The organism is Mammaliicoccus sp. Dog046, assembly GCF_034039665.1.
Taxonomy (GTDB): Bacteria; Bacillota; Bacilli; order Staphylococcales; family Staphylococcaceae; genus Mammaliicoccus.
Genome location: NZ_CP120131.1, coordinates 1,730,147 through 1,787,817, shown reverse-complemented (window position 1 = coordinate 1,787,817; position 57,671 = coordinate 1,730,147). Strand labels below are relative to the sequence as shown.

The following is a 57,671-nucleotide window of genomic DNA, read 5'->3' as shown; positions in this document are numbered from 1 at the left end:
GAATAGCTAACGCCACTAAAATAATAACAGGAATAATAAACCAAACTGCTTCTAATACGAAGTTGTGATGCATTGTACCTGATGTTTCGTTTTTGTTTTTTCTATATTTAGCAATAAATATTAAAAACAAAATTAAGACCACTACGACGATGAAAACCATCATTATAATTGAGAAAATAATTAAGAAATGTTGATCTTCTGCCATCGGTCCCTTAGGATTTAATACTTCTAAATTTGAACAACCACTAAGCAATAAACCTAGAGTTGACATGAGAAGTATTGACTTTAACTTTGCCACGTTTTTTACCTCCCACTATTTCTATATACCTATATATATGGCTAGACCTTAATTTTAAAGGATTTAAACATATTTACAAGACTATTTATTGAACTGTAAGCGTTATTAATTAAAAAAGTATTTAAATTGCTTTGATATGACGCCTTTTTGTCTAAATGTTAAATTTTTGTGTACATTTTTAAATACATATAAATGCGATTAAAACAATCAATTAATTGAAAAAATCCAATATTTATCAGTATTTTTCGAATAGTAGAAATATAAGTATAAACAAAAATAAAAAACAACATACATCATTTTCTAAATGAATGTATGTTGCTTTTAAAAAGAGGGGAGTTATTTAACTGTTATCGTTCTACCTTGAGCTGCAATATGTCCATCAGCATCTGATACTGCATAACCGACTTTATATTTACCAGCTTTTTTAGTATTAACGTCACCGCTTGTAACGATGTCTTTTGTTAAATCTTTTCCTGAATTATCTTTAGCTTTAATATCTTTTAATAAATCGAATGATTCACCTTTAGAAATTGTTACATCTTTAACACCTGATAATTCTGGTTTAGGAGCTAAATCAGCGTCATTTACATATACACCACGTTTGTAAGTGTAGTAGTAACCATCTGAATCTTTAACGTGATAAGTAATATATTGTAAACCTGTCTTAGATGTATCAATATCACCTTTAACAGTTACTTTATCAGTAATGTCGCCATCTTTCTTGTCTAATGCTTTAACACCTTTCATAGGGTCGAAGCTATCGCCTTGGTATACTAAATCTTTAGTAGGTACCGTAATAAGTGGCATATTTGAATCTAAATTTTTAGTAGACGTTTTTTTATTGTCTGCTACTTCTGCTTTTTCTTTTTTATCTGAGTCTTTAGCGTCTTTTTTGTCTTTAGTACCATCTAAAGCACCATCTTTCACTACATATACATAGTGCCATTTAGTACGATAAGCGCCATCTGAATCAGTAACTTTATATTGCACTTTATATTTACCTAATTTAGATGTATCAACATCGCCAGTTACTTTAATTTTATTTGTTAAATCGCCATCTTCTTTATCGTATGCTTTAATTCCCTTTAATAAATCATAGTCTGCGCCTTTTTCAACGACGTCACCCTCAACGCCTTTAATTTGTGGAAGACTATTCCCGGTTGCATGTGCTGTTAATGAAGGTGTAACTAATGATGCAGAAACACCTAGTACAGTAAGAGACTGCATTATTTTATTCATCATAATTATGTACTCCTTTGTTGTTTGTATAAGGAAAGAATAACATGACTTTGACGTCAATTCCTTATTAATTAAAATATTATCAATATCTTGTCACATTTACATCGACCTTAAGACTGATTATGCTCATCCAAGATTGTAATTAGTGTCATTTAGTGGGGATTTAGGGATAATATCGATTAAATAATATTGATCTAAAGTAAGAAGGTATTCATTCAACGCATGATTCAGTGCACCTTTAAGACCACAATTAAACGCAATGGGGCAAGTATTGGTTTCCATGTTGAAACATTCAACAAGTTCAAAATGATCTTCAGTTTGCCGTACAAGCTTTCCTATATTGATATCAGCAGGGGATTGGTCCAATCGTATACCGCCGTTTCGACCTCGAATTGATTTTAAGTAACCAAGTTTTACAAGTTGATGAACAACTTTAGTGAGATGATTTTTAGAAATACCATAAAACTTTGCTATTTCTTCTATTTGGGTTTGATTATTTTGCTGTGCTAAATAGATGAGGACACGTAATGAATAATCGGTGTATTGTGTGAGCTTCATAAGTTTAGCCTCCTTTAATATATTAAGTATACTGAATTAACGTAGTAAAAAACAATCATTCAATTTATCAAATTAAATATTGACGACTTTGTAAACATTTGGATAATCTATTGAAAAACATTGTGAATATACTTACAATTAAAGATGTATTTAAAATATATCTTTTATGGGGGATTAATATGTTAACCGAAGAAACAAAAGAGATTGTTAAACAAACTGTGCCAGTTCTTGAGCAGCATGGTACTGAAATTACAAGTGTATTTTACAAAAGATTGTTTGAAGCACATCCAGAACTTTTAGATATTTTTAATAAAACGAATCAAAAGCAAGGAAAACAACAAACTGCACTAGCACAAACAGTATTAGCAGCGGCAAAACATATCGATCATTTAGAAGCAATTGTTCCAAATGTGAATCAAATTGCGCATAAACACCGTGCGTTACAAGTTAAAGAAGAACATTATCCAATCGTTGGAGAATTCTTATTGAAAGCAATTAAAGAAGTATTAGGTGATGCTGCAACGGATGACATTATGAATGCTTGGGAACAAACGTATGGGGAAATTGCGAGCGTATTTATACAAATGGAAAAAGCAATGTACGAACAAGCAGCATGGGATGATTTCAAATCGTTTAAAATTACAAATATCGAACAACAAGGTACAACGATGAAATCATTTGAAGTTGAACCAGAAGGCAACATTGATATACCTAAACTTGTAGCAGGTCAATATATTACTGTACGTATTAAACCTACAAATGATGATAACTTAGCATTACGTCACTATTCTTTATATTCTGTACAAGAAGACGGTAAACTTAGATTTGCCGTTAAACGTGAAGGTAGTGAAGATAAAAAAGGATTAGTATCACATGATTTACATGATCAATATTCAGTAGGCGATTCAATTGAAATCTCTGCACCAGCTGGAGACTTTAAAGTAGAATCAGAAGATCATAAAAAATTATTACTACTATCTTCAGGTGCAGGTGTAACACCAATGTTAGCTATGTTGGAAGATGAAGCAGCTAAAGGAACTGAAATTCATTTCGTACATGTTAATGAAACTGAATCGGACGTGCCATTTAAAAAAGAAATAAATGCTTTAAATGAAAAATACAATAATGTAGAAGTGACATATCACTTAAAAGAAACCCAAGGTTATATCACAAACGAAGAAGTGAAATCTTGGACAGATGAAAATGTTGATATTTATTTATGTGGTGGATTAACATTTATGGATTCAATTTTTGATTTATTAGCAACAGTTAATATAGATCAGTCAGATGTTCATTTCGAACCATTTGGTCCAAAAATGAGTATTACACAAGTATAAAAATAAAAATTGCCGGCAAAGTTTAAACTTTGTCGGCAATTTTTTGTTTTTTCTTAGTAATCTATTTTTTATTCAATTCCGTTTTTCCATTTTTCAGCAAGCAATGTATTATTTAATACCATTGTAATTGTTAATGGGCCAACGCCTCCTGGAACGGGAGTAATTGCACCAGCAACTTCTTTAACGGCTTCGAAATCAACGTCACCTTTAAGTTTTCCATCTTCGCCTGGTGTGTTACCTACGTCTACAATGACTGCACCTGGTTTAACTAAATCTTTAGTAACTAAATGTACGCGTCCAACTGCACTTACAATCACATCGGCTTGTTTTAATACTTCTTCAGTATTTGTAGATTTAGAGTGAAGTAAAGTTACAGTAGCATCTTGATCAGTTAACAATTTACTTACAGGTTGACCAACGATATGACTTCTACCGATGACTGCTACATTTTTACCTTTCAAATCGATATCTGCATGTTTAAGGATTTCCATGATGCCTAGTGGTGTACATGGAATAAATGTACGTTCGCCTGTATAAAGTCTTCCAATGTTAATTGGATTAAATCCATCTACATCTTTCTCAGGATTAATCGATTCTAAAACTTTAGCTTCAGAAACTTGCTTAGGTAGTGGCACTTGTACAAGAATACCACTTACTGAATCATCATTATTTAATCTATCTAATTCATTAAGGACTTCTTCTTCACTTGAAGTTTCATCCATATGTATGACTTCAGAAATCATTCCAATTTTTTCTGCTGCTTTCTTCTTAGAATTTACATAACTTTGGCTTGCACCGTCATTACCTACAAGAATAACTGAAAGCTTTGGAACGATATTATGAGATTTTAATGTTTCTACCTCACGTTGTAAGCCGGCTCTGTAGTCCTTTGCGATTTCTTTTCCATCTAGAATTTTTGCTACCATTTTTAAATGCCTCCTAATAATAAATCGAACTTTAGTCATGAATACCTTATAGATTATCTACTTAATACGAACATAAATCAAATATTTTTGTAAAAAAGATATAAAATGTTCGTTTTTCCATTGAAAATAGCATTATCAATTGTTATGCTATATCTGTAATATACACAAAAAATATTAAATATTTCAACTATTTGAAAGGGTGACCTTAATGAAAGTAGCAGTAATAATGGGTAGTTCTTCAGATTGGCCGATAATGAAAGAAGCATGCGACATGCTTGATTACTTTAGTATTCAATATGAAAAGAAGGTTGTATCTGCTCATAGAACACCATTAGAAATGGTTGAATTTGCAAAAAATGCTACAAGCCAAAATATTGATATCATCATCGCTGGTGCAGGTGGTGCAGCACATTTACCTGGTATGGTAGCTTCGTTAACTACAGCTCCAGTTATTGGCGTGCCGATTGAAACGAAAAGTTTAAAAGGTATGGATTCATTATTATCCATTGTACAAATGCCTGGTGGTATTCCAGTTGCAACGACAGCAATCGGTAAAGCAGGAGCGAAAAATGCTGGTATCCTAGCTGCAAGAATGATAGGTATGACAGATGAAACAGTGAAACAACAATTAGTCGATTACGAACAAAGCTTAGTCGTAAAAGTGGAGGAAATGCAAAATGACTTATTATAACCTTAAACCCGGTGATATGATCGGTATTGTTGGTGGTGGTCAATTAGGCAAAATGATGGCACAATCAGCGCAAAAAATGGGATTCAAGGTTGCAATACTAGATCCAGATAAACAATGCCCCGCACAATTTGTTGCACATGAATTTATCAATGCAGCTTTTTCAGATGAATCAGCGCTAAATCAATTAGGTGAAATTTCAAAAGTAGTCACATACGAATTTGAAAATATTGATTCTAAACAGCTCGAAACACTCACAAATAAATATAATATCCCTCAAGGTAGTCAAACAGTTGCATTATTGCAAGATAGATTGACTGAAAAACAAACACTCCAAAGTGCAAATGTAAATATAGTACCTTTCTTAGAATTGAAACATCGTCAAGATTTGGAAGAGGTAATCGAAACGATTGGTTTCCCATTTATTATTAAGACTCGATTCGGTGGATACGACGGCAAAGGTCAAAGTGTTATCAAATCACATGATGATTTGAATGAAGCAATTGATATGGTTGAAAACACAACATGCGTCGTTGAAAAATATTTGAATTTAAATAAAGAAGTATCAATAACTGCAACACGTGATATATATGGAAAGACAGTTTATTTCCCGTTACAAGAAAATGAACATAGAAACCAAATTTTATATAAAACTGTTGTACCAGCACGATTAAACTTGGAAGAACAAGCAATCAATGAAGTTGAAAAGATTATTTCAAAAATTCATTTCGTAGGTACGTTTACAGTTGAATTTTTCGTGACTGAAGATGAAGGTTTATACGTGAATGAAATTGCACCTAGACCGCACAATTCAGGTCATTATTCAATTGAAGCTTGCGAGTACTCTCAGTTTGATACACATATCATGGCTGTTGCTGGTTGGCATCTACCTGAACAAATCAACTTGTTGAAACCTGCAATTATGATGAATCTACTTGGACAAGATATGGAACATTTACAGAATGACTTTTCAGATCATCCAGATTGGCATGTGCATATATATGGTAAAACAGAGAACAAAGTAAATCGTAAAATGGGTCACATTACGAAATTATCAAGTGATATTGATAAAGATGAAGCGATATTCAATCAAATTTTTGAAGGGCGGAAATAAGAATTATGTCATTACTTTATGAAGGAAAAGCTAAGAGAGTATTCAATACCGAACAAGAAGGTGTTTTAAGAATTGAATATAAAGATGAAGTAACTGCTGGTAACGGTGCTAAGAAAGATAGCATGTCTGGAAAAGGTAGATTGAACAACTTAATTACATCTAAAATATTTTCAATATTGAAACAAAAAGGTGTTGAAAGCCATTTTGTAGAGCAAATTTCAGAAACGGAACAACTTGTACGTTCTGTAGAGATATTCCCACTTGAAGTTGTTGTACGAAATGTTGCAGCTGGTTCTATTTGTAAGAGATTAGGATTTGAAAAAGGTCACCAATTCGAACAACCTTTATTAGAACTCTTCTATAAGAAAGACGAATTAAATGATCCGTTAATTACTGATGATCATGTCGCGTTATTAAATATTGCTACAGAGGAACAACTTTCAACTATAAAAGAACAAGCATTAAATGTGAATCGTGTGCTTAGTGAACTAATGGATGACATGAATTTGATTTTAGTAGATTACAAAATTGAATTTGGTATCACTGAAGATGGCAACATTTTGTTAGCAGATGAAATTTCACCTGACACATGCAGAATATGGGACAAAGAAACGAAAGAGAATTTTGATAAAGATGTATATAGAGAAGACACAGGTTCATTAATTGACACATATGAAACATTTTACAAAAAACTGGAGGAACTATAAATGAAGAATATTGAATTGCACATCACATTACAAGGTCAAGTTTTAGATACACAAGGACAAGCATTAAACAGAGCGGTTCACGATTTAGGATATGAGCAAGTCAATGATATAAGAGTTGGTAAAGTGATTTATATGACAGTAGATGAAACAGACGAACAAACAATAGAAAACGTAGTTAATACGTTAAGTGAAAAATTATTTGCGAATACAGTTATTGAAGAGTATAGCTTTAAAATACTTGAAGATAAGGAGAACGCGTAATGAAATTAGCCGTATTAGTATTTCCAGGATCTAATTGTGATCGTGACATGTTAAATGCAGCTAAGCGATCAGGTGTTGAAGCGGAATATGTAGATTATAGAGAAACATCACTTAAGGGATTTGATGGCGTATTGATTCCAGGTGGATTTTCATTCGGAGACTATTTAAGATCAGGTGCAATGGCTCGTGTGGCACCTATTATTACTGAAGTAAAAAGATTAGCCGAAGAAGGTAAGCCCGTTCTTGGTGTTTGTAATGGATTTCAAATATTAACTGAGGTTGGTTTATTACCAGGTGCGTTATTACACAACGACAGTCATTTATTTGTAAGTAGAAATGAAGCTTTAACGATCGTTAATAACGACACTAAATTCACGCATCAATATGAGAAGGATGAAACAGTTATTTATCCAGTCGCTCATGGTGAAGGTCATTATTATTGTACGGATGAAATGTATAACGAATTAGTTGAAAATAACCAAATTATATTAACGTATCAAGATAACCCAAATGGTTCATATAAAGATATAGCCGGCATAACGAATAAAGCAGGAAACGTATGTGGAATGATGCCACATCCAGAACGTGCTATGGAAACATTACTTGGATCTGATAGTGGCGTTAAATTATTTCAATCTATGATCGAAAGTTGGAGGGAACAACATGTCTAAGTTTTTAGAGCCAAGTATTGAAGAAATCGAAAAAGAACAACTATATAAAGATATGGGTCTTACAGATGAAGAATTCCAAAAAGTCGTAAGTATCTTAGGTAGAAAACCAAATTTCACAGAAATCGGTATCTTCTCAGTAATGTGGAGTGAACATTGTTCTTATAAGCACTCTAAACCATTCTTAAAACAATTCCCAACTTCAGGCGATCATGTATTAATGGGTCCTGGTGAAGGCGCTGGTGTAGTAGACATCGGTGATAATCAAGCAGTGGTATTTAAAGTTGAATCTCATAATCACCCTTCAGCAATCGAACCTTATCAAGGTGCTGCAACAGGTGTTGGTGGTATTATTCGTGACATCGTTTCTATAGGTGCAAGACCAATTTCATTGTTAAATAGTTTAAGATTTGGAGAATTAACGAATAAAACGAATCGTCGTTTATTCGGTGGTGTTGTTAAAGGTATTGGTGGATACGGTAACTGTATCGGTATCCCAACTGTTGCCGGAGAAATTGAATTCGATGGTAGATATGACGGCAATCCTTTAGTTAATGCAATGTGTGTAGGTATCATTGATCACGATATGATTCAAAAAGGAACTGCAAAAGGTATCGGTAACCCAGTTATATATGTAGGGTTAAAAACAGGTAGAGATGGTATTCATGGTGCAACATTTGCATCTGAAGAACTAAGTGAAGCTTCAGAAAGTAAACGTCCATCTGTACAAATTGGTGACCCATTTGTTGGGAAGAAACTAATGGAAGCGACATTAGAAGCAATCACTTACCCAGAATTAGTAGGTATTCAAGATATGGGTGCAGCTGGTTTAACTTCTTCATCTTCAGAAATGGCAGCTAAAGGTGAAAGTGGTATCCACTTACATTTAGAAAAAGTACCAACGCGTGAAGCAGGTATTTCACCATATGAAATGATGTTATCTGAAACACAAGAGCGTATGTTATTAGTAGTAGAAAAAGGTACAGAACAAAAATTCTTAGATTTATTTGAACATCACGAACTTGATTCTGCAGTAATCGGTGAGGTTACAGATACAAATCGTTTTGTTTTATCTTATGAAGACGAGGTTTATGCAGATATTCCAGTAGAACCATTAGCTGATGAAGCACCTGTATATATTTTAGAAGGTGAACCAAAAGAATATAAAGACATTCAAAATCGTTATGACAATATAGATGTAAATGATGTATTCAAAAACTTAATCAATCATCCTACAATTGCTTCAAAAGAATACGCATATGATCAGTATGATCAACAAGTTGGTGCGAATACAATTGTTAAACCTGGTCTTAGTGCAGGTGTTGTGCGTGTTGAAGGTACAAACAAAGCAATTGCTTCAACAATTGATGGCGAAGCGAGATATGTATATAACCAACCTTATGAAGGCGGAAAAATGGTTGTAGCTGAAGCTTATAGAAATCTTATTGCTGTTGGTGCGAAACCATTAGCTATGACAGATTGTTTAAACTACGGATCTCCTGAAAAGAAAGAAATATACCAACAATTAGCAGATTCTACACAAGGTATGGCTGAAGCTTGTAAAGCATTAAACACACCTGTCGTATCTGGTAACGTATCTTTATATAATGAAACAAAAGGTACTTCTATATTCCCAACACCAGTCGTTGGAATGGTTGGTTTAATTGAAGATGTAGATTATTTAAATCATTTTGAACCAAAAGCAAATGACAAAGTTTATTTAGTTGGTGATACTGATAATGACTTTGGTGGTAGCCAAATTGAAAAATTATTATTCAAAGAAGTAAATCACGAACCAAGCAAAATTGATTTAGATTTAGAAGTTCAACGTGGAGAACAAATTAAAGATGCGATTCAATCAGGACGCGTGTCTTATGCGAAAGCTGTAGGAAAAGGCGGCGTAGCTATTGGACTTGCAAGAATTGCTTCACAATTTAATTTAGGTTTAGACGTCAAATTATCATTAACAGATGCACAACTATTCAGTGAAACACAAAGTAGATATATTTTAGTTGTTAAATCAGGTGAAGCGGTAAATGTTGACGGTGCTATTGAAATCGGTGAAATGACGAATGATGGCCGTTTTAATTTAACAAACGAAACATCTCAAATAAATGACGATGTATCTAATATCAATGAACAGTTGAAAGGGGCAATTGCTCAATGTATGAAATCAAGAGTTTAAATGAAGAGTGTGGTGTTTTCGGTATATGGAATCATCCTGAGTCAGCTCAATTAACATACATGGGACTACACAGTTTGCAACATAGAGGGCAAGAAGGTGCTGGTATTGTATCTTCTAATGGATTTGAACTTAAGGGTGAACGTGGTCTAGGTTTATTAACAGAAGCAATCTCTGATACGCAACTGGAATCATTTAAAGGTAACCAACACGCAATAGGGCATGTTCGTTATGCCACTTCAGGCAATAAAGGTATCGAGAACATTCAACCATTCTTATATCATTTCTATGATATGAGTGTGGGGGTTTGTCACAATGGTAATCTTGTTAATGCGCAAAGTTTACGTCAATCATTAGAGAAAGATGGCGCAATATTCCATTCTTCATCTGATACAGAAGTAATTATGCATTTAATAAGAAGAAGTAAAGCACCTACATTTGAAGAAGCTTTTAAAGAAAGCTTAAATACAATTAAAGGTGGATTTACTTTTGCTTTATTAACTAAAGATGCATTGTATGGTGCGGTTGATCCAAATGCAATTAGACCACTTGCTGTTGGTAGAATGAAGACAGGCGCATACATTATTGCAAGTGAAACATGTGCAATTGATGTATTAGGTGCTGAATTCGTAAGAGACATCCATGCTGGTGAATTCGTCGTTATCAATGATGATGGTATTAGAGTAGAGTCATATACGAAAGACACAACGACAGCTATTTCAGCAATGGAATATATATACTTCGCTAGACCGGATTCAACTATAGCAGGAAAAAACGTACATGCTGTTCGTAAAGAATCAGGAAAAAGATTAGCTAAAGAAAGCCCAGCTGTTAAGGCAGATATGGTTATTGGTGTTCCTAATTCATCACTTTCTGCTGCGTCAGGTTTTGCTGAGGAAAGTCATTTGCCGTACGAAATGGGTCTTGTAAAGAATCAATATGTTGCACGTACATTTATACAACCAACACAAGAATTGCGAGAACAAGGTGTACGAGTGAAATTATCAGCAGTAAAAGATATCGTACATGGAAAAAATATTGTACTCGTTGATGATTCAATTGTGAGAGGTACAACAAGTAAAAGAATAGTTAAAATGTTGAAAGATGCTGGTGCAAATGAAATTCATGTTCGTATTGCATCACCTGAATTTATGTTCCCAAGTTTCTATGGTATAGATGTGTCTACTTCATCAGAGTTAATTTCTGCAAGTAAGTCACCAGAAGAAATAAGAGACTACATTGGAGCAGATTCATTAGCATATTTATCAGTTGACGGTTTAATTCAATCTATTGGTTTAGATGAAAATGTACCTTACCATGGATTATGTGTAGAAAGTTTCACTGGAGATTATCCAGCTGGTTTATATGATTATGAAGAAAGATACTTTGAAAACTTAAGTCCGCGTCAAAAAGCATATCTTGCTAATAACAAACAATACTTTGATAAAGAGGGTAATCTGAATGTCGAAAGCATATAAAGCGTCCGGTGTAGATATTGAAGCTGGTTATGAAGCAGTAAATAGAATGAAAAACCATGTTAAAAGTACAATGAGAAAAGAAGTACTTGGTGGATTAGGTGGATTTGGAGCAGCATTCGACTTATCCCAATTAAATATGAAAAAACCTGTTTTAGTTTCAGGCACAGACGGTGTCGGAACGAAATTGAAACTTGCAATCGATAATAATAAACATGACACAATCGGTATTGATGCAGTTGCGATGTGTGTGAATGATATCTTAACGACAGGTGCAGAGCCATTATATTTTCTAGATTATATCGCAACAAATAAAGTTGAGCCTGAAACGATCGAAGCAATAGTTTCTGGTGTAGCAAAAGGCTGTAAAGAAACAAACTGTGCATTGATCGGTGGAGAAACTGCTGAAATGGGCGAGATGTACCATGAAGGTGAATATGATATTGCTGGATTTTGTGTAGGCGCAGTTGAAAAAGACGATTACATCGATGGTAGTAATATTGAAGAAGGCGATGTTGTTATTGGTCTTGAATCAAGTGGTATTCATTCAAATGGTTATAGTCTAGTAAGAAATTTAATTAATAAAAGTGGTGTTAATTTAGAAGATTCATTTAATGAAAATCAAACTTATCTAGATGCATTTTTAGAACCTACTAAATTATATGTAAAACCTGTTCTTTCAGTATTAGAAAATGTAAAAGTCAAAGGTATGTCTCATATCACAGGTGGCGGATTCATTGAGAATATTCCAAGAGCTATACCTGAAGATAAAGATGCCAATATAGATGTAACATCATACAATGTGCCAGAGATTTTCAATTGGTTAAAAGAACAAGCTGGAATTGAATCAACAGAGATGTATAACGTCTTCAATATGGGTATTGGCTTTATACTCTTTGTTAATAAAGAAGATCAAGAAGAAACATTAAACATACTTAAATCACAAGGTGAAACTGCACATGTGATTGGAAGTATTTCAAATGGTTCAGGTCAAGTTAATCTTTCGGGGGTTCAATCATGATAAAAACAGCAGTATTTGCTTCAGGTAATGGATCGAACTTTGAAAAAATAATGGAAAATATTGAAGTCGGATATTTAAATCATATTGAAGTGACTGCATTATATACGGATAATCCAAATGCATTTTGTATCGAAAGAGCAAGAAGATTTAATTTGCCGGTATATATCATTGATCCAAAAACATATGACAGTAAAGTAGAGTATGAAGAAGCATTACTAACGAGATTATCTCAAGATAGAGTAAGCTGGATTATATTAGCTGGCTATATGAAAATTGTTGGTCCAACTTTATTGAAACAATACGAAGGTAAGATGTTAAATATTCATCCTTCAATTTTACCGAGTTTTCCAGGTAAAGATGCAGTTGGTCAAGCGTTAGAATATGGTGTGCGAGTAACAGGCGCAACTGTTCATTATGTAGATAGTGGTATGGATACTGGAGAAATTATAGATCAACTCAGTTGTTCAGTTTCTCCAGAAGATACAAGAGAAACACTACAATTAAGAATCCAAAACTTAGAATATGAATTATATCCACGTGTCATAAAAGAAATTATTCAATAAAGGAGCCTTTTCACAATGAAAAATGCATTATTAAGTGTTTCAGATAAAACAAATATCGTAGAATTTGCAAGTAAATTACTAGAAAATGATTATAAAATATATTCAACTGGTGGTACAAAAAAAGCGTTAGAAGAAGCGAATATAGAAGTATATTCAGTGTCGGACTTAACAAATTTCCCTGAAATTATGGATGGAAGAGTGAAAACACTTCACCCTGGTGTTCATGGAGGTATACTTGCAAATCGTTCTATCCCGGAACATTTATCAGCATTGAAAGAACAAAATATTGACTTGATCGATTTAGTTGTTGTTAATTTATATCCATTTAAAGAAACGATTAAAAAAGAAAATGTAACAGAAGATGAAGCAATTGAAAACATTGATATTGGTGGACCAACAATGTTGAGAGCGGCTGCTAAAAACTTTAAATTTGTTACTACTATTGTAAATCCAGATGACTATGAAGAAGTCATAAATCGTATTGAAGAAGATAAATTGGATGAAGCATTTAGAAAATCATTAATGGTTAAAGTATTTAAACATACTAATGATTACGATAAAACAATCGTAGAATTCTTTGCGAATCAATCAGAAGAATTAAGATACGGGGAAAATCCTCAACAAAGTGCGACATTTGTTAAAACATCAAATGAACCACATACTTTAGCAGGTGCTAAGCAATTACATGGTAAAGCATTAAGTTATAACAATATTAAAGATGCGGATGCAACTTTAACGTTAATTAAGAAATTTAAACAACCAGCTGCAGTTGCTGTAAAACATATGAATCCATGTGGTGTTGGTATTGCAGATAATATTGAAGATGCGTATGCATATGCATATGAAGCTGACTCACAATCTATTTTTGGTGGTATTGTTGCATTGAATAGACCTGTCACTAAAAAATTAGCTGAAGAATTACATTCAATTTTCTTAGAAGTAGTTATTGCACCAAGCTTTGATGAGGAAGCTTTAGAAGTCTTAACGACTAAGAAAAATATTCGATTATTACAAATTGAAATGGATGAAACGAAAGACGAACAAGAAGTTGTCTCTGTTTCTGGTGGATATTTAGTTCAAGATAAAGATCTTGCTACAATTTCAAGAGATGAAATGAAAGTTGTTACAGATGTAGAACCTACTGAAGCGCAGTGGAAAGCATTAGAATTATCATGGGAAGTCGTACGTTCAGTAAAAAGTAATGCTATTGTTTTAGCAAATGATCATCAAACAGTTGGAGTAGGTGCAGGACAAATGAATCGTGTAGGTTCAGCACAAATTGCAATTGATAGAGCGATTGAAATGAATGACAATGTTGCATTAGCTTCTGATGGATTCTTCCCAATGGGTGATACTGTTGAAACAGCTGCAAAAGCAGGTATTAAAACAATTATCCAACCAGGTGGATCTATTAAAGACCAAGATTCAATCGATATGGCAAATAAATATGGCATCAGTATGGTATTTACTGGTATGAGGCACTTTAAACACTAGGAGGTCAAATATGAAAGTACTTGTAATTGGATCAGGTGGAAGAGAACATGTTTTAGCTCAAAAGTGTAGCACTTCAAAATCAGTTGACGAAGTATTTGTAATCCCTGGTAACGATGCTATGACTAAAGTTGCAACTGTAATTTCAAATATTAAAGAAACAGACCATGCATTAATTAAAGATTTTGTTATAGAACACGAAATTGAATGGGTAGTCATAGGACCTGAACAACCACTTATTGATGGATTAACAGATACACTTGCAGATACAAATGCAAAAGTGTTTGGTCCAAATAAAGAAGCGGCACAATTAGAAGGTTCTAAAGAATTTGCTAAAAAAATAATGGAAAAGTATAACATTCCAACTGCTGAATATCAGACAATTACGGATAAAGATGAAGCATTACGATATGTAGAAACTTGTAAAATTCCGATTGTGCTTAAAAAAGATGGATTAGCAGCAGGTAAAGGTGTTATTGTTGCGTTAACGAGAGATGAAGCTAGAGCAGGTGTAGCGGAATTATACGTGACGCAAAAAGAAAAAGTAGTATTTGAAGAATTCTTAGATGGTGAAGAATATTCAGTAATGACATTCGTAAATCAAGAATATGCTATTCCTTTTGATTGTATTGCTCAAGACCATAAGAGAGCATTTGATGGCGATCAAGGACCAAATACAGGTGGTATGGGTGCATATTGTCCAGTACCGCACATTCCTCAAGCTATTTTAGAAGAAACAAACAGTAAAATAGCACAACCTATTGCTGATGCACTTGTAAGTGAAGGCATTAATTACTTCGGTTTAATTTATATTGGTGCAATCTTAACAGAAGAGGGACCTAAAGTAATCGAGTTTAATGCAAGATTTGGAGATCCAGAAGCTCAAGTATTACTTACGAGATTGGATTCAGATTTTGTTGAACTTCTAGAGAAAACTTATAATAAAGAACCAATACAACTTGAATGGAAAGAAGAGAGTGTTGTTGGAGTTGTGTTAGCTTCTAAAGGCTATCCAGGTTCTTATGAAAAAGGTGCATTAGTAGAAGGACTAGAAGATTTAGATCAATATTTTGTTAGTGCTTTGAAATTGAATGAAAATAATCAATTTGTAAATAATGGTGGAAGAGTCATGATTACAATTGGTACAGGTAATGATATTGAAGAAGCGCAACAAAATGCATATGCGCAAGTGGATAAAATCAAAAGTGAACAATTGTTTTATAGAACAGATATTGGACATAAAGCAATTAAAGCTAAAAATAAATAAATCTTTCAGACTGCCGACAAAGTTATATACTTTGTCGGCTTTTTTTGCGCATGCTTTCCGCGGGCATGTTCCCGCAGGAGTCAGCGAAAAAATGCTGAACATTGCAAGTGAGGATCGACATGCAATATTGGGTATGGCTAACGAGATAGTTCTAAGAAACAATCTCGTTAAAAAATCTAACGAGATAGAAAGTAAAAACAATCTCGTTAGCATACTTTTTATTGAGAAAGGCTTTTTCATAAACAAACAAGAGAACACATATCAATGTGTCCTCTTGTTTGTTTTATCTTATATCTGAAATGCTTGTGATTGGTAAGTAAATACTAAATACAAAAGCTATAATGACTAATGCGAATGAAAATAATAAGAAGTATATATCATTAATTGTAAATGGAACTTTATAATAGAATGTTCTCTTTTGGTTAGTAAATCCTTTTGCTTCCATTGCTACAGCTAATCGATGTGATTTTCTAATGCTTTGACTTAAAGTAGGTATCAGTAAATGATTGATCCACTTAATGCCTTTGCGATTTTTCTTATCTATAACGGAATAGCGCATTTTTAATGCTTGTCTTAATTGCATAAATGAACTAAACATAATTGGAATCATGCGTATGGCTGCCATAAATGCGTATGCGATTTTTGGCTTTAAACGTAAATGCTGCATAAAGCTATAAAACACAAATATGATTTGTGAAGTGAAGGGAATCACCATGCCATAAAATGATATGACAAGTGTACGCATCGTAACGTGAAGACCGCGCATGAGACTTTCATGGGTGATGTTTATGAATCCTAATTTAAAAATCGTTTCTGAGCCTTCACCATAAAAAATCATAAATAATGCAGAAGTAAAACCGAAAAATAATGTCATTAATATAACTAAAAACAGTGGTAAAAATCGAACACCACTCATGGTAATTAAATAAATGAACATGATGATAGTTAAATAAAGCATAAAATCAAAATTATGAATAAAGATTACAAAGAAGAATAATGAAATACCCAAAGTTAATTTCGTTATAACATTTACGTTATCGATAAAGGTAGTATATTGTTTCCAGTTACTTAGCATCAATATCACCACCAGTAACTAATAATTGTTGATGAGATATTGTGAATTGCTTTGTAGCATATCTATTAATAATTTCATTTTCGTGTGTAATCATTAAGATAGTTTGACCAGATTGAACGCGGTTATGAAATAACTTTATAAGTTCAAATGTATTATGACTATCCAGTCCAAAGGTTGGTTCATCTAACAATATGATATCTGATTGCGTACTTAATGCTGTCGCAACACTCAGACGTTTCTTCTGTCCGATAGATAATTCAAATGGGTGTTGATGTTTAACGTGTTCTAATTTAAGTAACTGTAACATTTCTATTGTTCTCTCTTGCGCTGTTGCTTTATCCTGGAATGCAAAGTTAATATAAATTTCGTTGTATACAGACATTTCTATAAATTGTAGTTCTGGATTCTGATAAACAAAATAAATATGCTGAGACGCATCTTTTACTTTGTTTAAAGGTTGGCCTTCGAATGACATCTCGCCTTTATATTTAACAAGCTGCATAATTGATTCTAAGAAAGTTGTCTTACCAGTACCATTCTTACCTGTTAACGTGATCCATTCACCGCTATTGATTGTTATATGGTCACTATTAAACAATGTACGTTTTCCACGTAATATGTTTAATTGGTCTAAGGATAGTAAAGGTTGGCTGTTTGTTGCCTTATATTCTAGTTGTGGCGCAAATTGCCATGAATTAGGGTGCCATACACCATATTGATTTAAAATTTGCGTATGGTTGTTTAAAATGTCTTCTGGCGTACTATCATGCGTAATTTCTCCTGTTTCATTCATTACAATAACTCTATCAACGTAATTCCAAATATAATCTACTTTATGTTCAACAATAACGACAGTTTGGTGTTCCCAATGTTGCATCATAAGATTCCACAATTGTGTTGTCGCTTCTCGATCTAACATGGCAGTAGGTTCATCTAAAAATAACGTATCTGATTCTTGTAACAACATAGATGCAATTGCTAGCTTTTGTTTCATACCGCCACTTAATCGATCAAGCTTTGTTGAAGCATCAGCTTCAAGGTTTACTTTTTGCATTGCTTCTATTATTAATGGATCCATTTCGTGTGCAGGTACGTTTTTATTTTCTAAAATAAATGCAAGCTCTTCTTTAATACGAGGCATACAAAATTGTGTATCTGGATCTTGGAAGATAACTCCAGGAGAAGGATCTATATGCTTATGATCGTATTTCATTGGAATATCCATAGATCTAGGGATAATACCACTTAGTACATTTAATAATGTACTTTTACCTGAACCGCTAGGGCCAAGTAAAAGTACTTTTTCTTTATCTTTAATTTCAATATTTATGTTTTTAAATATAATACGTTCATCTTCTGGAAATTTGAGTCTTAAATTTTTAAGTGATAACAATGGAATAACTCCTATAATAAGTCATAATCTTTTTTAGATGCAGGTCTAAAGAGTTTTGTAACACCAGTTTGATCGAGCGCTCTTACGATTGCATATCCTAATGCACCTGCAACGATTGCACCACTCAATATTCTAATAGTGAACATAAGAACGACGTTCCAAAGAGCTACATCACCTAAATAATTATAATACCAGTCGATAGGTAAAGTAATGATACCTGCTGCCATACCTGCAATTACCGCAACAGATAATTTTCTTGATTGGTAACGAACAACTAGAAAAATGACTTCACAAGCTAAACCTTGTAACAATGCATAAATGAAAGTAGGGATGTCAAACTGACCCATAACAATTGTTTCACCAGCACCAGCAGCGAATTCAGCTAAAATAGCCACACCAGGTTTTTGGATAATTAAATAAGCAACGATAGCTGCTATAAACCAAAAACCATAAACAGATTGTTCTAAATGTAAGCCTAATGGTTTGAGGAATTCATAAGGAATCCATAAAAACTTATAAATGATTGAGAAGATTGCACCAATTAAAACTGTGACTAAAATATCAGACAATGTTAAACTTTTTGACATGTGTATTTGCTCCTTTATATAAAAAAATGTGCACTCCTATATCTAAATAGAAGCGCACAAAAATATTGTTATCATCATTAAAATGAATATTATATGATTTTCGAACACTTTCCTACGCTAGTATCATCTAGATCAGGTACGAAGGGTCCAGACTATAAATATGTCCGTCTCAGTTAAAAACGCCCCTAGTGCATGTATTGAATTGTTAACACTAACAATAAGTCGAAATAGTTTTTTTGTCAATAGGAATTCTTAGTGTTCGCTCATCTAACGAATCTAACAACGTATTAAACGGAATGACTTATTCAAAAGTATCTTGAATATTGTCTTTCGTTTTTTCTTGACCGTCTTTGCGATCATTACTATTTTGTTGTTCTTTTTCTTTTACTTTTTTTGCTTCTTCTTTATGCTTATCATTTGCTGGCATAATAACACTCCTTTAAAATCTGTGATATTATAGTATACCCAACTAGATAAGTTTTTTAAACTTCATACTAGTACTTGGGACCGATTTTCAATATAATTAAAGACAATTGAAATTGAAACAACTATAATGTTCAATGAGGTGAAGAACATGTCTATAAAGAAAAAGAGCTGGGAAGTTCATTTTAGTCATATTATAGGTATATTCATTTTAATAACTGGATTACTTATACTATTTAATGCACCACGAATAAAAGATTATAATATTAAAGATTCTAGTGAAATTCACATTAGAAATATTGGAGACTTCTTTGTTGCTTTTTTTGATGAATTAGTAAGAATTTTAAATCACTATATCGGTGGCATGCCGGTTGTCACATCAATCATCATTTTATTATTAGGGATATTTGTATTATTGATAGGACGCACATTAAGAAGAACTACAAATTATGATTATGACATTTCGATATTTTATATCGGATTAACCATTTTGTTTATGGTTGTCATTATGATGACGATGTTCCAAGTATACAGCTTCGCATCATTTTTATTCATCATTCCGTTTGCTATACACATTGGATATGTCGTTTATAAAAATGAATTAGATCCAACGAATCGTAAATATCATTATTTATGGATCATTATTTCATATGGTTTATGTTATTTTATTTCTCAATTTGCGATGAATCATAATATAGATGCGAAAAACGTTAAACCAATTGATGTAATGAGTGTCAATTTATTTTTCATATTATTATGGTGCTTCAGTCAAATGTCGGTATGGGTAAGTTTATATTTAAGAAGATCATTACCTGTAAGTGATGAAGATATCGAATCGTCAAATGATGAAAAATATTCACGTGTTAAAAACAATCTTGTTACAAGTAAAATTTTAAACATGTCTCAAGGCTTTTATCAAAAATTACAAAACTTTAAACAAGCAACATTAGAAAAGTTTAATTCTGATGAAGCCATTGCGAAGCGTAAACAACGTAATGAAAGATGGAAAGAAATTATAAAAATAGAGGACGAAGATATTCCAAAATGGATGAGACGTCCTAAATGGTTAAAGAAAAGTTATATAGAATGGATATGTACAGCAGTATTATTCCTATTTACATTTATAGAATTTAATAATCGTAACGGGTTATTCTTATCTGGAGAATGGCATTTATCACAAATACAATATGTATTTGAATGGTTGACTTTATTCATCCTTCTTCTATTAATTATTTTATATGCTTACTTTAATTACACAACGAATTATAAAAATAAAAATAATTTCGGAAAATTGTTTGTCGTATCAGCTTTATTCTTTGAAATTGCAACTACGTTCTTTGTATCAGCAATTCAAACATCTCAATTTTCAGTGTTTATAACACCAATTTCATTTTTATTATTCTTGTTTATTACACCAGCATTTATTATTCATCTAAAAAAATCATTTTAATTTAAGTTTTTGACTATAACATTAGAAAAAAGCAGTAAACATTCGTGAAAATGAATGTTTACTGCTTTTTATTTTATAAAATAAAGTGATATAAAGTGCATAAACAATAACTAAATCAGCGACTGTTATATAACAAAATGTAATATGTAAATAATTTTAATGAATTTCTTCAAAAATGTATTGCGTGGAATAATTCTATCATTTATAATAATTTATAGTAAGCGTTTACATAAAAGGGGATCAAACTTTCTGGGGGAAATTTGATTAATAAATTCGGTTAACAGAGTATTCAATAGGGGGAATACTCTGTTTTTTTGCGTTTTGTGTTTTATACGTTATAATATGTGAGACGTTTCGAAAGGATGGCCAAATATAATGAAACAATTAATGCTTAAAAGAGGTAAAGAAGATAAATATTTAAGAGGATATCCTCTTGTAGAAAAAGATGACGTATTTGATATGCCGAAGATGGATGAAGGAGAGTTAATTGCCTTAGTAGATGCAGGTAAAAACTTTATTGCTACAGCATATTATGGAGAACAAAATAAAGGTATTGGATGGGTGTTATCACTTAATTCAACTGAGAAAATCGATCATGAATTTTTCGTGAATCTGTTTAAAGCAGCAAAAGAGGAAAGAAATTATTATAATCAAGTAGATGGTATTAATGCTTACCGTTTATTTAATGCTGAAGGTGACGGTATTGGCGGTTTAACGATTGATTATTATGATGAACATTTATTAATTCAATGGTATTCAGTTGGTATTTATCGCTTGAAAGATAGAATATTACCAGCAATTAAAGAAGTATTTGAATATCAATCAATATTTGAAAAAAGAAGATTTAAAGGTATGGAAACAAGTTCTGACTTTGTTGCAGGTGATGCACCTGAGTTCCCATATGTTGTAGAAGAAAATCGTTTATTCTATAATATTAATCTTGATGATGGACCAATGACAGGTATTTTCCTTGATCAAAAAGATGTCCGTAAAAAATTAAAAGACCAATATTCAAAGGATAAAGATATCCTTAATTTATTCAGTTATACTGGTGCGTTTTCAGTTGCAGCAAGTGAACATGCGAAGTCGACGACAAGTGTTGATTTAGCAAACCGTGCTAGACCTCTAACTGAAGCTAACTTTGGTTTGAATACAATGGACTTAAATAACAATCACATCTTTATTATGGATGTATTTGATTACTTTAAATATGCATTAAGACATGGCTTAAGCTATGATGTCGTTGTTGTGGATCCACCAAGTTTCGCTAGAAATAAGAAAAAAACATTCAGCGTACAAAAAAATTATCCTGAATTAATTGAAGGCGCTGTTGAATTATTAAATGAACAAGGAACACTTGTTTTAAGTACAAACTCAAGTGCATTTCCACAAAAAGCATTTAAAAAAATGATTAATCAAACGCTAGATGAGATGGATTTAGATTATACAATCTTAGATGTAATGGGATTACCTAAAGACTTCAAGAGTCATCCACATTATAAACCTAGTAAATACTTGAAAGTCGTATTTGTTCAAATAAATGGTTAAAATTTTCATTTCCTGGGTATATATTAGTATTCTTAATAATTGAATATTAATGAACGGTGAGGAGAATGAAATAATGGGTATTTTTAATAAAGTCACTACAAAAGCGGGAAATAAAGCATTTGGAATTGAAGAAATTAAAAAACGTTCTGAATTGCCAACAACACAAGATGAGATTTTACAAAGAAGAAAACAAGCTAAAGAATTAATTCATAAAAAATCATTAATGTCATCAGCTGCAAATATTGTTCCTATTCCAGGATTAGGTGTTGGAATGGATATCAAACTTATGGGCGATATTATTGAAGATATAAATAAAATTTATGGCCTAAGTCATAAACAAGTCAACAAAATGCAAGATGATGTTAAACAAAAAATATTAACATCAGCAGCGATGAAAGGTAGTCAATTTGTTGGACAGAAAGTAACGAATGCAATGGTTAAAGTATTCTTTAGATCAATTGTTAAACGAGAAGCGGCAAAACAATCTAGATGGATACCACTTGTTGGTCAAGCAGTTGCAGGTTCAATCAGTTACTACTTAATGAAAAAAATGGGTGAGGATCACATTAAAAAATGTGAGACAGTTATTGAAGATTTTTTAGAATAAATTAATGATAAGAATGTCGGCACAGTCTTGGACTGTGTCGGCATTTTTTTTGCGCATGAGATAGTTTTGGGAAACAATCGGGTTATATTTACTTTTTTTATTTTAGTTTAAATTTGCACTTTTTATGAAAGCGTTTTATAATAAATTTGTAAACTTAAGTTTTAAAAATAAACAAATGTTTGTGAGGGGTGTGGATATTGAACGCAAACGAAAAAGTGATTTTGAATTTAATTAAAGAGAATCCATTTATTTCACAACTTGAATTATCAGAAAAGGTCGGGCTATCAAGACCGGCTGTGGCAAATATTATTTCCGGACTTGTTAAAAAAGAATATGTACAAGGTAAAGCTTATGTATTAAATGAACAAAATCCAATCGTATGTATTGGTGGCGCAAATATAGATAGAAAATTTCATTGTTCTGAACAACTTATGAAGGGAACATCAAATCCTGTCACTTCTGAATCATCCATCGGTGGTGTAGCGAGAAATATTGCTGAGAATCTTGGACGGCTGGGTGAAGATGTCATTCTTTTAACAACATCTGGGAATGATGCAGAATGGCAGCACATTGCAGATTTATCATCTCCATTTATGAATGTAGATTATGTTGAAAATATTTCAGGTGAGTCAACAGGTAATTATACTGCATTATTAGATGACGAAGGCAATATGACATTAGGGTTTGCTGATATGTCTATATATGACAAAATCACACCTGAATTCATGATTAAGAAGACATTTATTCTGAACAAAGCGACATGTATTATAGCAGATTTAAATTGTCCAAAAGAAACTTTAGAATTTTTATGTTCTTATGCTGAAAAACAACATATTCAACTCGTATTAGTTGCAGTATCAGGACCAAAAATGAAACGACTTCCTACGAATCTTCATGCTGTTGAATGGTTAATTTTAAATAAAGATGAAGTAGAGACGTTTGTTGGGAAAACGGCCGATACAATGGAAGAATTACAGGAATATGTTAATGAGATTAAAATGTTAGGTCCTAAAAATATAATCGTAACTTCAGGTAATGAAACGATTTTATACAAAGGTTCAGAAGGTAACATGTCATTCGGTGTGAATAAAGTAGATCCAATTGTTGATGTAACTGGTGCAGGGGATGCATTTTCTTCAGCACTTATTTATGGGTGGTTAAAATCATATGATATTCAACAAATTGTACAACTAGCGCAAGCAAATGCAGCTAAAACAATACAAACAACATATACAGTAAGACAAGATTTAGACAGAACACAACTCAATAAAGATATGGAGGCAATCAAATGAGACAGTACATTCAATTTTCTGAAGAAGTAGAATTAGCAAAACAAAAAGGAAAAGCAATTGTAGCTTTAGAATCAACAATTATTTCACACGGTATGCCATATCCACAAAATGTAGAAATGGCAAAAAATGTAGAACAAATTGTGAGAGACAATGGTGGTGTACCTGCAACAATTGCAATAATGAACGGTGAAATTAAAATTGGATTGAATGATGAAGAGTTAGAAACACTTGCACAAGAAAGTGATGTTGCTAAAGTATCACGAAGAGATATCGCTGAAATAATTGCTACTAAAAAAATAGGAGCGACAACAGTTGCTTCTACAATGATTTGTGCACAACTGGCCGATATTAAATTTTTTGTAACAGGCGGTATCGGTGGTGTACATAAAGGCGCAGAACAAACGATGGATATATCAGCAGATTTAGATGAGCTTTCCAAAACGAAAGTAACGGTCATTTGTGCAGGTGCAAAATCAATTTTAGATTTAGATAAAACGCTTGAATATCTGGAAACAAAAGGGGTACCAGTTGTTGGATATCAAACAGATGAACTTCCTGCATTTTTCACTAGAGAAAGTGGCTTGAAATTGAACACACGTATGGACGACGTTGAAACAATTGCACAGCTCGCGGAAGTACATTGGGATCTTGGATTAGATTCAGGTATCGTTGTTGCAAATCCAGTACCAGAAGAAAATCAATTAGACCCAGAATTCATTAATGATATAATAGATAAAGCAGTAAAAATAGCAGAACAAAATGGCATTCATGGGAAAGATACGACACCATTTTTATTAAGTGAAATTGTGGACCAAACGAATGGTCAATCATTAGAAACAAATATCAAACTGGTTGAACATAATGCAAAAATTGGAACACAAATCGCAGTTGCATTTACAAACTTAGAGAACGAATGAAATTTCTTTTAATTAACTGCATCATTATGTAATTTTATTGAATTGTAAGTGTTTTTTTGCTATTCTTTAAACGTATAGATAAAATTTGATTTTATACAAATTAAATACAGGAACCAGAAGGAGAAATTAAAATGGAACAAAATTCTTATGTAATTATCGATGAAACGGGTATTCATGCAAGACCAGCAACAATGTTAGTTCAAACAGCATCTAAATTTGATTCAGATGTACAATTAGAATATAACGCTAAAAAAGTTAACTTAAAATCAATCATGGGTGTAATGAGCCTAGGTGTTGGTAAAGACGCTGAAATCACTATCTACGCTGAGGGTAGTGACGAAAAAGAAGCAATCGAAGCAATTACTGAAGTATTATCTAAAGAAGGATTAACAAAATAATGTCTGAATTATTAAAGGGTATAGCTGCATCTGATGGTGTAGCTATAAGTAAAGCATACTTATTAGTTGAACCTGATTTATCTTTTTCTAGTGAAAGTATCAGCGATGTAGATGGCGAAGTTGAAAAGTTTAAAGCAGCTGTCAATCAATCTAAAGTTGAATTAACACAAATTCGTAATAATGCTGAAAAACAACTTGGAGCAGATAAGGCTGCGATTTTTGATGCACATTTATTAGTGTTAGAAGATCCTGAGTTATTAAATCCAATAGAAGAAAATATTCGCAATAATAAAGTAAATGCGCCAACTGCATTAAATGAAGTTTCGACGAATTTCATTACTATATTTGAAAATATGGATAATGAATATATGAAAGAACGTGCAGCAGATATTCGTGACGTTTCTAAACGTGTATTAGCGCACATATTAGGTGTGGAATTGCCGAATCCTAGTATGATCAATGAAAGCGTTATTATAGTGGCTGAGGACTTAACACCATCAGATACAGCACAACTTAACAAAGAATTTGTTAAAGGTTTTGCGACTAATATCGGTGGAAGAACTTCTCACTCTGCGATAATGAGCCGTTCTTTAGAAATTCCAGCAGTTGTAGGTACAAAAGATATTACTAGCCGTGTTCAACAAGGGGATCATCTTATTATTGATGGTTTATCAGGTGATGTAATTATTAATCCTTCAGAAGATGAAGTACTTGCTTATGAACAAAAGCAAAAGAACTTCTTAGCTGAGAAAGAAGAATTAGCTAAACTTGTAAATGATGAATCAGTCTCTAAAGATGGTGTTCATGTAGAACTTGCAGCAAATATTGGTACACCAAATGATTTAACTGGTGTTAAAAATAATGGTGCAGAAGGTATTGGTTTATATCGTACTGAGTTCTTATACATGGGTAGAGATAACATGCCTACTGAAGAAGAGCAATTTGAAGCTTATAGCAAAGTATTAAAAGAAATGGACGGCAAACGTGTTGTTGTTCGTACTTTAGATATTGGTGGAGATAAAGAATTATCTTATCTAAACTTACCTAAAGAAATGAACCCATTCTTAGGCTATAGAGCAATTCGTTTATGTTTAGATCAAACAGATATCTTTAGAACTCAATTAAGAGCTTTATTACGTTCTTCTGAATTTGGTAAACTAAACATCATGTTCCCAATGATTGCTACAGTTCAAGAATTCAGAGATGCGAAAGCAATCTTACTCGAAGAAAAAGAAAAATTAGTTTCTGAAGGTGTTAAAGTAGATGATAATATCGAAATCGGTATTATGGTTGAAATTCCATCAACAGCTGCACTTGCAGATATCTTTGCTAAAGAAGTTGATTTCTTTAGTATCGGTACAAACGATTTAATTCAATACACAATGGCTGCTGACCGTATGTCAGAGCGTGTTTCATACTTATACCAACCATATAATCCTGCAATTCTTCGCTTAGTTAAGCAAGTAATTGAAGCATCACATAAAGAAGGTAAATGGACTGGTATGTGTGGTGAAATGGCTGGAGACAACACAGCGATTCCGTTGTTACTTGGTTTAGGATTAGATGAGTTCTCAATGAGTGCAACAAGTATCTTAAAAGCAAGAAAACAAATTAAACAATTAGATCAAAAAGAAATGCAAGAGTTAGCAAGTCGTGCAATTAATTGTGCAACCGAAGAAGAAGTAGTTGCTCTTGTAAATGAATTAGCATAATTTTAAAAAGCGTTTATTATGAGATATATAAATCTCGTAATAAACGCTTTTTTCTTTAATATTTATTTTTAATATTAAAAACAGCTATTTCTGGAGAACAAAATATTCTAATGGGTAGGCGAGTGACACCGATTCCTCTGTTTACGTATAAATATTGTTGTTTTCTTAAATGATATAGTCCACTTTTATACAACTTACCAAAAGCTGGTGTGTAAATGGCACCATAAAATGGTAACCTCACTTGTCCTCCATGTGTATGGCCAGATAATATCAAATTAATATTTGGATCTATTAAATGTGCTTTGTCAGGTTCGTGCATTAGGCAAATTCTATAATCGACATTGTGAAGATAACCTTCAAAAGAACTTTCGAAATTGGGTCGTCCGAAACAAATATCATCTATACCATGAATTAAAATGTTGCCTTGTGGTGTTTTGACAAGTTTGTGTTCATTGATTAATACATGAAAATCAGATTGCTTCATAATACGTATAACAGTTTCAATACCGTCAGAACCATAATCATGATTACCAGGAACAAAAAACTTGCCAAAATTGGATTGGATTGTCTTAAATAAAGGTATAACAAGGTTAAGGTCAAAAGGTACAAATTTGATATTATCAAAACAATCTCCTGTAAAACAAACAATATCAGCATCTAGTTTGTTAATGCGCAACACAAGCTGATGTAAGTCTTCAATACCAGAATAATATCCGATATGTAAATCAGAAATGTGAACAACTTTCAAATTTGATTTAAGTTGACTCTTAAAAGTGTGCGTCGACACTTTGATACGCGCACTTGGAAATTGAATACGCATTATTCAATACCCAGTGCTTTATTAAATGCATCTATATCTACTTGATAATATACTTTGTCGTTTATCAGAACAGTTGGTGTTGAGAAACTGTCTAAATCTATTAATTCACTTTTGAAAGTTTGGTTTTTAATATTCTTTTCTGTAAATGCGACATTCTTTTCATTAAAATATTGTTTCACAAATTGACAAGGGGGACATTGATCTTGTGTATAAATAATCACATTGTTCATTTTCATTCACCTCAACTTTATATAGCAATAATATAATGATTTATTGCTGTGTTCAACGATTATGGTTTACGTCGACATTAATTTGTCATCTTTTTGTGAATGAAAAACATTTGATTAATAGTTAAAGTGATGTATAATGAAATTGATTTGTGATATAAATCACAAATGTTGAATGGAGGAATATTATGGATGCAGTAGTTATTAGTCGTTTGCTGACTGCAATGACCTTAGGATTTCACATCATATTTGCAACAGTTGGTGTTGGTATTCCTTTAATGTTTGCGATAGCTGAATTTATAGGTATTAAAAAAGATAATCCTATGTACATTGCTATGGCGAAACGTTGGTCTAAGGGTTATACGATTACAGTAGCAGTCGGGGTTGTTACAGGAACAATTATCGGGTTGCAATTATCATTATTATGGCCATCATTTATGCAATTAGGTGGTCAAGTTATCGCTTTACCATTATTTATGGAAACATTTGCGTTTTTCTTTGAAGCTATATTTTTAAGTATCTATTTGTATACTTGGGATAGATTTAAAGGGAAATGGACACATTTCTTAATTACTTTACCGGTAATCATTGGCGGAACTTTCTCAGCATTTTTCATTACTTCAGTGAATTCATTTATGAATACACCGAGTGGATTTGATTTTATAAAAGGGAAATTGATGAACATTGATCCAATTGCTGCGATGTTTAATCCATCGTTTGGCATTCGATCATTCCATGTCATTGCGACAGCCTTTATGACAGCAGCATTTATTTTAGCAAGTATCGCTGCTTACCGATTGATTAAAAATAAATTTATTGATGATAGAGAATATCATAAAAAAGCACTTAAGCTTACAATGACAGTTGGTCTTATTGCGAGTTTACTTGCTATGTTAGCTGGAGATCTTTCAGCAAAATTTTTACATCAAGAACAACCAGAGAAATTAGCAGCAATGGAATGGCACTTTGAAACTGAATCTAAAGCTGATTTAGTATTGTTTGGTGTTGTTGATGAGAAGAAACAAGAAGTTAAAGGGGCAATTAAAATCCCAGGCGCTTTAAGTTTCTTATCAGACAGTAACTTCAATACGAAAGTTAAAGGTTTAAATGAGTTTAAATCAGACGAAACACCACCACTTGTGATACATTACTTCTTTGATTTAATGGTATTCTTCGGTGTATATTGTTTCATCATATCAGCACTCTTTGTTGTCTTGAAATGGTCGAAAAAATGGTCACAATATAATAAACCATTACTTTACTTAGCGGTACTGACTGGACCATTAGCGATGTTGGCAATAGAATTTGGATGGTTCTTGGCCGAAATGGGTAGACAACCATGGATATTAAGAGGTTATTTAAAAGTGGCACAAGCAGCAACACATGCAGATGGTTTAGCACTTGTATTTATTGCTTTTGCGATACTGTATTTAATCTTAGGCGTATCTGCAAGCTATGTACTTATAAGAATGTTTAGTCATAGCAAAGCGACAGATGATGTTAATAAGATAGCTAACAGAAAGGGTGAAGTATAATGGATTATCAATATATAGGTATAACAGTACTTTGGCTCTTTTTGTATGGGTATATTATTATAGGTGCGATTGATTTCGGCGCGGGATTCTTCGCTTTCCATGCAAAATTAACAAAACAAGATCATATTATTAATAATTTGATTTCTAGATATTTAAATCCTGTTTGGGAAGTTACGAATGTATTCTTTGTTTTCTTCTTTGTAGGAATTGTAGGGTTCTTTCCAGATTCCGCATACTATTTTGGATCAACATTATTAATTCCAGGTAGTGTCGCTTTAATATTATTAACAATTCGAGGTAGTTTCTATGCATTCGAAAATTACGGGCAAGATAGTAAATTATCGTGGTTGTTTTTATATGGTGCGACAGGATTATTAATTCCTGCATCACTTTCTACAATTTTAACGATTGCAGAAGGTGGATATATTAAAGAAACGCATAAAGGTGTAAATCTAGATTGGTTAACTTTATTGTTAAGTCCATACGCATGGGCAGTTGTATTTTTAGCAATTATATCTGTGTTATATATATCTTCAGGATTTTTAACTTATTATGCACACAAAGCAAAAGATGCTGAAGCATATAAACTATTAAGACAATGGTTCTTAATCTGGGCTATACCGATGATTATTATTTGTCAATTTGTATTCCTATCACTGAGACAACATAATGAAGACCACTTTAATAATGCTGTAGGGAGCTTTTGGTGGTTATTCGGTTTAAGTATCGTATTCTTCATTATTTCAGTTTCACTGATATTCTTTAGAAAAGCACACGGATTTGCATTTATTATGATATTACTACAGTTCGGAACAGCGTTCTTTGGTTATGGTATTAGTAAATTGCCATATATATTAACGCCGTATATTAATATAAACAAAGCAGTAGTTAACGATCAAATGGCATTAATGCTTGTTATTGTATTTATTTTAGGTTTACTTTTACTTGTTCCATCGCTTATATTGTTATTAAGGTTATTTATATTTGATGCAGACTATGTTAAAGGTAAAAAATAATCTCAATTTAATGTATGGGGGCATATCATGAGTAAGGAATACGTTGTAATTGGATTAGGTCGTTTTGGAGGCAGCATCGTTAGAGAGTTAAATGCACTAGATATGGATGTAATGGCCATCGATGCTGATGAAGCTAGAGTGAATGAATATAGTGATATTGCTACACATGCAGTTATTGCAGATACGACGGATGAAGCGGTCATGAAAAGTTTAGGTATAAGAAACTTTGATCATGTCATCGTTGCTATTGGCGAAAATATTCAAGCAAGTACTTTAACGACTTTAATACTTAAAGAATTAGGTGTTAAGAAAGTAACTGCTAAGGCACAAAATGATTATCATGCTAAAATTCTAAATAAAATTGGTGCGGACACAGTTGTACATCCAGAAAGAGATATGGGTCGTCGAATTGCACATAACGTTGCAAGCGCCTCTGTGCTAGATTATTTAGAGTTATCTGATGAATATTCAATTGTAGAAATTAAAGCTGGTGAAAGACTAGCAGGAAGTTCAATATTAGATTTAGACGTTCGAGCTAATTTTGGTATTAACATCATTGCTGTTAAACGAGGTAAAGATATTATCGTTGCACCAGATCCTAATGAAAAAATAGAATATCATGATATATTAATTGTTATTGGACACGATAATGATTTAAATAGATTTGAGAAAAAATTAGTTAACGAATAAATGAGAATGTCGACAAAGTTATAGACTTTGTCGACATTTTTTTATGAATAAACATTTCGTGGGTGTGACATGCAATATTGGAGCGCTGAACATAGCAAGTGGAGGTCGACAAGCAATATTGGAACGTCGAACATTGCAAGTGAGGGCTGACAAGCAACATAGTACACAGCTAACGAGATAGTTCTAGGAAACAATCACGTAAGAAAATCTAACGAGATAGAAAGTAAAAACAATCCCGTTAGCGGGTAAATAGGCCACTCAAAAGTCTGAATTAACTACAAAAAGAGAGAAAACAAAGCGCTAACGAGATAGAAAGTGAAAACAATCTCGTTAGTGGGTAAATAGGCCACTCAAAAGTTTGAATTAACTACAAATAGAGAGAAAACAAAGCGCTAACGAGATAGTTCTGAGAAACAATCCCGTTAGCGGGATATGGTATGTGGGTAACTTGAAAGAAGAGATTATACTTTATTCTGCATAGAAAAAAGTGATAGACAACTCTAAATTAAATATATTTTTATTTTAAAAAAATATTATAGATAATTGAAATTAAGCTATAGACTAGAAATGGCATTAATGAATAAAGTATGATTATTGATATGTTTTCTTGTTGTTTAAAAATAAAATAAAACATTATAAAAACTAGCATACTTGTTATGATTCCTGTTATAGGCAAAAGTTTGTAATAGGTTTCTAAGTTTCTTTTATATTTTTTTTTCATCACGATGCTCCTTTAAAAAAATATTATACATTTTTACGTTTTAAGAGTTTAGAGACCTTATATTAATAAAGCATTTGGGATAAAACAATAAATTACATACAGATTTTTAATCGAGTTTTTTATTAGTTTTTATATATGCTTTTAGTAAGAGAAGACTTAATATGATCCCTTGAATTATAAGTGAAAGAGTTAATATTGAATCTTTTTTTAGAGCAATTAGGAATGTATCGAGTATTAGTAAAGAGAATGAAAATAAACATGTGTAAGAGAATATATTTTTTAGTTGTATGGCAATTTCTTTTTGTGATATTTTCAAATTTTTTTGGTTTTTCATTGATTTTTTTGTTCGAAATCCGAAGTATGAATTAATTTGTTGTGGTGGTAAATTTTGAAATAAGTTACCTAAAAGAAATAAAAAGAGGCTACTTTGAAATAATATCATTGTTGCTTATGTTCTCCTTCTAATTGGGTTGGTCACTTATAATTATAGATATATTTGCGCTTTTTTGTATTCTTTTATCAAAAAAGGCTGATGAGAAATTTGTTTTTTCTCATCAGCCCGATTTATAATAAAGCCCATTAAACTAAAAACAACCTGAACTTGTCAATTTAAGTTCAGGTTGTTTTGGTTTTATTTTTCGTCATTAATTTTCATAATGATTGGTAATATCATTGGTTTACGTGCTGTTTTTTCATATAAGTACGGTTGTAATGCTTCCGTAATTGTTGATTTAACATGATGCCATTCTACTTTTTCATTTTTGTTTAATTTTTCTATGACTGATTTTTTGATTAAGCGTTGTGCATCATAAATGAGATGTCCAGATTCACGCATATATACAAAACCTCTAGAAATAATATCTGGGCCAGAAAGTAATTGTTTTGTTTGGAAGTCAATGCTGACTACAACGATTACAAGTCCTTCTTCAGATAATACTTTACGGTCTTTGATGACAACATTACCGATATCACCGATACCGCTACCATCAACGAAGACACTACCAGAAGGAATCCGTCCTGCGTGTCGTGCTGAATCTTTTGTTAATGCTAAAACATCACCGATTTCATAGACGAAGATATTATCTGGGTCTACACCACAATTAATACCTGTCTCGCTATGTTTTTTCAACATACGATATTCACCATGGATAGGCATGAAGTATTTTGGTTTAAGTAATCGTAACATTAATTTCTGTTCATCTTGAGAACCATGACCAGAAGTATGGATATTAGATAATTTACCATGAATAACATCAGCACCAGCTTTGTAAAGTGCATTAATTGTTCTGTTTACACTTTTCGTATTACCTGGAATGGGTGATGAACTGAACACAACAGTGTCATCTGGAATGATACTAATTTGTCTATGTGTACCATTAGCAATTCTTGATAATGCTGCCATTGGTTCACCTTGAGATCCTGTACATAAAATTAAAATTTCATGTTTTGGTACAGTGTTAATTTTGTTAGGCTCAATAAATGTTTCAGGTGGTACTTTAATATAGCCTAATTCTGTACCGATTTTTATATTGTTTTCCATAGAGCGACCAAATACGACGATCTTACGGTTGTATTTCACGGCAGCTTCTACAGCTTGTTGTACTCTATAAATGTTAGAAGCAAATGTTGCGAATATGATTCTTCCTTTACACTTACGGAAAATTTCATCAACATTTTGTCCGACTTCTTTCTCACTTAATGTGAAGTTTGGTACTTCAGAGTTCGTTGAGTCAGAAAGTAGACATAGAACACCTTCAACACCAAGTTGTGCCATTTTCGCGATATTAGCAGGTTTCCCAACTGGTGTGAAATCAAATTTGAAATCTCCAGTATGGACAACTTTACCTTCAGGCGTATCGGCAATAATACCGTAAGCTTCAGGAATACTATGTGTTGTTAAGTAGAATGAAATTTTGAAATGTTTAAATTCAAATACTGAATCTTCATCAATTTCATTTAATTGAGCTGTCTTTAATAAGTGATGTTCTTCTAATTTGTTTCTAATAAGACCTAAAGCAAGTGGTCCACTATAAATAGGGACGTTAAGCTGTTTTAATAAAAATGGCACGCCACCGATATGGTCTTCGTGTCCATGTGTTATAAATAAAGCTTTTACTTTATGTTTGTTTTGAATTAAGTAAGTATAATCTGGAATCACGTAATCGATACCAAGTAAATCATCGTCTGGGAATTTTATGCCCGCATCGATAATGATGATTTCATCTTGATATTCGAGGGCGTACGTGTTTTTACCAATTTCACCGAGACCACCCAGTGCATATACACCAACTTCATTTTTTTGTAGTGGCTTCATTTAGATATTCTCCACTTTGAAATGGTCAGATTGTTTTTCATAGTCTAAATGTGCGCCCTCTAATTTTTGGACAAATTCGATATTATAATTACGGTCTGATAAATATTTTCTAACTTCTTCTTCTGTTTGTCCTTCGAAATATTTAGTTTGTGTGCTTTCGCGTACGATTACTTCACTTTTGTCTTCTTGAAAAAATACTTTAAAAATTGCCATTTATAAAAATCCTCCTAGGTTAATTAACATAAATAAAGCCCTAGTTTTAATTCTAGGGTTTGTCAATTGTTTCATTTGATTCCCGTTCATTTTGAAAAGTAGTTATAATCTGAATATATAAATACCTTTTTAATAAGTTCATTTTACATGATAATTAGAGATAAATAAAGATATTTAACTAAATCTTTCATATATAATAAATATCGACTAAAATAGAATAAAGGAGGCGATGAAAGTTGGACAAAAAATTAGTATTTTTGGATATTGATGGAACAATTTACGATGAAAATAAAGAAATTCCTCAATCTACTATTACAGCCATACAAAAACTTAAAGGAAATGGACACATAGTCGCTATCGCAACTGGACGAGCGCCTTATATGTTTAATGCAGTATTGAAAGCAACTGGGATTGATACATTTGTATCATTAAATGGACAAATTGTTGTTCATAATGGTGAAGTTGTTGGGAAGCATCCACTAAATAAAGAACAATTAAATCGTATTGTTGAAAGTGCACATGAAAATAATCATCCTTTAGTATTTTTTGGAGAGACAGCAGTTTATGCTAATGTTGAAGAGGATCAGCATATTTCAGAAAGCTTAGGAACTTTGAAAATGGATTATCCTGAATACCATAATACATATTATCAAGAACATCCTGTATATCAATCACTTATTTTTCATGCGGATGATGAGGATGATAAATATGATAATAAGTATGGAGGTTTGAAATTTTATCGTTGGCATCCACTTAGTCGTGATATTGTGCCAAGTGATCGTTCTAAAGCAGAAGGAATTAAAGAATTAAGTGAAAAATTAGGATTTTCAATGCAGGATGTCATTGCATTTGGAGATGGTCCTAATGATATAGAAATGATTTCAGAAGTAGGGCTAGGTGTAGCGATGGGGAATGCTGTTCCTCAATTGAAGGAAGTTTGTGACTTCGAAACGAAACATGTTTCTGAAGAGGGCATTTATTATGCGTGCAAAGAACTAGGTTTGATACACGAATAGGAAGTGAAAATGATGGATAAAGTTGAACGTATTATCAAGACGGTTATTGGAGAAAAAGACCGATCAGATAAACAATTAAAGGGCATTGAATTCAATATTCGAAAAAATGAAGTTGTTATGATCTACAATTATGATGAATCTATTCATGTTCCACAAGAAAATCATCATTATTTAAAACATAATAAAGATCCTGAATGGTTGAATTTAGATGAGCTTGCATTGATTCAGAAGGCTTTAAAAGAAAAAAATATTCATTTTATAGAACGACGCGATGAGTTTATGTAAAAAGCACTTTATAATGGTGATATCACCATTATAAAGTGCTTTTTAATAAATTAATTAACTTCTACTGCATCATCTAAAGGCTTGAATGGATCATTTTGATTGATGTAATCATAAAACATTACGCCGTTTAAATGGTCGATTTCATGTTGTAACACGATTGCTGGATAACCTTTAAATCTTTTCTTGAAAGGTGTTCCATCAATATCAAATGCTTCAATTGTAACTTTATAATTTCTGTGTACAAGTCCAGGCTTTGATTCATCAACGCTTAAACAACCTTCACCGCCTGGTAAGTATGCTTTTTGTACACTGTGGCTTACAATTTTAGGATTAACAAGTTGAAGTTCAATTGAGTTCCCTTTACTATCATCCTGAATATATACAGCTAACATTTTTTTTGAAACATTAATTTGCGGAGCGGCGAGCCCAACGCCAGAACGAAGACCATATTTTTTCGCGATTGTTTCATCTTGTGAGTTCTTCAAGAATTCTAACATTTCATCTAATGTAGTTTTATCTTCAGTTGAAATAGGTAATTTCACTTCTTCAGCTTTATTTCTTAGTGTTTCGTGTCCATCACGAATAATATTTTCCATAGTTATCATTTTCATGCACCGTCCTCATATAAAATTTTATCAAAAACGGCACTGATTTACATCTATAATTTATTGTATAAATAAAAAAAACAGAGTAACATGTTTATTGAAATGTAAGGAGGCAATATGAATGAAAGGTATGAAAATGTTAATGTTGACGATGACAACTGCATTAACTTTCACAGCATGTAGTCCGTCAAAAGATTCACTTGAAACATTTAATAATAAAATCAACAAAGCACAACAAGAAGAAAATATAATCGTTGATTTAAATGAAAAAATGAAGAAAGCTGAAAATGAAAAAACGAAAAAAATAAAATCATTAGATGAAGCAAAAGGTCAAGATTATAGAAATAAAGCACAAAGTATCGTTGATAATATCGATAAAAGAGAATCATTGGTTGAAGATGAACAAAAAGCAATGAACAAATCTCAAAAAATATATTCTGAATCTAAAAGTGAATTGAAAAAGATAAAAGATCAGTCTCAACGTAAAGAAGCAAAAGAATTAATGGACGAACTTGAAAATAAATATAAAGCGCATGACAAAGTGGTCGAAGGTTATAACAAATCACTCGACAAAGAAAAAGAATTATTTAGTTACTTAGCAAAAGAAAAAGCGACACAAGATGGAACGAATAAAAGAGCTAAAGCACTCACTGATGAAAATAAGAATACAGCTAAAGTTGTTTCAGATTATCAAAATCAAGTTAAAAAGGTAATGAAAGAGAAGAAAGATATTGAGCAATACTTAGAAGCATAATTTGTATTAGTACAGTTTGAAATTTGTTGTAATACAGTTCGAAAGAAAGCCTTATCAAAAGGGTTATCATAATGTTAGTATTTTTTATTTAACAGTAAAACAGTTTTGTGTTAAACTAATTAAGAAATGATTATTTAATATAGGGAAAGGTATGGTGAATTGAATGGCTCCGAGAAAAAAAGCCCAATTCGATGCAGTAGCGACTTTAAATGAAATAGAGTCTAAATTTGAAATGGTTCAAGTATTAGATGAAGAAGGAAACGTCGTAAATAATGATTTATTACCGGACTTATCAGATGAAGAACTTGTAGAATTAATGGAAAGAATGGTTTGGACACGAGTACTTGATCAACGTTCTATCTCATTAAATAGACAAGGTCGTTTAGGTTTCTATGCACCAACAGCAGGACAAGAAGCTTCACAATTAGCTTCACATTATGCACTAGAGAAAGCAGACTATGTTTTACCAGGTTACCGTGATGTACCTCAATTAATCTGGCACGGTTTACCATTAACTAAAGCATTCTTATTCTCACGTGGACACTTTATTGGTAACCAATTCCCAGAAGGTGTTAATGCATTAAGTCCACAAATCATCATCGGTGCACAATTTGTGCAAACAGCTGGTGTTGCTTTAGGAATTAAAAAACGTGGTAAGCAAAATGTAGCAATTACTTATACAGGTGACGGTGGTTCATCACAAGGTGATTTCTATGAAGGTATTAACTTTGCATCTGCATATAAAGCACCTGCAATTTTCGTAATTCAAAATAACAACTATGCAATCTCAACACCACGTGAAAAACAAACTGCAGCTAAAACATTAGCTCAAAAAGCAGTTTCAGCTGGTATTCCAGGCGTTCTTGTTGACGGTATGGATGCTCTTGCAGTATATGCTGTTACTAAACAAGCGCGTGATCGTGCAGTAAATGGTGACGGTCCATCATTAATTGAAACATTAACTTATCGTTATGGTCCACATACAATGGCTGGTGATGATCCAACACGTTACAGAACTTCTGATGAAGATTCAGATTGGGAAAAGAAAGATCCATTAGTACGTTATAGAAAATATCTAGAAGCTAAAGGCTTATGGAATGAAGAAAAAGAAAACGAAGTAATGGAAAGAGCAAAAGAAGAAATCAAAGCAGCTATCAAAGAGGCAGACAATACGCCTAAACAAAAAGTTACAGACTTAATGGAAAACATGTATGAAGAAATGCCTTACAACTTAGCTGAGCAATATGAAATTTACAAAGAGAAGGAGTCGAAATAAGTCATGGCACAAATGACAATGATTCAAGCGATTAACAATGCGCTTCAAAGCGAATTAAAAAGAGACGAAAATGTTTTATTATTCGGTGAAGACGTTGGTGTAAACGGCGGAGTATTCCGTGCAACAGAAGGTTTACAAAAAGAATTCGGTGAAGATCGTGTATTCGATACACCACTTGCAGAATCTGGTATTGGTGGTTTAGCTTTAGGTTTAACGCTTGAAGGTTACCGTCCTGTCATGGAAATCCAATTCTTTGGTTTCGTATTTGAAGTTATGGACTCAGTTGCTGGGCAAATTGCACGTCATCGTTTCCGTTCAGGTAATTCAAAAACAGCTCCAATAACAATTCGCGCGCCATTCGGTGGCGGTGTTCATACACCAGAACTACATGCTGATAACTTAGAAGGTTTAGTAGCGCAATCACCTGGTTTGAAAGTTGTTATTCCTTCAAACCCATATGATGCTAAAGGACTATTAATTTCAGCTATCAGAAGTAATGACCCAGTTGTTTACTTAGAACACATGAAATTATATCGTTCATTCCGTGAAGATGTTCCGGAAGAAGATTATGAAGTTGAAATTGGTAAAGCTAAAGTTAAACGCGAAGGTACAGATTTAACAATCATCACTTACGGTGCTATGGTTCAAGAATCAGTTAAAGCTGCTGAAGATCTTGAAAAAGATGGTTACTCAGTAGAAGTTATTGATTTAATCACTGTTCAACCTTTAGATATTGAAACAATTGTTAAATCAGTTGAAAAAACTAACCGTGTGATTGTTGTTCAAGAAGCTCAAAAACAAGCTGGCGTTGGTGCAAATGTAGTAGCAGAAATTTCTGAAAGAGCTGTTCTTTCATTAGAAGCGCCTATTGCACGTGTCGCAGCTGCTGACACTATTTATCCATTCACACAAGCTGAAGGTGTTTGGTTACCAAACAAAAAAGATATCGTAGCGCAAGCTAAAGAAACATTAGAATTTTAATGCGCATTAAAATACGGATTTAATATTAGGAGGAAAAAATCGTGTCATTCGAATTTAAATTACCAGATATCGGTGAAGGTATCCACGAAGGTGAAATTGTAAAATGGTTTGTTAAAGCAGGAGACGAAATTCAAGAAGATGACGTTTTATGTGAAGTTCAAAATGATAAATCAGTCGTTGAAATTCCATCACCTGTTGCAGGTAAAATAGAAGAAGTTATGGTTGAAGAAGGAACTGTATCTGTTGTTGGTGATACAATTGTTAAAATTGATGCGCCAGACGCAGAAGGTTTACAATTCAAAGGCCATGATGACGAAGAAGAAGAAACGAAAGAAGAAGCACCAGCTGAAGAAGTAAAAGAAGAAACTTCAGCAGCAAATGATGCAGAAGTTGACGATTCTAAACGTGTAATCGCAATGCCTTCAGTTCGTAAATTTGCTCGTGAAAACGACGTAAACATCAAAGCAGTATCAGGATCAGGTAAAAATGGTCGTATCTTAAAAGAAGATGTTGAAGCTTACTTAAATGGTGGTTCTAAATCAGAAGCTACTACAGAAGAAACTTCAGCTGCTACTGCAACTGCAAGTGAAGAAACACAAGCTGTTCAATCTCCACAAGTTCCTGAAGGTGAATACCCAGAAACACGTGAGAAAATCCCAGCTATGCGTAAAGCAATTGCTAAAGCAATGGTTAACTCTAAACATACAGCTCCACACGTAACATTAATGGACGAAATCGATGTTCAAGAGTTATGGGATCACCGTAAAAAATTCAAAGAAGTGGCTGCTGAACAAGGCACTAAATTAACATTCTTACCATATGTTGTTAAAGCATTAGTGTCAGCACTTAAAAAATACCCAGCATTAAATACTGAGTTCGATGAAGAAAATGGTGAAATTGTTCATAAACATTACTATAATGTAGGTATAGCTGCAGATACTGATCGTGGTTTATTAGTACCAGTAGTTAAGAACGCTGACCATAAGTCAATGTTCCAAATTTCAGATGAGATCAATGAATTAGCTGTAAAAGCACGTGATGGTAAATTACAAGCTAATGAAATGAAAGGTGCAACATGTACTATCAGTAATATTGGTTCTGCAGGTGGACAATGGTTCACTCCAGTAATCAATCACCCTGAAGTTGCTATTTTAGGAATTGGTCGTATCGCTCAAAAACCTATCGTTAAAGATGGAGAAATTGTTGCGGCACCTGTATTATCATTATCACTAAGTTTTGACCATAGACAAATTGATGGCGCTACTGGTCAAAATGCAATGAACCATATTAAGAGATTATTAAATAATCCAGAATTATTATTAATGGAGGGGTAAAAATGGTAGTTGGAGATTTTCCTATTGAAACAGATACTATTGTAATTGGAGCAGGTCCTGGTGGTTATGTTGCAGCAATTCGTGCAGCACAATTAGGACAAAAAGTAACAATCGTTGAAAAAGGCGAATTAGGTGGCGTATGTTTAAACGTTGGTTGTATCCCATCTAAAGCATTATTATCAGCATCACACCGTTTCCATAATGCACAACATTCAGAAGATATGGGTGTAGTTGCAGAGAAAGTATCATTGAATTTTGAAAAAGTTCAAGAATTCAAAAATGGCGTTGTTAAAAAATTAACAGGCGGCGTTGCTGGATTAATGAAAGGTAACAAAATTGATGTAGTTAATGGTGAAGCTTACTTCGTAGATGAAAATAACTTAAAAGTTATGACAGAAAAAGCTTCTCAAACTTATACTTTCAAAAATGCAATCATTGCAACTGGATCACGTCCAATTGAAATTCCTAATTTCAAATTTGGTAAACGTGTTATAGATTCAACAGGTGCTTTAGCACTTCAAGAAGTTCCTGAAAAATTAGTCGTAGTTGGTGGCGGATATATCGGTTCTGAACTTGGTACTGCTTATTCTAACTTCGGTTCTGAAGTTACTATTCTTGAAGGCGCGAAAGATATCTTAGGCGGTTTCGAAAAACAAATGACTCAAATCGTTAAAAAAGGTCTAAAAGAAAAAGGCGTTGAAATCGTAACTGAAGCAATGGCTAAATCTGCTGAAGAAACTGATAATGGCGTGAAAGTTACTTATGAAGCTGGCGGAGAAACGAAAGAAATCGAAGCTGACTATGTATTAGTTACTGTAGGACGTCGTCCAAATACTGATGAATTAGGTCTTGAAGAGTTAGGTATTAAATTATCTGAACGTGGATTAATCGAAGTTGATGAACAAAGCCGTTCTTCAATCGAAAATATCTACGCGATTGGTGATATCGTAGCTGGCCCTCCACTTGCACATAAAGCAAGCTATGAAGCTAAAGTTGCTGCAGAAGCAATTTCAGGCGAAAAATCAGCGGTAGACTACTTAGCTATCCCAGCTGTATGTTTCACTGAACCTGAATTAGCGACTGTAGGACATTCTGAATCAAGTGCTAAAGAAGAAGGCTTAGAAGTTAAAGCTTCTAAATTCCCATTTGCTGCAAATGGTCGTGCTTTAGCATTAAATGAAACTGCTGGTTTCGTTAAACTTGTTTCATTAAAAGAAAATGGCTTATTAGTTGGTGCTCAAGTAGCTGGAACAGGCGCTTCAGACATCATTGCTGAATTAGGATTAGCTATTGAAACTGGAATGACTGCTGAAGATGTTTCATTAACAATTCATGCACATCCAACTTTAGGTGAAATTTCTATGGAAGCTGCTGAAGTAGCTTTAGGAACACCTATTCATACGCTATAATCTAAAGAATCAATAAAGGGTTGGACAATTTGTCCAACCTTTTTTTTATAAAGGAGTGTAAATATGGAATATAGTTATCCTATTGACGTAGATTGGACTCAAGAAGAGATGATCCAAGTCGTTGAATTTTTTAATCATATTGAAAATGCTTATGAAGATAAAACAGATAGAGAACAATTTGCCAATGCATATAAAAATTTCAAAAAAATAGTTCCTGGTAAATCTGATGAGAATAATATATACAAAGAATTTAAAGAAGCAAGTGGTTATGATGGCTATAAAGCTATTAAAGCACTTAAAGAAGATAAAGAGTCATCACACATTTCAATTAAATAATTTATAATAAATCCCTCAAAAAAGTGTTGAATAATAAAATGATTTCTGTTATTTTATTAAAGGTACTAAACTTAATGTTTAGTAAAAGTAAACAAACACGTTTTTTGGGGGATTTATGGATATTGGAGAAAAGCTTAAAAATTTACGCCATCAAAAAAATTTAACACAAGAAGAATTAGGTGAACGTACAGATTTATCTAAAGGTTATATATCACAATTGGAAAGAAATCTATCTTCACCATCAATGGAAACATTTTTGAATATATTAGATGTATTAGGTGTTGAACCTAGTGAATTCTTTAATGAAAAGCTATATCAAGCACGTATATATTATCCAAATAATGAGCAAACTTTATATGATGAATATGATTTAGGTTACAAAATCAAATGGTTAGTACCAGATTCAAATGAATTTGAAATGGAACCTGTAATTATTCAATTAAGAAGTGGTGCAAAGTATAAATGTTTTAGTCCTTCTTCTTCAGAAACATTTGCATATGTTAAAAAGGGAGAAATCACATTAAAATTAGGTAAACAAACATTCACTGCTAGTCAGGGAGAATGTTATTACTTTAAGGCAAATGAAGAACATCAATTTTCAAATTTGTCAGAGCAAGTTGCAGAGGTATTAATCGTAGCTACAGAATCATATTTATAGGAGGTAAATTATGTCACAATCAATTATAAAGTTTGAAAATATATCAAAAAACTTTAGTAACACTCAAGTATTAGATGATATTAGTTTTGAAATAGAGGAAGGTAAGTTCTATACTTTACTCGGTCCGTCAGGTTGCGGTAAAACGACAATATTAAAATTAATTGCGGGATTTGAAACAGCAACGAGCGGGGACATTCTATTTAATAACAAGATTATCAATCAGGTGCCTGCAAACAAAAGAAAAGTAAATACAGTGTTTCAAGATTATGCATTATTTCCTCATTTAAACGTCTTTGATAATGTAGCTTTTGGATTAAAAATCAAAAAATTAAATAAAAGTGAAATAAAAAACAAAGTAAAAGAAGCGTTGAAACTCGTTAAACTTGAAGGTTATGAAGACCGCCAAATCACTGAAATGAGTGGTGGACAAAAGCAACGTGTTGCAATTGCAAGAGCGTTAGCGAATGAACCTGAAATTATTTTACTAGATGAACCATTGTCTGCTTTAGATTTAAAGTTAAGAACAGAAATGCAATATGAATTAAGAGAACTTCAACAGAGATTAGGAATTACTTTCATATTTGTTACACATGATCAAGAAGAAGCTTTAGCAATGAGTGATTACATATTTGTCATGAGAAACGGTAAAATTCAACAAAGTGGTACACCTGTAGATATATACGATGAACCTGTAAATAAGTTTGTTGCTGATTTTATAGGTGAATCCAATATTGTGAGTGGCATAATGAAACGAGATTATGTCGTTGAAATGTATGGCATACCTTACGAATGTGTCGATGCTGGTTTCGAAAAAGATGCCAAAGTAGATGTTGTCATTCGTCCAGAAGATATAACAATCAAGTCTGAAAGTGAAGGTCGTATTTCTGCTGTTGTTGATTCTCAACTATTTAGAGGCGTACATTATGAAATATGTTGTTTTGATGCACAAGGTAATGAATGGATAATACAGACGACTAAAAAAGCAACAATTGGAGAAACGGTCGGTCTTTACTTTGAATCAGAAGCCATTCATATTATGTTACCTGGTGAAACTGAAGAAGAATTTGATCGTCGAATAGAAAGTTATGAGGATGATAACAATGAATAAAATAAAATCCATTCTACTTGTACCTTATATGATTTGGATTGTGTTATTTATTATTGTTCCTATTGGTATGATTTTCTACGCATCGTTATTAGATATTGAAGGGCATTTTTCTTTAGTAAACTATCAGAATTTCTTTACAAGTAGCTATTTACGTATGACTGTAAGTTCTATATGGTATGCAAGTATCATTACGTTTTTCTGTTTAGTGATTAGTTATCCATTAGCGCTCGCATTAAGAAGTGCAAAGCATAAAGAAGTACTCCTTCTGCTAGTGATATTACCGACATGGATAAATTTATTGCTAAAAACATATGCATTTATTGGTATTTTAAGTCATGATGGTTTACTTAATAAATTATTAAGTATTTTCCATGTACCATCAACAGAGTTTTTATTTACAAGTACGGCATTTATCATTGTTTCGGTATATATTTATATACCGTTTATGTTGTTGCCGATATTTAATTCGATGGAAGAAATACCTGAGAATTTATTACAAGCATCAAGAGATTTAGGTGCGAGTCATTTAACAACTTTTAATCGCGTAATTGTCCCTCTAACATTAGAAGGTGTTAAGACAGGTATTCAAATTACATTTATTCCTGCTTTATCATTATTTATGATTACAAGATTAATTGCTGGGAATAAAGTCGTCAATTTAGGGACTGCGATTCAAGAGCAATTTTTAGTGACACAAAACTATGGTATGGGATCAACAATCGCCGTATTCTTAATTATTGCAATGGCATTTATCCTAATCATTACAAAATCTAAATCAGAGAAAAAGGAGGTTTAGTATGAAAATAACAGGAAAATTATATTTATCGATAGTACTTGCATTTTTATACTTGCCTATCTTTTTCTTAATTTATTATTCATTTAATGGCGCTGGCAATATGACGCATTTTGAAGGATTTACATTTGATCACTATTTATCCGTATTTCAAAATAAACGATTGATTGTTATTATCGTGAATACAATCGCAGTAGCGTTGTTAGCGGCAAGTATCTCAACTTTAATTGGTATTTGTGGCGCAATTGGTATTCATTATTTAAGAAATAAAAAAATCAAAGTCGGGCTATTAACATTAAATAATATTTTAATGGTAAGTTCAGATGTAGTTATTGGTTCATCATTCTTATTATTATTTACAGTGATTGGACATTATACAGGAATGGGCTTAGGTTTCTGGTCTGTATTAATTTCTCATATTGCATTTTGTGTGCCTATCGTTGTATTACTTGTATTACCAAAATTATACGATATGAATACATCAATGATTGATGCTGCAAGAGATTTAGGTGCAAATTCTTGGCAAACTTTAACGAAAGTCGTTATCCCGCATATTCTTCCAGGCGCAATCGGTGGATTCTTTATGGCGTTAACGTATTCTTTAGATGACTTTACTGTCAGCTTCTTCGTTACAGGTTCTGGCTTCAGCGTACTTTCAGTAGAAGTTTATTCTATGGCGAGAAAAGGCATAACTATGGAAATCAATGCGATTTCAACGTTACTATTCTTATTAGTAATGATATTAATTCTAGGCTATTACTTTATTAAACGTGGCCAACAGAAAAGAAGTCTAAAAAGAGGGGAGAATTAAGATGAAGCAATTAATACAACTGATTGGTATCTCATTAATTGTAGGTGCTTTACTTATATTATCGACTAAACTTATCGATCCCCCGCCAGCAAAAGGAAAAAAAGATGTCATTTACGTTTATAACTGGGGAGAATATATTGACCCAGCATTAACGAAGAAGTTTGAGAAAGAAACTGGCATCAAAGTGGTATATGAAACATTTGATTCAAATGAAGCGATGATGGCAAAAATTAAAAATGGTGGAACACCTTATGATGTTGCTGTGCCAAGTGAATATACCATTCAAAAAATGGCTAAAGAGGACCTACTAATTCCAATTGACCATAAAAAATTATCAAATTTAAAAAATATAGATAAAGATTTTATGAATTTACCATTTGATCCGGGCAATAAATATTCAATACCTTATTTCTGGGGAACGGTCGGCATTCTATATAATCCTGAAAAGACAAAGGGCATTGATTTTAATTCATGGAATAGTCTATGGGATAAAAGGTTAAATAAAGATGTTCTTGTCGTTGATGGAGCAAGAGAAGGTATCGGATTTTCATTAAATAGTATGAATGAAAGTTTAAATGAAACGAATCCAAAGAAATTAGAAAAAGCTCAAAACAAACTTATAAAGTTATCTCCAAATGTTCGTGGTGTTGTCGGTGATGAAATTAACACGATGATGGTTCAAAACGAATCTGATGTCGCGGTTGTATGGAGTGGTATGGCAGCAGATATTATGAGTGAAAATGATAATTTAGATTTTGTTGTACCGAAAGAAGGATCTAATCTATGGTTTGATAATATGGTTATACCAAAGACTGCACAAAATGTAGAAGGTGCACATAAATTTATCAACTTCATATTAGATGAAAAAAATGGTAAACAGAATACTGAATGGGTCGGATATGCGACACCAAATAAAGAATCTTACAAATTGTTAGATAAAGAAACTAGAGAAGACGAAAGATTTTATCCAGATTCAAATATTAGAAAAAAATTAGAAGTTTATAAAGATTTAGGAAAAGAAAATATAGCGAAATATAACGAAGCATTTTTAAAATTTAAAATGTCGTTAAAATAATCATGAAAAAGGGTCTTTGTGGGAAACAGAGGCTCTTTTTTGTTATAATTAAACCTAGTTCAATTAAAGGAGGGAAATATAATGAATTCATATGTAGAACATGTGAGACAACCTGTTGGGAGAGGATTCGAAAGATTTTTTGGATGGCTTGCCTGGTTTATACTCATAGGCGTAACAGCTATATCATTATTTGCTGCCCTTGTCGTATTAAATAATCCGACCAACATAAACAGACTAGAAACATTAATTAATCGATTAAATATTAATATGACTGTGAATGGTCAACTGCTATCATCAAGTGAGCTTGCTCTCAATATACAAAATTGGATTTGGCTATTTATTATCTATTTAATTATTGTATTAATATTTTCATTTATAGCATTAGTGCTCATGAGATGGAGAGTTTTCTCAGCTACTGTATTTTTAATATTAGCAGTGGTTACAATACCGTTATTTATCGTTTTAGTTCCATTATTTTTCTTCTTAGTCAGCATTTTGTTATTTGTAAGAAAAGACAAAATCATTCCGATGCAAGGAAGACAACAAGAACCATTTGTTAAACATGACCAAGATAGAGTCGTTCAGCAACCAAGACCATCACGTCCAGTTCAAGCTGAAAAGGAACAACGTGAAGTTAGAAAAGAAAAGCCAGTAGCTCGTGATGAACATGTTGAGAAACCTGAGAAAGTCGAAGAGACAAGTCAACCAACAGAACAACAAGAAACAGTTTCACAAAGTTCAAATGATGAAGTATTATCACGTAGTAAAAAACATCAAAAACATAAAAAACACAAACAGCCAGTCGTTGAAAATGAAGACAACAATGAACAGACAGAACAAACAGAACAAAATCAAACTGAAGAAGTAGCAACAGAGCAACAAGATCCTTATAATTATGAGACTACTCAAGCAGATGAGTATCAAGCAAGTGAAGAAAAACCTAAAAAAGAAAAAAAACCTAAAAAAGTAAAACCAAACGCTGCAATAGAACGACGTAATAATTATGATCAGCGTATGCAACAACAGAAAAAGTATTTTGAAAATAAAAATCAAGATGCGCAAAATATTACAAATAAAGACAAATAAGGTTGAAATTTCAAAACAAATTGAGATAATAGAAATATAAAATGAATAGGAGGGCAATTAATGAAAAGAACATTAGAGTTTACGCTCTTAATTTTAGGATTGATATGTTCGTTTATTTATATCATATTCGCATTTATTCTGAAAGCTGGTTTAAATGCACCAGATGCACAAGCTCAATTCACTAAAGCATTTGAAGAAAATAATCAGAATAATTCTGAAATAAGTGCTGATCAAGTATTCGCCATGTTAAATCCAGCTTCGAATCTAGTAATAGTTATTTTAATTATCTCTATTATATTTGCAATAGTTGCGATGATTTTTGTTAAAAGACAGCGCATCTTAGCAGGTGTACTAGCAATAATTGCAGGATTAATATCTATCCTTACATTTAACATCTTTTCACTCGTATTTTTCATTGTCGCTGGAATCGTACTTTTTGTGAGAAAAGACGAATCAAAGCATCAATTTGAAGATGTAAACTTCCAAGATAATAATCATAGTGCAGATGATGAGATTTATCATCAAGAGAATGATTTCAATGAAAGACATAAAAAGAAAAAAGATGACGATCCATATATTTATTAATAAAAAAAGGGAGCGGGACAGAAATCTTATTTATATAAAAAAGATTTCGTAGTCCCGCCCCGGCAAGGATGACTAGAGTTGAAAAAAGCTTGATATAAGCGCATTTTCAACTCAGTCATCTACTGCCAAGATGCTAAACGAGGCTGAGACATTAAATTATGTCCCAGCCTCGTTTCTTATATTATGAGATGATGAGTATGTTTGCGCATCTTGGAGAGACTAGCAATTTATCAAGACTGAGCAAACGTGATAAATAGAGTGCCTGAATTTATCAAGACTGAGCAAACGTGATAAATAGAGTGCCTGAATTTATCAAGACTGGACAAACGTGATAAATAGGACGTCCGAATTTATCAAGACTGAGCAAACGTGATAAATAGAATGCTTGAATTTATCAAGACTCGTCGAACGTGATAAATAGAATGGCTGAATTTATCAAGACTGAGCAAACGTGATAAATAGAATGCTTGAATTTATCAAGACTGGACAAACGTGATAAATAGCCATCTGTAAATCACTTATTCCAACTTATAATCTCATAGCAACCATAAAAAAAGTGCGAGGTATGTTCAACATACCTCGTACACATATTATCACTCTCTGTTATTCATAAAACTTGATGAATTCATCGAATGTTTCATTTAAAAATTGAACAAATGCTTTATCTGTCTTCAACACTTCTGATTTAGGGTCTAGTGTTCGAGCAACAAAGAATTCAGCTTTTTTAATGTCTTTTAATCTTTTTATATGATGCTTTAAATCATCTGTAGATAAAGTATCGATTGGTGACTTATCTATTTTATAATGATCAAAACATAATGAATAATCACTTGGTAATGACTCGAGTAAATGTATGTTTTTACTTAAGAAATCTGCCATATGACCTTTGTTTTTATTTTCGTGCATAACACCGAACATTACAAATAATTGTGATTCAAATAAGCCGATTTGAAAGTGTGGTAACATTTTATATCCACGTTGATTTGTGGCAAAGGCTACCCATGTATCTTTTGGTGGATTTACTGTTCTACGTGCATGTTTGGCAACGTGATGATAGAAAGTATCTCCAGTTTGTTCTGTTAAATAATGGCTATATTTTTCACCTAATGCATTTAATTGTGGTCTCACGTGTTCATCTAATGCTTCCATTCTATTTTCTAAACCATCAATACTAAAAACTTTAAAATCTTTTTGTTTAAAAGTATACTTAGACATAGTTGTCCTCCTTATTACTATGGTACTATACATACATTTTATCATAATTTTTTTTGAATATATAAAGAACAATGCTAATATAATATTATTGTAGGGGGTCTTTTCATGGAAATATATAAATTTGGTTATAGCATCATTAAAGAAGCGGGTAGTAAGATTCGTGAATCTATAGGCGAAGAGCTTCAAATTGAAACAAAATCAAATCCCAATGACTTAGTGACAAACATCGATAAAGAAACAGAGGAAAGACTTTTTAAACAAATTCATGATAAATATCCTGAACATCATATTCTTGGTGAAGAAGGACATGGTAAGGATATTAAAGATACAAATGGCGTGTTATGGATTATTGATCCTATTGACGGTACTTTAAACTTTGTACATCAGCAAGAAAATTTTGCTATATCCATTGGTATTTTTATAGATGGTGAAAAGTATGCTGGTTTTGTTTATGATGTGATGAATGACAAATTGTATCATGCTTTAGCTGGACAAGGGGCGTGGTTAAATGATCAAGCGTTGAAACCGCTCGAACATACAGAGTTGAAAAAGAGTTTGATATCGACCAATCCATTATGGTTAACTAAGGAAAAACTTTATCCAATATATGCACCGATTGTTGATCAATCAAGAAGTACGCGTGCGTATGGATCAGCTGCTTTAGATTTTGCTAATGTAGCTAAAGGAATAACAAGTGCATATTTAACGATGAGGTTACAGCCTTGGGATTTTGCTGGTGGATTAGTAATCGTTGAAGAGGTTGGTGCAATTGTTACAAATCAATTAGGTGAACCATTAAATATATTAGAAGCCAATTCGATATTGATTGGAAATAAAGCGATACACGATGAAATATTAAACCAATATTTCTTGCCACATCGTGCGTTACTTTCCGAGATTCATTCAGATAGATTTAGAGGAAAATCGTAAATAAGTGATTTAATAAATAGAGTCTGAGACATTAAATTATGTCTCAGACTCATTCAGTTTAATAATATAATTTTAAATTAAAGCCAACCATTTTCACGATATTTCTTTTTAAGCGTGAAGCCGTAACCCATTGTAGCAATAATTAACAATACAGCTAGCAACATGAATAAGATAGAACCTTCTGCTAACGCAAAGCTAAAAGCTAAAAGGAAAATCGTAACTATTAAAGCAAGTAAGACAAATATTGCTTTAGATTTTTTCATTTATACTCATCCTTTAACCGTTTTCATTGTTTTATTATGGGCTAGTTTTCATTAAAAATCAACCTTGAAACGAGGAACGTTTTGAATAAGATTCACGTTAATTTGAGTAAATATGGACAATAATAGTTATTTTTCTAAGGATTTATGTTATAATTACCAAGTTATAAATATAAATCGAACAAATTTAATTTGGAGAGGAAAATTTTTGCATGACTAATTTAAGAGAGAATGTACGTAACATTGCAATAATTGCCCACGTAGACCATGGGAAAACGACTTTAGTAGACGAATTATTAAAACAATCTGGTATTTTCCGTGAAAATGAACATATAGCAGAACGTGCAATGGATTCAAATGATTTAGAAAAAGAAAGAGGAATCACAATATTAGCCAAAAATACGGCAATTAATTATAAAGATCACCGTATAAATATATTAGACACACCAGGACATGCCGATTTTGGTGGAGAAGTTGAACGTATTATGAAAATGGTTGATGGTGTAGTATTAGTAGTTGATGCATACGAAGGTACAATGCCTCAAACACGTTTCGTACTTAAAAAAGCATTAGAACAAAATTTAAAACCTGTAGTAGTTGTAAATAAAATTGATAAACCATCAGCTAGACCTGAACAAGTCGTTGATGAAGTATTAGATTTATTTATTGAACTAGATGCTAATGATGAGCAACTTGAATTCCCAGTTGTATATGCATCAGCATTAAGTGGAACAGCTAGTTTAGATACTGAAAAACAAGATGAAAACATGCAATGTTTATATGAAACAATCTTAGAATATATTCCAGCTCCTATCGATAATAGAGAAGAACCTTTACAATTCCAAGTAGCATTATTAGATTATAATGACTATGTAGGACGTATCGGTATTGGCCGTGTATTTAGAGGTACAATTAAAGTTGGTCAACAAGTTTCATTGGTTAAGATCGACGGTACAATTAAAAACTTCAGAGTATCAAAAATATTTGGTTTCTTTGGTTTAAATCGTGTTGAGATTGACGAAGCTTATGCTGGGGACTTAATTGCAGTAAGTGGTATGGAAGATATCAACGTTGGTGAAACTGTAACACCTCAAGATAATGTTGAAGCTTTACCTATCTTACGTATTGATGAGCCAACTTTAGAAATGACATTCTCAGTAAATAACTCACCATTTGCTGGTAAAGAAGGTACTTTCGTTACTGCTCGTAAGATCGAAGAAAGATTAGAAACACAATTAGAAACAGATGTATCATTACGTGTTACACCTACTGAATCACCAGATGCATGGGTAGTAGCTGGTCGTGGTGAATTACATTTATCTATTCTTATTGAAAATATGAGACGTGAAGGTTATGAATTACAAGTTTCTAAACCTCAAGTTATCATTAAAGAAGTAGATGGCGTTAAATGTGAACCTTACGAACGTGTTCAAATCGATGTTCCTGATGAATATACAGGTGCAATTATTGAATCACTTGGATCACGTAAAGGTGAAATGTTAGATATGCAATCTAATGAAAATGGTCAAACTAAATTAATCTTTATCGTACCAGCACGTGGACTAATCGGTTACTCAACTGAATTCATGTCTATGACACGTGGTTATGGTATTATCAACCATACATTTGATTCATACCGTCCAAGAATTAAAGGACGTATTGGTGGTAGAAGAAATGGTGTGCTTGTTTCTATCGATAAAGGTGTTGCAAGTACGTACGCAATCTTGAACTTAGAAGATAGAGGCGTAAACTTCATGGAACCTGGTACTGAAGTATATGAAGGTATGATTGTTGGTGAAAATACACGTGATAACGACTTAACAGTTAATATTACAAAAGTTAAAGCAGCAAACAACATCCGTTCAGCTACAAAAGAACAAACAACAACTATGAAAAAACCAAGAGTTTTAACTTTAGAAGAAGCTTTAGAATACTTAAATGATGATGAGTTAGTAGAAGTTACTCCTGAATCTATTCGTTTAAGAAAGAAAATTTTAGAAAAAGCAGAAAGAGAACGTGCTCAAAAGAGACAAAAAATGGCTGAACAAGAAGAGGAGTGATATAGATGCTCTTAGTTGCTAAAAATGTTAGTGTTGATCCATCAGAAAGACTTTCATTTTTTGGTAAGTTATTTAGAGTAGATGAGAACCCAGAACTTGGTATGATGCTTTTATTAATAACAATCTTTGTACTTAGTGCAATTGTTTATAATTTAGGATTTGCAAGAAAACTCAAGTTTTGGCAAAACATTATTATCTATATTCTACTATTCTTAGGATGTTTATTATTAACATTCCTTGCAGTATTTTTACCAATAGGTGAAAGCTTAATTATTGCAGCAATAGTACTTGGTCTCTATCGTTATCGACTTCATAAAGAACGTAATAGTCAACAAAATAGCGATGAAATATAAGAAACAGCGCTTAAACTGGATTTAAATCCAAAGTTTAAGCGCTGTTTTTTTATAAAAATTATTTTGGTTTATCTAATTTAGATTTACATTGATCACACATAAATGTACGAATGGGGTGGTTTCTTAATCTCTTTGCTTCTAAAGATTTAGAATCTAAGTTAACAACAGTATCACAAATGATACATTTAACTTTCTTAACCATTATTATACAACCTCAATTTCAGCAACGTAACTGAATTTGTTTTGATAACCATTCTCTTGATCATATGTGAATGCATCTATTTTTCCATCTTTATATATCATCTTTCCATCTTTAGAAAAATGGAAAAATAAATATGGCCATTGTTCGATAGGAATCTCTATAGATTCTTTATCATTTTTTAAAAGAACTTTTGTTGCATCGTCGTTTGGCTCTGAATTTTTAATAAATGGCATCGCATTGATCACGAATGTCTCTTCTAAAAATGAACGTTTTTTATAAGACGTTTCACTATTTAAAGTAGGTGGCATCGTTGCACCTTCTAAGATTGCGCGATTCCATGCAACATTATTTTCAAATTCAATTGGTCTTTCACCATTGAAAATCCCCTTTTCTAGGTCTTCGATTTTCACTTTACGATCATCGAATATCCATGTTGTTGCGTCTAATGTAATATTAAATTTTGAATTCCCTTTGATTTGTATCAATATTTTTCACTCCTATCAATCTAACAATTTAATTTTAACATATTTGAAATGATTTACGTTCTGTTTTCGCTTGCAATTTTCACATTTGTAAGCTAAAATTTTATAAGTATAGAAACTAAAAATTAAGGGGGAGTATGTCATGCATTACGATTCAGATATTCGTCAGAAGGCATATGACCAATTATATAACGATTCTGAAAAGATTCTTCAACTTATAAAAGTACAAATGGACAATTTAACAATGCCACAATGTCCATTATATGAGGAAGTTTTAGATACGCAAATGTTTGGTCTTCAAAAGGAAGTTGATTTTGCAGTACAAATTGGACTTGTTGAAAGAGAAAAGGGTCAGACACTTATGGCAAGTTTAGAGAAAGAATTATCTAAATTGCATGATGCTTTCACAAATGTTTAAATGATACAAAGTCTAGAGAGGAGAAATCTTTCTTTAGACTTATTTTTTTAGAATTGGAATGAGTAGATGGATTATATTAAACGTTTTTTCCTGTATATTAAGGATTACTCGAAATACATAGATTTTACACTATTGATTACTTATATTATTTTATCGTTTATAGGATTAGTGATGGTTTATAGTGCAAGTATGGTCGCAGCAACAAAAGGGACGCTCACTGGTGGTGTTCCAGTTTCAGGCACTTACTTCTTTGTTCGACAGTTGATGTATTGTATTATGGGATTTTGTATTGTATTTTTCATGTCGTACTTTATGCATATCAACATATTGAAGAATAAACGTGTTCAGCAAGTCATTATATTTTCAATATTTGGTTTGTTAATTTTAACATTGCTCGTTGGTACGCAAATCAATGGTGCGAAAAGTTGGATTAACTTAGGTTTCATGAATTTACAAGCATCTGAAATTTTAAAAGTAGTGATTATCTTATATTTATCATTCATAATTGATAAACGACGAAATCGATTAAAGCAATTTAAACTTGCCTTAATGATGCCATTGTTCTTAATTGGTACATGTATCGGTTTAGTATTATTACAAAATGATACAGGGCAAGCAATTATTCTTTGTATGATTGTATTTTGTATCTTTGCATATTCAGGTATCGGTATTAAAGCGATATTAAAATGGTCCGGACCGATCTTTGCTGGTGTTGTTCTATTAGTCATATTTAGTTTTGTGTTTAAGGGTGGAATATTATCTCAGCACCAAGCTGACCGTTTCCACGTATTAGAAAATCCATTTAATTATGAAAGTGGTATCGGATATCATTTAGCTAATTCATTATTAGCAATTGGTAATGGCGGATTATTTGGTAGAGGTTTAGGTAATGGTATTATGAAATTAGGATATTTACCGGAACCTCATACCGACTTTATATTTGCAGTAATCGCGGAAGAACTTGGTTTAGTAGGCGTACTATTTATTATCGGTTTACTTATGTTTATTGTCTATAAAGGCTTCTTATATGCAGCACTAACAGAATCTTATTTCTTTAAACTTGTTTGTGTTGGTATATCTAGTTATATAGGTGTACAAACATTTGTTAACTTAGCAGGAATCTCAGGAACGATACCATTAACAGGTGTACCATTACCATTTATGACGTTTGGTGGTTCATCGATGATGAGCTTGAGTATTGCAACTGGTATACTGTTATTAACGGCGAAACAAATCAGAATCGAACAGTCACATAGGTGATGTAATATTGCATATTTACACATAGAAATTAATAAAATATAGTGAAAAAGCGGATTATAGTAGAATATAATCCGTTTTTTTTATATAATGGGTTAATATAATGTTTTTAGAAAATTCAAATACATTGAGGGGAGCCTCCAAATATGAGCAAAATTAACAAATTATTAGTAGCCAATCGAGGCGAAATTGCTATAAGAATTTTTAGGGCTGCAACAGAGCTAAATATAGAAACAGTAGCTATTTATTCAAATGAAGATTTAGGTGCTTTACACAGATATAAAGCAGATGAATCTTATTTAGTAGATGAGAACTTAGGACCAACAGAAAGTTATTTAGATATAGAAGCGATTATTAAAGTCGCGAAAAAAGCAAATGTAGATGCAATACATCCTGGTTATGGATTTTTAAGTGAAAACAAAACTTTCGCACAAAGATGTGCCGAAGAAGGTATCAAATTTATTGGACCTGAACTTAAACATTTAGATATGTTCGGTGATAAAGTAAAAGCAAGAGCAACTGCAATTGCTGCGGACCTTCCAGTCATTCCAGGTACTGATGGATCAGTAGGAACTTTTGAAGAAGTTGAAGCATTTACAAATGAAAATGGATTTCCAGTAATAATCAAAGCCATCTCTGGTGGTGGCGGAAAAGGTATGCGTATCGTCAATGAAGCAAAAGATTTAGAAGATGCATATCAACGTGCGCAATCTGAAGCAGGTAAATCATTTGGTAATAGCGAAGTTTATGTAGAAAAATACATAGATCAACCGAAACATATTGAAGTTCAAATTATGGGAGATGAACATGGTAACTTAGTTCATTTATATGAAAGAGATTGTTCTGTACAAAGAAGACATCAAAAAGTTGTCGAAGTTGCACCTTCAGTATCTTTAGGTGAAGACTTAAGGCATCGCATATGTGATGCAGCATTAGATTTAATGAAGAAAATCGGATATGTTAATGCAGGAACAGTTGAATTTTTAGTGTCTGGAGATGAATTCTTCTTTATTGAAGTGAATCCACGTGTACAAGTTGAACATACGATTACTGAAATGGTAACGGGTGTTGATATTGTTAAGACGCAAATTTTAGTTGCACAAGGTGAGGAATTACATGGCGATAAAATTGAAATGCCTAAACAAGAAGATATCACAGCGACAGGATTTGCAATTCAAAGTAGGATCACGACTGAAGATCCATTAAATGATTTCATGCCAGATACAGGTAAAATCATTGCATACAGATCAAGTGGTGGTTTTGGCGTAAGATTGGATGCTGGTGATGGATTTGAAGGTGCTGAAATTTCACCATATTATGATTCATTATTAGTGAAAGTTTCAACGCATGCCATTACATTAAGACAAGCAACTGAAAAAATGTTACGTTCATTAAAAGAAATGAGAATTAGAGGTATTAAAACAAATATACCGTTCTTATACAATGTCGTTAATCACGAAAAGTTTGCTAAAGGGACATATACAACTAAGTTCTTAGAAAATAATCCTGAACTATTTGAAATTACTCCATCACGAGATAGAGGTACTAAAACACTACAATATATCGGTAATATTTCAGTGAATGGATTCCCTAGTGTTCAAAAACGTGAGAAACCATATTTTGAAAAATTCAAAACTGAAGAAGTAACA

60 protein-coding genes, 1 pseudogene and 1 riboswitch (2 of these 62 running past the window's edge) are annotated in these 57,671 nt (G+C 32.6%); of the genes and pseudogenes, 43 read left to right on the top strand and 18 right to left on the bottom strand.

Going from position 1 to position 57,671, the window contains the following annotated elements:
* The 4 genes and pseudogenes from qoxA to P3U32_RS08890 form a co-directional block, all read right to left on the bottom strand.
* Positions 1 to 298, bottom strand: the 5' portion of a protein-coding gene (gene qoxA, locus P3U32_RS08905; protein WP_323702784.1) for a cytochrome aa3 quinol oxidase subunit II. It extends 806 nt beyond the left edge of the window; 298 of the gene's 1,104 nt are visible here — the first part of the coding sequence; the start codon lies at positions 296 to 298; the stop codon falls past the left edge of the window.
* 336 nt (positions 299 to 634) lie between these two features.
* Positions 635 to 1,225, bottom strand: a complete 591-nt coding sequence (locus P3U32_RS08900; RefSeq protein WP_416361247.1) for an immunoglobulin-like domain-containing protein — start codon at positions 1,223 to 1,225, stop codon at positions 635 to 637.
* Positions 1,226 to 1,537 (bottom strand): annotated as a pseudogene (locus tag P3U32_RS08895) (immunoglobulin-like domain-containing protein); the annotation flags it as partial.
* A gap of 126 nt (positions 1,538 to 1,663) precedes the next feature.
* A complete protein-coding gene (locus P3U32_RS08890; protein ID WP_323702783.1) occupies positions 1,664 to 2,095 on the bottom strand; it encodes an RrF2 family transcriptional regulator in 432 nt (143 codons plus the stop codon).
* Between the two features lie 179 nt (positions 2,096 to 2,274).
* Here P3U32_RS08890 and P3U32_RS08885 point away from each other — a divergent pair, with 179 nt between their 5' ends.
* A complete protein-coding gene (locus P3U32_RS08885) occupies positions 2,275 to 3,432 on the top strand; it encodes a globin domain-containing protein (RefSeq protein WP_323702782.1) in 1,158 nt (385 codons plus the stop codon).
* Between the two features lie 68 nt (positions 3,433 to 3,500).
* Here the strand turns inward: P3U32_RS08885 and folD are convergent, their stop codons facing one another.
* Positions 3,501 to 4,358, bottom strand: coding sequence for a bifunctional methylenetetrahydrofolate dehydrogenase/methenyltetrahydrofolate cyclohydrolase FolD (gene folD / locus P3U32_RS08880; RefSeq protein WP_323702781.1), 858 nt, complete (start codon positions 4,356 to 4,358; stop codon positions 3,501 to 3,503).
* A gap of 208 nt (positions 4,359 to 4,566) precedes the next feature.
* Between folD and purE the strand changes: the two genes are divergently transcribed.
* From purE to purD, 11 genes are read left to right on the top strand one after another with little or no spacing between them, the layout of a single operon-like run.
* A complete protein-coding gene (gene purE, locus P3U32_RS08875) occupies positions 4,567 to 5,049 on the top strand; it encodes a 5-(carboxyamino)imidazole ribonucleotide mutase (RefSeq protein WP_323702780.1) in 483 nt (160 codons plus the stop codon).
* Entirely contained in the window at positions 5,036 to 6,160 is a 1,125-nt protein-coding gene (gene purK / locus P3U32_RS08870; RefSeq protein ID WP_323702779.1) for a 5-(carboxyamino)imidazole ribonucleotide synthase, read from the top strand. Before purE ends, purK begins: the two co-directional genes overlap by 14 nt.
* Positions 6,161 to 6,165: 5 nt before the next feature.
* On the top strand, positions 6,166 to 6,867 hold the full coding sequence (gene purC / locus P3U32_RS08865; protein ID WP_323702778.1) for a phosphoribosylaminoimidazolesuccinocarboxamide synthase: 702 nt from the start codon (positions 6,166 to 6,168) through the stop codon (positions 6,865 to 6,867).
* Positions 6,868 to 7,128 (top strand): phosphoribosylformylglycinamidine synthase subunit PurS, encoded by a 261-nt coding sequence (gene purS, locus P3U32_RS08860; protein WP_323702776.1) that lies wholly within the window; start codon positions 6,868 to 6,870, stop codon positions 7,126 to 7,128.
* Entirely contained in the window at positions 7,128 to 7,799 is a 672-nt protein-coding gene (purQ, locus tag P3U32_RS08855) for a phosphoribosylformylglycinamidine synthase subunit PurQ (RefSeq protein WP_323702775.1), read from the top strand. Before purS ends, purQ begins: the two co-directional genes overlap by 1 nt.
* The gene (gene purL, locus P3U32_RS08850; RefSeq protein WP_323702774.1) at positions 7,792 to 9,981 is read left to right on the top strand and encodes a phosphoribosylformylglycinamidine synthase subunit PurL; all 2,190 of its coding nucleotides are present in this window, start codon (positions 7,792 to 7,794) and stop codon (positions 9,979 to 9,981) included. Before purQ ends, purL begins: the two co-directional genes overlap by 8 nt.
* Positions 9,960 to 11,456, top strand: a complete 1,497-nt coding sequence (purF, locus tag P3U32_RS08845; RefSeq protein ID WP_323702773.1) for an amidophosphoribosyltransferase — start codon at positions 9,960 to 9,962, stop codon at positions 11,454 to 11,456. The genes purL and purF overlap by 22 nt, the downstream gene beginning before the upstream one ends.
* Complete coding sequence (gene purM / locus P3U32_RS08840) at positions 11,440 to 12,474, top strand: phosphoribosylformylglycinamidine cyclo-ligase (protein ID WP_323702772.1); 1,035 nt, start codon at positions 11,440 to 11,442, stop codon at positions 12,472 to 12,474. Before purF ends, purM begins: the two co-directional genes overlap by 17 nt.
* Positions 12,471 to 13,037, top strand: a complete 567-nt coding sequence (gene purN / locus P3U32_RS08835; RefSeq protein WP_323702771.1) for a phosphoribosylglycinamide formyltransferase — start codon at positions 12,471 to 12,473, stop codon at positions 13,035 to 13,037. The genes purM and purN overlap by 4 nt, the downstream gene beginning before the upstream one ends.
* Before the next feature lie 15 nt (positions 13,038 to 13,052).
* Positions 13,053 to 14,531, top strand: coding sequence for a bifunctional phosphoribosylaminoimidazolecarboxamide formyltransferase/IMP cyclohydrolase (gene purH / locus P3U32_RS08830; protein WP_323702770.1), 1,479 nt, complete (start codon positions 13,053 to 13,055; stop codon positions 14,529 to 14,531).
* A 10-nt stretch (positions 14,532 to 14,541) separates the two neighbouring features.
* A complete protein-coding gene (gene purD, locus P3U32_RS08825; RefSeq protein WP_323702769.1) occupies positions 14,542 to 15,795 on the top strand; it encodes a phosphoribosylamine--glycine ligase in 1,254 nt (417 codons plus the stop codon).
* Between the two features lie 283 nt (positions 15,796 to 16,078).
* Here purD and P3U32_RS08820 read toward each other — a convergent pair whose 3' ends face one another.
* The 4 genes from P3U32_RS08820 to P3U32_RS08805 all read right to left on the bottom strand — a co-directional run bounded on the left by P3U32_RS08820 (position 16,079) and on the right by P3U32_RS08805 (position 19,277).
* Positions 16,079 to 16,870: an energy-coupling factor transporter transmembrane component T family protein gene (locus P3U32_RS08820; protein WP_323702768.1), complete on the bottom strand. Its 792-nt coding sequence runs from the start codon at positions 16,868 to 16,870 to the stop codon at positions 16,079 to 16,081.
* Entirely contained in the window at positions 16,860 to 18,263 is a 1,404-nt protein-coding gene (locus P3U32_RS08815) for an ABC transporter ATP-binding protein (protein ID WP_323702767.1), read from the bottom strand. The genes P3U32_RS08820 and P3U32_RS08815 overlap by 11 nt, the downstream gene beginning before the upstream one ends.
* A gap of 11 nt (positions 18,264 to 18,274) precedes the next feature.
* Positions 18,275 to 18,850: an ECF transporter S component gene (locus P3U32_RS08810; RefSeq protein ID WP_323702766.1), complete on the bottom strand. Its 576-nt coding sequence runs from the start codon at positions 18,848 to 18,850 to the stop codon at positions 18,275 to 18,277.
* A gap of 92 nt (positions 18,851 to 18,942) precedes the next feature.
* Positions 18,943 to 19,047: riboswitch (TPP riboswitch) on the bottom strand.
* A gap of 104 nt (positions 19,048 to 19,151) precedes the next feature.
* Positions 19,152 to 19,277, bottom strand: coding sequence for a hypothetical protein (locus P3U32_RS08805; RefSeq protein ID WP_323702765.1), 126 nt, complete (start codon positions 19,275 to 19,277; stop codon positions 19,152 to 19,154).
* 147 nt (positions 19,278 to 19,424) lie between these two features.
* Between P3U32_RS08805 and auxA the strand changes: the two genes are divergently transcribed.
* The 7 genes from auxA (at position 19,425) to ptsP (ending at position 27,197) form a co-directional block, all read left to right on the top strand.
* A complete protein-coding gene (auxA, locus tag P3U32_RS08800) occupies positions 19,425 to 20,723 on the top strand; it encodes a lipoteichoic acid stability factor AuxA (RefSeq protein ID WP_323702764.1) in 1,299 nt (432 codons plus the stop codon).
* A 375-nt stretch (positions 20,724 to 21,098) separates the two neighbouring features.
* Entirely contained in the window at positions 21,099 to 22,271 is a 1,173-nt protein-coding gene (locus P3U32_RS08795; RefSeq protein ID WP_323702763.1) for a class I SAM-dependent rRNA methyltransferase, read from the top strand.
* 73 nt (positions 22,272 to 22,344) lie between these two features.
* Positions 22,345 to 22,878 (top strand): DUF697 domain-containing protein, encoded by a 534-nt coding sequence (locus tag P3U32_RS08790; protein WP_323702762.1) that lies wholly within the window; start codon positions 22,345 to 22,347, stop codon positions 22,876 to 22,878.
* Between the two features lie 197 nt (positions 22,879 to 23,075).
* Positions 23,076 to 24,170: a carbohydrate kinase gene (locus P3U32_RS08785; RefSeq protein ID WP_323702761.1), complete on the top strand. Its 1,095-nt coding sequence runs from the start codon at positions 23,076 to 23,078 to the stop codon at positions 24,168 to 24,170.
* A complete protein-coding gene (locus tag P3U32_RS08780; RefSeq protein ID WP_323702760.1) occupies positions 24,167 to 25,087 on the top strand; it encodes a pseudouridine-5'-phosphate glycosidase in 921 nt (306 codons plus the stop codon). The genes P3U32_RS08785 and P3U32_RS08780 overlap by 4 nt, the downstream gene beginning before the upstream one ends.
* A 131-nt stretch (positions 25,088 to 25,218) precedes the next feature.
* Entirely contained in the window at positions 25,219 to 25,485 is a 267-nt protein-coding gene (locus P3U32_RS08775; RefSeq protein WP_016912884.1) for a phosphocarrier protein HPr, read from the top strand.
* Complete coding sequence (ptsP, locus tag P3U32_RS08770) at positions 25,485 to 27,197, top strand: phosphoenolpyruvate--protein phosphotransferase (RefSeq protein ID WP_323702757.1); 1,713 nt, start codon at positions 25,485 to 25,487, stop codon at positions 27,195 to 27,197. The genes P3U32_RS08775 and ptsP overlap by 1 nt, the downstream gene beginning before the upstream one ends.
* A gap of 55 nt (positions 27,198 to 27,252) precedes the next feature.
* Here ptsP and P3U32_RS08765 read toward each other — a convergent pair whose 3' ends face one another.
* Together P3U32_RS08765 and P3U32_RS08760 are read right to left on the bottom strand one after the other, a co-directional pair.
* Positions 27,253 to 28,017 carry a metallophosphoesterase gene (locus tag P3U32_RS08765; protein WP_323702756.1) on the bottom strand — a complete coding sequence of 255 codons (765 nt, stop codon included), beginning with the start codon at positions 28,015 to 28,017 and terminating at the stop codon, positions 27,253 to 27,255.
* Positions 28,017 to 28,247: a glutaredoxin family protein gene (locus P3U32_RS08760; protein ID WP_323702755.1), complete on the bottom strand. Its 231-nt coding sequence runs from the start codon at positions 28,245 to 28,247 to the stop codon at positions 28,017 to 28,019. Before P3U32_RS08760 ends, P3U32_RS08765 begins: the two co-directional genes overlap by 1 nt.
* A 185-nt stretch (positions 28,248 to 28,432) precedes the next feature.
* Between P3U32_RS08760 and P3U32_RS08755 the strand changes: the two genes are divergently transcribed.
* Genes P3U32_RS08755 through P3U32_RS08745 form a run of 3 tightly spaced genes read left to right on the top strand, consistent with a single transcriptional unit; the run spans position 28,433 to position 31,485 of the window.
* A complete protein-coding gene (locus P3U32_RS08755) occupies positions 28,433 to 29,779 on the top strand; it encodes a cytochrome ubiquinol oxidase subunit I (RefSeq protein ID WP_323702754.1) in 1,347 nt (448 codons plus the stop codon).
* Positions 29,779 to 30,795: a cytochrome d ubiquinol oxidase subunit II gene (locus tag P3U32_RS08750; RefSeq protein WP_323702753.1), complete on the top strand. Its 1,017-nt coding sequence runs from the start codon at positions 29,779 to 29,781 to the stop codon at positions 30,793 to 30,795. Before P3U32_RS08755 ends, P3U32_RS08750 begins: the two co-directional genes overlap by 1 nt.
* A 27-nt stretch (positions 30,796 to 30,822) precedes the next feature.
* Positions 30,823 to 31,485, top strand: coding sequence for a potassium channel family protein (locus P3U32_RS08745; protein ID WP_323702752.1), 663 nt, complete (start codon positions 30,823 to 30,825; stop codon positions 31,483 to 31,485).
* A gap of 1,352 nt (positions 31,486 to 32,837) precedes the next feature.
* Here the strand turns inward: P3U32_RS08745 and rnjA are convergent.
* Both rnjA and P3U32_RS08735 read right to left on the bottom strand, forming a co-directional pair.
* Positions 32,838 to 34,520, bottom strand: a complete 1,683-nt coding sequence (gene rnjA, locus P3U32_RS08740) for a ribonuclease J1 (protein WP_323702751.1) — start codon at positions 34,518 to 34,520, stop codon at positions 32,838 to 32,840.
* On the bottom strand, positions 34,521 to 34,733 hold the full coding sequence (locus tag P3U32_RS08735) for a DNA-dependent RNA polymerase subunit epsilon (RefSeq protein WP_323702750.1): 213 nt from the start codon (positions 34,731 to 34,733) through the stop codon (positions 34,521 to 34,523).
* A gap of 236 nt (positions 34,734 to 34,969) precedes the next feature.
* Between P3U32_RS08735 and P3U32_RS08730 the strand changes: the two genes are divergently transcribed.
* Both P3U32_RS08730 and P3U32_RS08725 read left to right on the top strand, forming a co-directional pair.
* Positions 34,970 to 35,749 carry a Cof-type HAD-IIB family hydrolase gene (locus P3U32_RS08730; protein WP_323702749.1) on the top strand — a complete coding sequence of 260 codons (780 nt, stop codon included), beginning with the start codon at positions 34,970 to 34,972 and terminating at the stop codon, positions 35,747 to 35,749.
* A 12-nt stretch (positions 35,750 to 35,761) separates the two neighbouring features.
* Positions 35,762 to 36,034, top strand: a complete 273-nt coding sequence (locus P3U32_RS08725; RefSeq protein ID WP_323702748.1) for a hypothetical protein — start codon at positions 35,762 to 35,764, stop codon at positions 36,032 to 36,034.
* A gap of 50 nt (positions 36,035 to 36,084) precedes the next feature.
* Here the strand turns inward: P3U32_RS08725 and def are convergent, their stop codons facing one another.
* Positions 36,085 to 36,639 carry a peptide deformylase gene (gene def / locus P3U32_RS08720; RefSeq protein WP_323704863.1) on the bottom strand — a complete coding sequence of 185 codons (555 nt, stop codon included), beginning with the start codon at positions 36,637 to 36,639 and terminating at the stop codon, positions 36,085 to 36,087.
* A gap of 121 nt (positions 36,640 to 36,760) precedes the next feature.
* Between def and P3U32_RS08715 the strand changes: the two genes are divergently transcribed.
* The 13 genes from P3U32_RS08715 to P3U32_RS08655 all read left to right on the top strand — a co-directional run bounded on the left by P3U32_RS08715 (position 36,761) and on the right by P3U32_RS08655 (position 48,845).
* Positions 36,761 to 37,393 (top strand): YkyA family protein, encoded by a 633-nt coding sequence (locus tag P3U32_RS08715; RefSeq protein ID WP_323702747.1) that lies wholly within the window; start codon positions 36,761 to 36,763, stop codon positions 37,391 to 37,393.
* Positions 37,394 to 37,556: 163 nt separating this feature from the next.
* Entirely contained in the window at positions 37,557 to 38,669 is a 1,113-nt protein-coding gene (pdhA, locus tag P3U32_RS08710; RefSeq protein ID WP_323702746.1) for a pyruvate dehydrogenase (acetyl-transferring) E1 component subunit alpha, read from the top strand.
* Between the two features lie 3 nt (positions 38,670 to 38,672).
* Entirely contained in the window at positions 38,673 to 39,650 is a 978-nt protein-coding gene (locus P3U32_RS08705; RefSeq protein ID WP_323702745.1) for an alpha-ketoacid dehydrogenase subunit beta, read from the top strand.
* A 41-nt stretch (positions 39,651 to 39,691) separates the two neighbouring features.
* The gene (locus P3U32_RS08700) at positions 39,692 to 40,984 is read left to right on the top strand and encodes a dihydrolipoamide acetyltransferase family protein (RefSeq protein ID WP_323702744.1); all 1,293 of its coding nucleotides are present in this window, start codon (positions 39,692 to 39,694) and stop codon (positions 40,982 to 40,984) included.
* Positions 40,985 to 40,986: 2 nt separating this feature from the next.
* Positions 40,987 to 42,393 carry a dihydrolipoyl dehydrogenase gene (gene lpdA / locus P3U32_RS08695; RefSeq protein ID WP_323702743.1) on the top strand — a complete coding sequence of 469 codons (1,407 nt, stop codon included), beginning with the start codon at positions 40,987 to 40,989 and terminating at the stop codon, positions 42,391 to 42,393.
* Between the two features lie 63 nt (positions 42,394 to 42,456).
* Positions 42,457 to 42,729 carry a UPF0223 family protein gene (locus P3U32_RS08690; protein WP_323702742.1) on the top strand — a complete coding sequence of 91 codons (273 nt, stop codon included), beginning with the start codon at positions 42,457 to 42,459 and terminating at the stop codon, positions 42,727 to 42,729.
* A gap of 115 nt (positions 42,730 to 42,844) precedes the next feature.
* Positions 42,845 to 43,387 carry a helix-turn-helix domain-containing protein gene (locus P3U32_RS08685; protein WP_323702741.1) on the top strand — a complete coding sequence of 181 codons (543 nt, stop codon included), beginning with the start codon at positions 42,845 to 42,847 and terminating at the stop codon, positions 43,385 to 43,387.
* Between the two features lie 10 nt (positions 43,388 to 43,397).
* The gene (locus tag P3U32_RS08680; RefSeq protein WP_323702740.1) at positions 43,398 to 44,495 is read left to right on the top strand and encodes an ABC transporter ATP-binding protein; all 1,098 of its coding nucleotides are present in this window, start codon (positions 43,398 to 43,400) and stop codon (positions 44,493 to 44,495) included.
* Positions 44,488 to 45,291 carry an ABC transporter permease gene (locus tag P3U32_RS08675; protein ID WP_323702739.1) on the top strand — a complete coding sequence of 268 codons (804 nt, stop codon included), beginning with the start codon at positions 44,488 to 44,490 and terminating at the stop codon, positions 45,289 to 45,291. Before P3U32_RS08680 ends, P3U32_RS08675 begins: the two co-directional genes overlap by 8 nt.
* Position 45,292: 1 nt before the next feature.
* Positions 45,293 to 46,099 (top strand): ABC transporter permease, encoded by an 807-nt coding sequence (locus P3U32_RS08670; RefSeq protein ID WP_323702738.1) that lies wholly within the window; start codon positions 45,293 to 45,295, stop codon positions 46,097 to 46,099.
* Position 46,100: 1 nt separating this feature from the next.
* The gene (locus P3U32_RS08665; protein ID WP_323702737.1) at positions 46,101 to 47,174 is read left to right on the top strand and encodes an ABC transporter substrate-binding protein; all 1,074 of its coding nucleotides are present in this window, start codon (positions 46,101 to 46,103) and stop codon (positions 47,172 to 47,174) included.
* 81 nt (positions 47,175 to 47,255) lie between these two features.
* Positions 47,256 to 48,260, top strand: a complete 1,005-nt coding sequence (locus P3U32_RS08660; protein WP_323702734.1) for a DUF4064 domain-containing protein — start codon at positions 47,256 to 47,258, stop codon at positions 48,258 to 48,260.
* Between the two features lie 60 nt (positions 48,261 to 48,320).
* Positions 48,321 to 48,845 carry a DUF4064 domain-containing protein gene (locus tag P3U32_RS08655; RefSeq protein WP_323702733.1) on the top strand — a complete coding sequence of 175 codons (525 nt, stop codon included), beginning with the start codon at positions 48,321 to 48,323 and terminating at the stop codon, positions 48,843 to 48,845.
* Between the two features lie 603 nt (positions 48,846 to 49,448).
* On the opposite strand, the gene P3U32_RS08650 is transcribed toward P3U32_RS08655, so the two are convergent.
* The gene (locus P3U32_RS08650) at positions 49,449 to 50,060 is read right to left on the bottom strand and encodes a YktB family protein (RefSeq protein WP_323702732.1); all 612 of its coding nucleotides are present in this window, start codon (positions 50,058 to 50,060) and stop codon (positions 49,449 to 49,451) included.
* Between the two features lie 105 nt (positions 50,061 to 50,165).
* Between P3U32_RS08650 and P3U32_RS08645 the strand changes: the two genes are divergently transcribed.
* Positions 50,166 to 50,990 (top strand): inositol monophosphatase family protein, encoded by an 825-nt coding sequence (locus P3U32_RS08645; protein ID WP_323702731.1) that lies wholly within the window; start codon positions 50,166 to 50,168, stop codon positions 50,988 to 50,990.
* A gap of 77 nt (positions 50,991 to 51,067) precedes the next feature.
* Here the strand turns inward: P3U32_RS08645 and P3U32_RS08640 are convergent, their stop codons facing one another.
* Positions 51,068 to 51,253, bottom strand: coding sequence for a DUF5325 family protein (locus tag P3U32_RS08640; RefSeq protein WP_323702730.1), 186 nt, complete (start codon positions 51,251 to 51,253; stop codon positions 51,068 to 51,070).
* Positions 51,254 to 51,462: 209 nt separating this feature from the next.
* On the opposite strand from P3U32_RS08640, the gene typA reads away from it, so the two are divergent.
* Together typA and P3U32_RS08630 are read left to right on the top strand one after the other, a co-directional pair.
* Positions 51,463 to 53,310: a translational GTPase TypA gene (typA, locus tag P3U32_RS08635; protein WP_323702729.1), complete on the top strand. Its 1,848-nt coding sequence runs from the start codon at positions 51,463 to 51,465 to the stop codon at positions 53,308 to 53,310.
* Between the two features lie 5 nt (positions 53,311 to 53,315).
* Positions 53,316 to 53,663 (top strand): YlaH-like family protein, encoded by a 348-nt coding sequence (locus P3U32_RS08630; RefSeq protein WP_323702728.1) that lies wholly within the window; start codon positions 53,316 to 53,318, stop codon positions 53,661 to 53,663.
* A 58-nt stretch (positions 53,664 to 53,721) separates the two neighbouring features.
* Here the strand turns inward: P3U32_RS08630 and P3U32_RS08625 are convergent, their stop codons facing one another.
* Positions 53,722 to 53,865: a DUF2197 domain-containing protein gene (locus P3U32_RS08625; RefSeq protein WP_323702727.1), complete on the bottom strand. Its 144-nt coding sequence runs from the start codon at positions 53,863 to 53,865 to the stop codon at positions 53,722 to 53,724.
* A 2-nt stretch (positions 53,866 to 53,867) separates the two neighbouring features.
* On the bottom strand, positions 53,868 to 54,350 hold the full coding sequence (locus P3U32_RS08620) for a hypothetical protein (RefSeq protein WP_323702726.1): 483 nt from the start codon (positions 54,348 to 54,350) through the stop codon (positions 53,868 to 53,870).
* 139 nt (positions 54,351 to 54,489) lie between these two features.
* Between P3U32_RS08620 and P3U32_RS08615 the strand changes: the two genes are divergently transcribed.
* From P3U32_RS08615 to P3U32_RS08605, 3 genes are all read left to right on the top strand, one after another.
* Entirely contained in the window at positions 54,490 to 54,765 is a 276-nt protein-coding gene (locus tag P3U32_RS08615) for an Fpa/YlaN family protein (protein ID WP_323702725.1), read from the top strand.
* A gap of 66 nt (positions 54,766 to 54,831) precedes the next feature.
* Positions 54,832 to 56,025 carry an FtsW/RodA/SpoVE family cell cycle protein gene (locus tag P3U32_RS08610; protein WP_323702724.1) on the top strand — a complete coding sequence of 398 codons (1,194 nt, stop codon included), beginning with the start codon at positions 54,832 to 54,834 and terminating at the stop codon, positions 56,023 to 56,025.
* Positions 56,026 to 56,168: 143 nt separating this feature from the next.
* Positions 56,169 to 57,671 carry the start of a pyruvate carboxylase gene (locus P3U32_RS08605; protein WP_323702723.1) on the top strand. The gene runs 1,941 nt beyond the window's last position, so only the first 1,503 of its 3,444 coding nucleotides appear in the window; it begins with the start codon at positions 56,169 to 56,171; the stop codon falls past the right edge of the window.

Excerpts from the sequence above, each read along its gene's own strand:
- purK (WP_323702779.1), top strand. The coding sequence starts at position 5,036 with ATGACTTATTATAACCTTAAACCCGGTGATATGATCGGTATTGTTGGT.
- rnjA (WP_323702751.1), bottom strand. The coding sequence starts at position 34,520 with ATGAAGCCACTACAAAAAAATGAAGTTGGTGTATATGCACTGGGTGGT.
- P3U32_RS08615 (WP_323702725.1), top strand. The coding sequence starts at position 54,490 with ATGCATTACGATTCAGATATTCGTCAGAAGGCATATGACCAATTATAT.
- P3U32_RS08750 (WP_323702753.1), top strand. The coding sequence starts at position 29,779 with ATGGATTATCAATATATAGGTATAACAGTACTTTGGCTCTTTTTGTAT.
- P3U32_RS08650 (WP_323702732.1), bottom strand. The coding sequence starts at position 50,060 with ATGTCTAAGTATACTTTTAAACAAAAAGATTTTAAAGTTTTTAGTATT.
- P3U32_RS08760 (WP_323702755.1), bottom strand. The coding sequence starts at position 28,247 with ATGAACAATGTGATTATTTATACACAAGATCAATGTCCCCCTTGTCAA.
- P3U32_RS08775 (WP_016912884.1), top strand. The coding sequence starts at position 25,219 with ATGGAACAAAATTCTTATGTAATTATCGATGAAACGGGTATTCATGCA.
- lpdA (WP_323702743.1), top strand. The coding sequence starts at position 40,987 with ATGGTAGTTGGAGATTTTCCTATTGAAACAGATACTATTGTAATTGGA.
- P3U32_RS08810 (WP_323702766.1), bottom strand. The coding sequence starts at position 18,850 with ATGTCAAAAAGTTTAACATTGTCTGATATTTTAGTCACAGTTTTAATT.
- P3U32_RS08645 (WP_323702731.1), top strand. The coding sequence starts at position 50,166 with ATGGAAATATATAAATTTGGTTATAGCATCATTAAAGAAGCGGGTAGT.
- P3U32_RS08630 (WP_323702728.1), top strand. The coding sequence starts at position 53,316 with ATGCTCTTAGTTGCTAAAAATGTTAGTGTTGATCCATCAGAAAGACTT.
- purM (WP_323702772.1), top strand. The coding sequence starts at position 11,440 with ATGTCGAAAGCATATAAAGCGTCCGGTGTAGATATTGAAGCTGGTTAT.
- P3U32_RS08725 (WP_323702748.1), top strand. The coding sequence starts at position 35,762 with ATGGATAAAGTTGAACGTATTATCAAGACGGTTATTGGAGAAAAAGAC.
- purC (WP_323702778.1), top strand. The coding sequence starts at position 6,166 with ATGTCATTACTTTATGAAGGAAAAGCTAAGAGAGTATTCAATACCGAA.
- P3U32_RS08670 (WP_323702738.1), top strand. The coding sequence starts at position 45,293 with ATGAAAATAACAGGAAAATTATATTTATCGATAGTACTTGCATTTTTA.
- purQ (WP_323702775.1), top strand. The coding sequence starts at position 7,128 with ATGAAATTAGCCGTATTAGTATTTCCAGGATCTAATTGTGATCGTGAC.
- P3U32_RS08795 (WP_323702763.1), top strand. The coding sequence starts at position 21,099 with ATGAAACAATTAATGCTTAAAAGAGGTAAAGAAGATAAATATTTAAGA.
- P3U32_RS08640 (WP_323702730.1), bottom strand. The coding sequence starts at position 51,253 with ATGAAAAAATCTAAAGCAATATTTGTCTTACTTGCTTTAATAGTTACG.
- purD (WP_323702769.1), top strand. The coding sequence starts at position 14,542 with ATGAAAGTACTTGTAATTGGATCAGGTGGAAGAGAACATGTTTTAGCT.
- purE (WP_323702780.1), top strand. The coding sequence starts at position 4,567 with ATGAAAGTAGCAGTAATAATGGGTAGTTCTTCAGATTGGCCGATAATG.
- def (WP_323704863.1), bottom strand. The coding sequence starts at position 36,639 with ATGATAACTATGGAAAATATTATTCGTGATGGACACGAAACACTAAGA.
- P3U32_RS08685 (WP_323702741.1), top strand. The coding sequence starts at position 42,845 with ATGGATATTGGAGAAAAGCTTAAAAATTTACGCCATCAAAAAAATTTA.
- P3U32_RS08625 (WP_323702727.1), bottom strand. The coding sequence starts at position 53,865 with ATGGTTAAGAAAGTTAAATGTATCATTTGTGATACTGTTGTTAACTTA.
- P3U32_RS08780 (WP_323702760.1), top strand. The coding sequence starts at position 24,167 with ATGAGACAGTACATTCAATTTTCTGAAGAAGTAGAATTAGCAAAACAA.
- P3U32_RS08885 (WP_323702782.1), top strand. The coding sequence starts at position 2,275 with ATGTTAACCGAAGAAACAAAAGAGATTGTTAAACAAACTGTGCCAGTT.
- purH (WP_323702770.1), top strand. The coding sequence starts at position 13,053 with ATGAAAAATGCATTATTAAGTGTTTCAGATAAAACAAATATCGTAGAA.
- P3U32_RS08680 (WP_323702740.1), top strand. The coding sequence starts at position 43,398 with ATGTCACAATCAATTATAAAGTTTGAAAATATATCAAAAAACTTTAGT.
- folD (WP_323702781.1), bottom strand. The coding sequence starts at position 4,358 with ATGGTAGCAAAAATTCTAGATGGAAAAGAAATCGCAAAGGACTACAGA.
- purS (WP_323702776.1), top strand. The coding sequence starts at position 6,868 with ATGAAGAATATTGAATTGCACATCACATTACAAGGTCAAGTTTTAGAT.
- P3U32_RS08735 (WP_323702750.1), bottom strand. The coding sequence starts at position 34,733 with ATGGCAATTTTTAAAGTATTTTTTCAAGAAGACAAAAGTGAAGTAATC.
- P3U32_RS08745 (WP_323702752.1), top strand. The coding sequence starts at position 30,823 with ATGAGTAAGGAATACGTTGTAATTGGATTAGGTCGTTTTGGAGGCAGC.
- purN (WP_323702771.1), top strand. The coding sequence starts at position 12,471 with ATGATAAAAACAGCAGTATTTGCTTCAGGTAATGGATCGAACTTTGAA.
- P3U32_RS08655 (WP_323702733.1), top strand. The coding sequence starts at position 48,321 with ATGAAAAGAACATTAGAGTTTACGCTCTTAATTTTAGGATTGATATGT.
- purF (WP_323702773.1), top strand. The coding sequence starts at position 9,960 with ATGTATGAAATCAAGAGTTTAAATGAAGAGTGTGGTGTTTTCGGTATA.
- P3U32_RS08755 (WP_323702754.1), top strand. The coding sequence starts at position 28,433 with ATGGATGCAGTAGTTATTAGTCGTTTGCTGACTGCAATGACCTTAGGA.
- P3U32_RS08790 (WP_323702762.1), top strand. The coding sequence starts at position 22,345 with ATGGGTATTTTTAATAAAGTCACTACAAAAGCGGGAAATAAAGCATTT.
- auxA (WP_323702764.1), top strand. The coding sequence starts at position 19,425 with ATGTCTATAAAGAAAAAGAGCTGGGAAGTTCATTTTAGTCATATTATA.
- P3U32_RS08660 (WP_323702734.1), top strand. The coding sequence starts at position 47,256 with ATGAATTCATATGTAGAACATGTGAGACAACCTGTTGGGAGAGGATTC.
- P3U32_RS08715 (WP_323702747.1), top strand. The coding sequence starts at position 36,761 with ATGAAAGGTATGAAAATGTTAATGTTGACGATGACAACTGCATTAACT.
- purL (WP_323702774.1), top strand. The coding sequence starts at position 7,792 with ATGTCTAAGTTTTTAGAGCCAAGTATTGAAGAAATCGAAAAAGAACAA.
- P3U32_RS08765 (WP_323702756.1), bottom strand. The coding sequence starts at position 28,017 with ATGCGTATTCAATTTCCAAGTGCGCGTATCAAAGTGTCGACGCACACT.
- P3U32_RS08705 (WP_323702745.1), top strand. The coding sequence starts at position 38,673 with ATGGCACAAATGACAATGATTCAAGCGATTAACAATGCGCTTCAAAGC.
- typA (WP_323702729.1), top strand. The coding sequence starts at position 51,463 with ATGACTAATTTAAGAGAGAATGTACGTAACATTGCAATAATTGCCCAC.
- P3U32_RS08675 (WP_323702739.1), top strand. The coding sequence starts at position 44,488 with ATGAATAAAATAAAATCCATTCTACTTGTACCTTATATGATTTGGATT.
- P3U32_RS08820 (WP_323702768.1), bottom strand. The coding sequence starts at position 16,870 with ATGCTAAGTAACTGGAAACAATATACTACCTTTATCGATAACGTAAAT.
- P3U32_RS08890 (WP_323702783.1), bottom strand. The coding sequence starts at position 2,095 with ATGAAGCTCACACAATACACCGATTATTCATTACGTGTCCTCATCTAT.
- P3U32_RS08805 (WP_323702765.1), bottom strand. The coding sequence starts at position 19,277 with ATGCCAGCAAATGATAAGCATAAAGAAGAAGCAAAAAAAGTAAAAGAA.
- P3U32_RS08690 (WP_323702742.1), top strand. The coding sequence starts at position 42,457 with ATGGAATATAGTTATCCTATTGACGTAGATTGGACTCAAGAAGAGATG.
- P3U32_RS08665 (WP_323702737.1), top strand. The coding sequence starts at position 46,101 with ATGAAGCAATTAATACAACTGATTGGTATCTCATTAATTGTAGGTGCT.
- P3U32_RS08610 (WP_323702724.1), top strand. The coding sequence starts at position 54,832 with ATGGATTATATTAAACGTTTTTTCCTGTATATTAAGGATTACTCGAAA.
- pdhA (WP_323702746.1), top strand. The coding sequence starts at position 37,557 with ATGGCTCCGAGAAAAAAAGCCCAATTCGATGCAGTAGCGACTTTAAAT.
- ptsP (WP_323702757.1), top strand. The coding sequence starts at position 25,485 with ATGTCTGAATTATTAAAGGGTATAGCTGCATCTGATGGTGTAGCTATA.